The 57,671-nt window shown below is 49.0% G+C and carries 52 protein-coding genes, 1 pseudogene and 1 riboswitch (1 of these 54 cut by a window edge); of the genes and pseudogenes, 27 read left to right on the forward strand and 26 right to left on the reverse strand.

Annotated elements, in window-relative coordinates; translation table 11 throughout:
- Nucleotides 1-47: 47 nt before the first annotated feature.
- The 8 genes from ACKFKF_RS00915 to psaK all read right to left on the reverse strand — a co-directional run bounded on the left by ACKFKF_RS00915 (nt 48) and on the right by psaK (nt 13,818).
- The gene (locus ACKFKF_RS00915; RefSeq protein ID WP_446857331.1) at nt 48-302 is read right to left on the reverse strand and encodes a hypothetical protein; all 255 of its coding nucleotides are present in this window, start codon (nt 300-302) and stop codon (nt 48-50) included.
- Between the two features lie 465 nt (nt 303-767).
- Complete coding sequence (locus ACKFKF_RS00920; RefSeq protein ID WP_446865957.1) at nt 768-3,608, reverse strand: methyl-accepting chemotaxis protein; 2,841 nt, start codon at nt 3,606-3,608, stop codon at nt 768-770.
- 231 nt (nt 3,609-3,839) lie between these two features.
- On the reverse strand, nt 3,840-6,887 hold the full coding sequence (locus ACKFKF_RS00925; RefSeq protein WP_446865958.1) for a hybrid sensor histidine kinase/response regulator: 3,048 nt from the start codon (nt 6,885-6,887) through the stop codon (nt 3,840-3,842).
- 160 nt (nt 6,888-7,047) lie between these two features.
- Nucleotides 7,048-9,849: a methyl-accepting chemotaxis protein gene (locus tag ACKFKF_RS00930; RefSeq protein ID WP_446865959.1), complete on the reverse strand. Its 2,802-nt coding sequence runs from the start codon at nt 9,847-9,849 to the stop codon at nt 7,048-7,050.
- 155 nt (nt 9,850-10,004) lie between these two features.
- Nucleotides 10,005-10,502: a chemotaxis protein CheW gene (locus ACKFKF_RS00935; protein WP_446865960.1), complete on the reverse strand. Its 498-nt coding sequence runs from the start codon at nt 10,500-10,502 to the stop codon at nt 10,005-10,007.
- Between the two features lie 4 nt (nt 10,503-10,506).
- A complete protein-coding gene (locus ACKFKF_RS00940; protein ID WP_446865961.1) occupies nt 10,507-10,869 on the reverse strand; it encodes a response regulator transcription factor in 363 nt (120 codons plus the stop codon).
- A 116-nt stretch (nt 10,870-10,985) separates the two neighbouring features.
- Nucleotides 10,986-12,005: a response regulator gene (locus ACKFKF_RS00945; protein ID WP_446865962.1), complete on the reverse strand. Its 1,020-nt coding sequence runs from the start codon at nt 12,003-12,005 to the stop codon at nt 10,986-10,988.
- A 1,552-nt stretch (nt 12,006-13,557) separates the two neighbouring features.
- Nucleotides 13,558-13,818 (reverse strand): photosystem I reaction center subunit PsaK, encoded by a 261-nt coding sequence (gene psaK, locus ACKFKF_RS00950; protein WP_446865963.1) that lies wholly within the window; start codon nt 13,816-13,818, stop codon nt 13,558-13,560.
- Between the two features lie 150 nt (nt 13,819-13,968).
- On the opposite strand from psaK, the gene ACKFKF_RS00955 reads away from it, so the two are divergent.
- Nucleotides 13,969-14,259 (forward strand): DUF4365 domain-containing protein, encoded by a 291-nt coding sequence (locus ACKFKF_RS00955; RefSeq protein WP_446865964.1) that lies wholly within the window; start codon nt 13,969-13,971, stop codon nt 14,257-14,259.
- A 47-nt stretch (nt 14,260-14,306) separates the two neighbouring features.
- Here the strand turns inward: ACKFKF_RS00955 and ACKFKF_RS00960 are convergent, their stop codons facing one another.
- The 4 genes from ACKFKF_RS00960 to ACKFKF_RS00975 all read right to left on the reverse strand — a co-directional run bounded on the left by ACKFKF_RS00960 (nt 14,307) and on the right by ACKFKF_RS00975 (nt 16,772).
- A complete protein-coding gene (locus ACKFKF_RS00960) occupies nt 14,307-14,462 on the reverse strand; it encodes a hypothetical protein (protein ID WP_446857342.1) in 156 nt (51 codons plus the stop codon).
- A 62-nt stretch (nt 14,463-14,524) separates the two neighbouring features.
- A complete protein-coding gene (gene coaBC, locus ACKFKF_RS00965) occupies nt 14,525-15,739 on the reverse strand; it encodes a bifunctional phosphopantothenoylcysteine decarboxylase/phosphopantothenate--cysteine ligase CoaBC (protein ID WP_446857343.1) in 1,215 nt (404 codons plus the stop codon).
- A 53-nt stretch (nt 15,740-15,792) separates the two neighbouring features.
- Nucleotides 15,793-16,005 carry a protein IsiD gene (isiD, locus tag ACKFKF_RS00970; protein ID WP_446857344.1) on the reverse strand — a complete coding sequence of 71 codons (213 nt, stop codon included), beginning with the start codon at nt 16,003-16,005 and terminating at the stop codon, nt 15,793-15,795.
- Nucleotides 16,006-16,139: 134 nt separating this feature from the next.
- Nucleotides 16,140-16,772 (reverse strand): alpha/beta hydrolase, encoded by a 633-nt coding sequence (locus ACKFKF_RS00975; protein WP_446865965.1) that lies wholly within the window; start codon nt 16,770-16,772, stop codon nt 16,140-16,142.
- Between the two features lie 275 nt (nt 16,773-17,047).
- Here ACKFKF_RS00975 and purH point away from each other — a divergent pair, with 275 nt between their 5' ends.
- Together purH and ACKFKF_RS00985 are read left to right on the forward strand one after the other, a co-directional pair.
- The gene (gene purH, locus ACKFKF_RS00980; RefSeq protein ID WP_446865966.1) at nt 17,048-18,622 is read left to right on the forward strand and encodes a bifunctional phosphoribosylaminoimidazolecarboxamide formyltransferase/IMP cyclohydrolase; all 1,575 of its coding nucleotides are present in this window, start codon (nt 17,048-17,050) and stop codon (nt 18,620-18,622) included.
- 51 nt (nt 18,623-18,673) lie between these two features.
- Nucleotides 18,674-19,144 carry a DUF4079 domain-containing protein gene (locus ACKFKF_RS00985; protein ID WP_446865967.1) on the forward strand — a complete coding sequence of 157 codons (471 nt, stop codon included), beginning with the start codon at nt 18,674-18,676 and terminating at the stop codon, nt 19,142-19,144.
- Nucleotides 19,145-19,418: 274 nt separating this feature from the next.
- Here the strand turns inward: ACKFKF_RS00985 and ACKFKF_RS00990 are convergent, their stop codons facing one another.
- Nucleotides 19,419-20,351: a manganese catalase family protein gene (locus ACKFKF_RS00990; RefSeq protein ID WP_446865968.1), complete on the reverse strand. Its 933-nt coding sequence runs from the start codon at nt 20,349-20,351 to the stop codon at nt 19,419-19,421.
- A gap of 772 nt (nt 20,352-21,123) precedes the next feature.
- On the opposite strand from ACKFKF_RS00990, the gene glcD reads away from it, so the two are divergent.
- A complete protein-coding gene (gene glcD / locus ACKFKF_RS00995; RefSeq protein ID WP_446865969.1) occupies nt 21,124-22,587 on the forward strand; it encodes a glycolate oxidase subunit GlcD in 1,464 nt (487 codons plus the stop codon).
- A 29-nt stretch (nt 22,588-22,616) separates the two neighbouring features.
- On the opposite strand, the gene ACKFKF_RS01000 is transcribed toward glcD, so the two are convergent.
- Nucleotides 22,617-23,048: a hypothetical protein gene (locus tag ACKFKF_RS01000; protein ID WP_446865970.1), complete on the reverse strand. Its 432-nt coding sequence runs from the start codon at nt 23,046-23,048 to the stop codon at nt 22,617-22,619.
- 95 nt (nt 23,049-23,143) lie between these two features.
- On the opposite strand from ACKFKF_RS01000, the gene ACKFKF_RS01005 reads away from it, so the two are divergent.
- Nucleotides 23,144-26,803: a tetratricopeptide repeat protein gene (locus tag ACKFKF_RS01005; protein WP_446865971.1), complete on the forward strand. Its 3,660-nt coding sequence runs from the start codon at nt 23,144-23,146 to the stop codon at nt 26,801-26,803.
- 75 nt (nt 26,804-26,878) lie between these two features.
- Here the strand turns inward: ACKFKF_RS01005 and ACKFKF_RS01010 are convergent, their stop codons facing one another.
- Complete coding sequence (locus ACKFKF_RS01010) at nt 26,879-27,265, reverse strand: element excision factor XisI family protein (RefSeq protein WP_446865972.1); 387 nt, start codon at nt 27,263-27,265, stop codon at nt 26,879-26,881.
- On the reverse strand, nt 27,244-27,666 hold the full coding sequence (locus ACKFKF_RS01015) for an element excision factor XisH family protein (protein WP_446865973.1): 423 nt from the start codon (nt 27,664-27,666) through the stop codon (nt 27,244-27,246). The genes ACKFKF_RS01010 and ACKFKF_RS01015 overlap by 22 nt, the downstream gene beginning before the upstream one ends.
- Nucleotides 27,667-27,702: 36 nt before the next feature.
- Here ACKFKF_RS01015 and ACKFKF_RS01020 point away from each other — a divergent pair, with 36 nt between their 5' ends.
- The 6 genes and pseudogenes from ACKFKF_RS01020 to ACKFKF_RS01045 all read left to right on the forward strand — a co-directional run.
- Complete coding sequence (locus ACKFKF_RS01020; RefSeq protein ID WP_446865974.1) at nt 27,703-27,969, forward strand: hypothetical protein; 267 nt, start codon at nt 27,703-27,705, stop codon at nt 27,967-27,969.
- Nucleotides 27,917-28,321 carry a hypothetical protein gene (locus ACKFKF_RS01025; RefSeq protein ID WP_446865975.1) on the forward strand — a complete coding sequence of 135 codons (405 nt, stop codon included), beginning with the start codon at nt 27,917-27,919 and terminating at the stop codon, nt 28,319-28,321. Before ACKFKF_RS01020 ends, ACKFKF_RS01025 begins: the two co-directional genes overlap by 53 nt.
- On the forward strand, nt 28,311-28,646 hold the full coding sequence (locus tag ACKFKF_RS01030; protein ID WP_446865976.1) for a type II toxin-antitoxin system PemK/MazF family toxin: 336 nt from the start codon (nt 28,311-28,313) through the stop codon (nt 28,644-28,646). Before ACKFKF_RS01025 ends, ACKFKF_RS01030 begins: the two co-directional genes overlap by 11 nt.
- A gap of 151 nt (nt 28,647-28,797) precedes the next feature.
- Nucleotides 28,798-29,130 (forward strand): hypothetical protein, encoded by a 333-nt coding sequence (locus ACKFKF_RS01035; protein WP_446865977.1) that lies wholly within the window; start codon nt 28,798-28,800, stop codon nt 29,128-29,130.
- Between the two features lie 9 nt (nt 29,131-29,139).
- Complete coding sequence (locus tag ACKFKF_RS01040; RefSeq protein WP_446865978.1) at nt 29,140-29,526, forward strand: hypothetical protein; 387 nt, start codon at nt 29,140-29,142, stop codon at nt 29,524-29,526.
- Between the two features lie 223 nt (nt 29,527-29,749).
- Nucleotides 29,750-29,899: pseudogene (locus tag ACKFKF_RS01045) on the forward strand (hypothetical protein); the annotation flags it as partial.
- A gap of 125 nt (nt 29,900-30,024) precedes the next feature.
- On the opposite strand, the gene ACKFKF_RS01050 reads toward ACKFKF_RS01045, so the two are convergent.
- Nucleotides 30,025-30,405, reverse strand: a complete 381-nt coding sequence (locus ACKFKF_RS01050) for a nuclear transport factor 2 family protein (protein WP_446865979.1) — start codon at nt 30,403-30,405, stop codon at nt 30,025-30,027.
- Between the two features lie 120 nt (nt 30,406-30,525).
- Nucleotides 30,526-30,719, forward strand: a riboswitch (cyclic di-AMP (ydaO/yuaA leader).
- Nucleotides 30,720-30,808: 89 nt separating this feature from the next.
- On the opposite strand from ACKFKF_RS01050, the gene ntrB reads away from it, so the two are divergent.
- The 5 genes from ntrB (at nt 30,809) to ACKFKF_RS01075 (ending at nt 34,965) form a co-directional block, all read left to right on the forward strand.
- Nucleotides 30,809-31,657, forward strand: a complete 849-nt coding sequence (ntrB, locus tag ACKFKF_RS01055; RefSeq protein ID WP_446857365.1) for a nitrate ABC transporter permease — start codon at nt 30,809-30,811, stop codon at nt 31,655-31,657.
- Nucleotides 31,658-31,916: 259 nt separating this feature from the next.
- The gene (locus tag ACKFKF_RS01060) at nt 31,917-33,320 is read left to right on the forward strand and encodes an ABC transporter substrate-binding protein (protein WP_446865980.1); all 1,404 of its coding nucleotides are present in this window, start codon (nt 31,917-31,919) and stop codon (nt 33,318-33,320) included.
- A 244-nt stretch (nt 33,321-33,564) separates the two neighbouring features.
- Nucleotides 33,565-34,401, forward strand: a complete 837-nt coding sequence (locus ACKFKF_RS01065; RefSeq protein WP_446865981.1) for an ABC transporter ATP-binding protein — start codon at nt 33,565-33,567, stop codon at nt 34,399-34,401.
- Nucleotides 34,402-34,443: 42 nt separating this feature from the next.
- On the forward strand, nt 34,444-34,719 hold the full coding sequence (locus ACKFKF_RS01070; protein ID WP_446857368.1) for a hypothetical protein: 276 nt from the start codon (nt 34,444-34,446) through the stop codon (nt 34,717-34,719).
- Between the two features lie 15 nt (nt 34,720-34,734).
- A complete protein-coding gene (locus ACKFKF_RS01075; RefSeq protein ID WP_446865982.1) occupies nt 34,735-34,965 on the forward strand; it encodes a hypothetical protein in 231 nt (76 codons plus the stop codon).
- A 99-nt stretch (nt 34,966-35,064) separates the two neighbouring features.
- Here ACKFKF_RS01075 and ACKFKF_RS01080 read toward each other — a convergent pair whose 3' ends face one another.
- Complete coding sequence (locus tag ACKFKF_RS01080) at nt 35,065-37,797, reverse strand: DNA methyltransferase (RefSeq protein WP_446865983.1); 2,733 nt, start codon at nt 37,795-37,797, stop codon at nt 35,065-35,067.
- A 362-nt stretch (nt 37,798-38,159) separates the two neighbouring features.
- Here ACKFKF_RS01080 and ACKFKF_RS01085 point away from each other — a divergent pair, with 362 nt between their 5' ends.
- Nucleotides 38,160-38,309 carry a hypothetical protein gene (locus tag ACKFKF_RS01085; RefSeq protein WP_446865984.1) on the forward strand — a complete coding sequence of 50 codons (150 nt, stop codon included), beginning with the start codon at nt 38,160-38,162 and terminating at the stop codon, nt 38,307-38,309.
- Here the strand turns inward: ACKFKF_RS01085 and ACKFKF_RS01090 are convergent.
- The 4 genes from ACKFKF_RS01090 to ACKFKF_RS01105 all read right to left on the reverse strand — a co-directional run bounded on the left by ACKFKF_RS01090 (nt 38,306) and on the right by ACKFKF_RS01105 (nt 43,232).
- The gene (locus ACKFKF_RS01090) at nt 38,306-38,542 is read right to left on the reverse strand and encodes a hypothetical protein (RefSeq protein WP_446865985.1); all 237 of its coding nucleotides are present in this window, start codon (nt 38,540-38,542) and stop codon (nt 38,306-38,308) included. The genes ACKFKF_RS01085 and ACKFKF_RS01090 overlap by 4 nt on opposite strands.
- 300 nt (nt 38,543-38,842) lie before the next feature.
- Nucleotides 38,843-41,071: an alkaline phosphatase family protein gene (locus ACKFKF_RS01095; protein ID WP_446865986.1), complete on the reverse strand. Its 2,229-nt coding sequence runs from the start codon at nt 41,069-41,071 to the stop codon at nt 38,843-38,845.
- 293 nt (nt 41,072-41,364) lie between these two features.
- Complete coding sequence (locus tag ACKFKF_RS01100) at nt 41,365-42,882, reverse strand: UDP-N-acetylmuramoyl-L-alanyl-D-glutamate--2,6-diaminopimelate ligase (protein ID WP_446865987.1); 1,518 nt, start codon at nt 42,880-42,882, stop codon at nt 41,365-41,367.
- A gap of 35 nt (nt 42,883-42,917) precedes the next feature.
- The gene (locus tag ACKFKF_RS01105; RefSeq protein ID WP_446857377.1) at nt 42,918-43,232 is read right to left on the reverse strand and encodes a glutaredoxin family protein; all 315 of its coding nucleotides are present in this window, start codon (nt 43,230-43,232) and stop codon (nt 42,918-42,920) included.
- A 106-nt stretch (nt 43,233-43,338) separates the two neighbouring features.
- Here ACKFKF_RS01105 and ACKFKF_RS01110 point away from each other — a divergent pair, with 106 nt between their 5' ends.
- Both ACKFKF_RS01110 and sbcD read left to right on the forward strand, forming a co-directional pair.
- Nucleotides 43,339-43,671: a hypothetical protein gene (locus ACKFKF_RS01110; protein ID WP_446865988.1), complete on the forward strand. Its 333-nt coding sequence runs from the start codon at nt 43,339-43,341 to the stop codon at nt 43,669-43,671.
- Between the two features lie 165 nt (nt 43,672-43,836).
- A complete protein-coding gene (sbcD, locus tag ACKFKF_RS01115) occupies nt 43,837-45,135 on the forward strand; it encodes an exonuclease subunit SbcD (protein ID WP_446865989.1) in 1,299 nt (432 codons plus the stop codon).
- 130 nt (nt 45,136-45,265) lie between these two features.
- Here the strand turns inward: sbcD and ACKFKF_RS01120 are convergent, their stop codons facing one another.
- A complete protein-coding gene (locus ACKFKF_RS01120) occupies nt 45,266-45,751 on the reverse strand; it encodes a DUF4168 domain-containing protein (protein ID WP_446857383.1) in 486 nt (161 codons plus the stop codon).
- 362 nt (nt 45,752-46,113) lie between these two features.
- Between ACKFKF_RS01120 and ACKFKF_RS01125 the strand changes: the two genes are divergently transcribed.
- Complete coding sequence (locus tag ACKFKF_RS01125; protein ID WP_446865990.1) at nt 46,114-46,491, forward strand: hypothetical protein; 378 nt, start codon at nt 46,114-46,116, stop codon at nt 46,489-46,491.
- A 467-nt stretch (nt 46,492-46,958) separates the two neighbouring features.
- Entirely contained in the window at nt 46,959-49,712 is a 2,754-nt protein-coding gene (locus ACKFKF_RS01130) for a GAF domain-containing protein (protein ID WP_446865991.1), read from the forward strand.
- A 173-nt stretch (nt 49,713-49,885) separates the two neighbouring features.
- Here ACKFKF_RS01130 and ACKFKF_RS01135 read toward each other — a convergent pair whose 3' ends face one another.
- Nucleotides 49,886-50,911 (reverse strand): class I SAM-dependent methyltransferase, encoded by a 1,026-nt coding sequence (locus tag ACKFKF_RS01135; protein ID WP_446865992.1) that lies wholly within the window; start codon nt 50,909-50,911, stop codon nt 49,886-49,888.
- 326 nt (nt 50,912-51,237) lie between these two features.
- On the opposite strand from ACKFKF_RS01135, the gene mutL reads away from it, so the two are divergent.
- The 4 genes from mutL (at nt 51,238) to ACKFKF_RS01155 (ending at nt 54,624) form a co-directional block, all read left to right on the forward strand.
- Entirely contained in the window at nt 51,238-52,917 is a 1,680-nt protein-coding gene (gene mutL, locus ACKFKF_RS01140) for a DNA mismatch repair endonuclease MutL (RefSeq protein WP_446865993.1), read from the forward strand.
- A 146-nt stretch (nt 52,918-53,063) separates the two neighbouring features.
- Complete coding sequence (locus ACKFKF_RS01145; RefSeq protein WP_446865994.1) at nt 53,064-53,633, forward strand: SH3 domain-containing protein; 570 nt, start codon at nt 53,064-53,066, stop codon at nt 53,631-53,633.
- A gap of 326 nt (nt 53,634-53,959) precedes the next feature.
- The gene (gene clpS / locus ACKFKF_RS01150; protein WP_446857389.1) at nt 53,960-54,298 is read left to right on the forward strand and encodes an ATP-dependent Clp protease adapter ClpS; all 339 of its coding nucleotides are present in this window, start codon (nt 53,960-53,962) and stop codon (nt 54,296-54,298) included.
- A gap of 35 nt (nt 54,299-54,333) precedes the next feature.
- Complete coding sequence (locus ACKFKF_RS01155) at nt 54,334-54,624, forward strand: DUF2103 domain-containing protein (RefSeq protein ID WP_446857390.1); 291 nt, start codon at nt 54,334-54,336, stop codon at nt 54,622-54,624.
- A gap of 243 nt (nt 54,625-54,867) precedes the next feature.
- Here ACKFKF_RS01155 and ACKFKF_RS01160 read toward each other — a convergent pair whose 3' ends face one another.
- Complete coding sequence (locus tag ACKFKF_RS01160; protein ID WP_446857391.1) at nt 54,868-55,191, reverse strand: hypothetical protein; 324 nt, start codon at nt 55,189-55,191, stop codon at nt 54,868-54,870.
- 84 nt (nt 55,192-55,275) lie between these two features.
- On the opposite strand from ACKFKF_RS01160, the gene ACKFKF_RS01165 reads away from it, so the two are divergent.
- Nucleotides 55,276-56,244 (forward strand): histone deacetylase family protein, encoded by a 969-nt coding sequence (locus ACKFKF_RS01165; RefSeq protein ID WP_446865995.1) that lies wholly within the window; start codon nt 55,276-55,278, stop codon nt 56,242-56,244.
- 170 nt (nt 56,245-56,414) lie between these two features.
- Here ACKFKF_RS01165 and ACKFKF_RS01170 read toward each other — a convergent pair whose 3' ends face one another.
- Entirely contained in the window at nt 56,415-57,125 is a 711-nt protein-coding gene (locus ACKFKF_RS01170) for a response regulator transcription factor (protein ID WP_446857393.1), read from the reverse strand.
- 340 nt (nt 57,126-57,465) lie between these two features.
- Here ACKFKF_RS01170 and ACKFKF_RS01175 point away from each other — a divergent pair, with 340 nt between their 5' ends.
- Nucleotides 57,466-57,671, forward strand: the beginning of a protein-coding gene (locus tag ACKFKF_RS01175; RefSeq protein ID WP_446865996.1) for a CPP1-like family protein. Its footprint extends 439 nt past the window's final position; the window shows 206 of its 645 coding nt (coding positions 1-206); the start codon lies at nt 57,466-57,468; the stop codon falls past the right edge of the window.

Genomic DNA, 57,671 nt, shown 5'->3' on the forward strand with positions numbered 1-57,671 from the left:
GCTATCTGCTTCAGCTTCTGCCAAGCTAGAAATCTCAATGCGATACTTCATAGATCAGATGACAGACCATACTTGCGGTGTTGATCTTCTGCAAACTCCCGAAACGATCGCGATCGACCCGCCTCAAAATCATCTAGGCCCTGCTGAATTCCAGTCTTCGCTTCTTCCAGGTCTTGCGCTTCCCATTCCAAAACGCTTGCCAATAGCTCAGATGCAACAAGATTGACATTTTGACCTTGCCGAGCAGCCCGCTCACGCAGCAATGCTTCTAAATCTGGACTCAGGGTGACAACAATCGCCATAGTCTGCCTCGTTATCCTGTAACGTCGCTCATCTAGTCTAATCGATCGCCCGACCTCAAAGAACCCCGCGCTGCGCGATCGGGCATCTCTGAAGCGTTAGACTAATGGCTTGCCCTCCTTGGGTCTGTAACTTGAGACAACCGCAGAAACGCGCTATCTGCTTCAGCTTCTGCCAAGCTAGAAATCTCAATGCGATACTTCATAGATTCAGATGACAGACCATACTTGCGGTGTTGATCTTCTGCAAACTCCTGAAACGATCGTGCCCTTTCAGATTTCGATCGCACGATCAAACTTGGCTACAAAGAAGATTGGGTGATGAAGTTACGAGAGCAGGTGAGAAAAGAGATGAAATGAGGAAGAGCGATCGCTTGCAGCAACTCTAAATGGGGAGCGATCGCCACAACGCAACTCAATTCATTAGCGTCACATCAGCCACATACTTCTCGACGATGCTTAATTCGATTAAATTAATCTCTCATCCCTCCCGCTCCCCACCTCAAACATCCCCACCGAAGACTGCAACTCCTGAGCCACCTGCACCGTTTCCCGCAGCACGCCAGAGACGCGGCGCGACGAATCAGAAGTTTTGGCAGAAGTTTGGGCGACCTCTTGAATCAAACTCGTCACCGATCGCGAAGTCTCCACTTGAGAAACCGTTGCCTCTGAAATTGACTGTACCAGTTCATCAATCTGGCGTGACACATGCACAATGTGAATCAAACTTTGCTTGGCATTTTTGACCGAATGGGCACCCTTGACGACCTGAGCCGTCCCTTGCCCCATGACTTCGACCACCGATCGCGTCTCCAATTGGATCGCCTCCACAATCTGCCCAATTTCTCGTGTGGCCGCCGCCGATCGCGCCGCGAGTTCTCCCACTTCTGAAGCCACGACCGCAAAGCCCCGCCCATGCTCTCCGGCACGAGACGCTTCGAGACTGGCGTTGATGGCGAGTAGGTCAGTTTGGACAGCAATCTCATTGATCAGCGACACAATTCTAGAAATCTGCTGAGACGCTTCGCCCAATTGTTTGACTTTTTTGGCAGCTTCTTCGATCGTTTCTCGCAGCTTGAGAATATTTTTCACCGTTAAATCCATTTCAGACTCACCCAGTTCTGCGACATTGGAGGCTTTGCGGGCGACTGTAGCGGCCTGAGTAGCGCGTTCGGCGACCGTTTGAATCGATCGCGTCATCTGCTCTACTGAGTTGAGAATGCGAGTCGTTTCCTCTGTTTGCTGAAGGGCGTTTTCGGCTAGTTGTTTCATTTCGCCTTCATTTTCGCCCAAAAGACGACTGACCTGAGTAGCAGACTGCTTGACTTGAAGAACGATTTGGCGCAGATTTTCGACGATCGCATTAAAGAAATCGGCCACCGTGCCAATGTCACCGGATGTCACTTCGGCGCGCACCGTCAAATCGCCCCGTGATGCCCCTTCTACCTCTTCAAGGAGCGCGACAATTTGAAGCTGAAGCGACTCTTTGAGCGTTTCGGAGGCGTGCAGCGCAGCTTGCTTTTCTTGCAAAAGTTGAGCTTGATCCAGCGTGTACCCAATTTGCGGCGCAAGCTGTATCAAAAAGTCAGTTTCAAAGCGTTGCCATTGGCGAGGTTGAGAACATTGGTGAACACAGAGTAAGCCCATCGCCCGCCCGCCCTGCCAAATCGGAACCGCCATCTCTGCCTTGACTTCAAACCGTCGCAGATAATCTCGACGACGTGGCCGAATATCTTCTCGATCGGTGTCGTTGACAATCCAGTTAGATTGCGTCATGTATTGCTCAAAGTGATCAAGATCCAGTGGATTATCGACCACACTTGTAATAATCTTTGCGTACTCAGATACGACTGATTCAGCAATCACACTCGCATTTAATAAGTAATCTTCAAACCGATAAATAACGACGCGATCGGCTTTGAGAAAATCACGCGCCTCTTCAACCGAGGTTTGTAAAATCTGATCAGCATTCAGCGATCGCCGCATTCGTTCGGTAATGTTACTCAGCGCTTTCGCTTCTTTGGCTTGCTGCTCTTGACGAGAGGCTTCACCCGACAGCGCAATTTCTGAAGCCGAGAGATTGTCTGCCATCTGGTTAAACGCGATCGCCAGTTGCCCCACTTCATCTTGAGAAAAAACCTCAGCCCGCGCCGACCGATCGCCCTGAGCAAACTCCTGAGTTGTCTGCTCTAAGTGTTGAATCGGTTTGAGAACCGTCCGCCGAAACAGCAGGCTCCAGCCGACAATCAGCAATAGAGAAATCGCCAGCACGATCGCTTCTTGCAGCAAACTTTTAGAAATCAACTGATTCAGGGTCTCTTCGGGCGTGCCCCGCACCAGAATGGCGATCGACTCATCGTTATAAACAGGAGACGGCCCCTCCGGAGTTTCGACGATCCGATTGGGGACGGCTTTTGCAGCAACGGTATAAGTTTGTCCGCCCACCTCCAATCGCCGAGTGACAGCTTGCCCTTTGGCGCGGACTGCATCCGTCAACACCGATGTATCTGTAAGGGACACAGGTTGAGAACTGTTCTGGTCGAGGGCGGTTGCCAAAGAAAAGTCTCCCGTCGATCGCCGCAGATAAACCGCACTGTAGCCACCGTCAAATGCCTTAAGCGTACTTTCTACGATCGGCAATTTGCCATTGACCACATCTCCAAAAATCAGCGCACCAATCACTTCTTGATTCTCAGGATTTCTCACCGGAGTCACCACATAGCGAATCAGCCCATCGTCTTTAATTTCCTGCGGGAGGGGAGGGGCTTCTCGGCTCAGTTCGTCTTTAGAAATCGTCTCGCTGGCTTTGATTTGTTGTCCGCTGGCGATCGACTGTTTGACTAGATCGGCTAAGTTGGGAGCGGTAATTTTTTCATTAGAACGATTTTTATTAGCATTAATTACAATTCGCAGATCCTTACTGACCAGCGTTGCATATTCTATTTTTCTCGCCTTGACTTCGTTTTGCAGAATTTGTTTAACTTGATTCCGCAGATCTTCAGGAATGGGTTGTCCTTGCTGTTGATTTTTTGCTGCGTTGAAGATCGCAGGGTTATCAGATTGACCGCGTGAGCCAAATCCCATTTGATTCACTTTGATGTTGTAGCTTGTCTCCGTCACAGCGACTTCTGACTTGGCTTGAGCCTGTATCTGCGTGCGTAAACTACTGGTGATCACTATCGTTGAGCCGACCCCCAACGCCAAAATCGGAACCAATTCGCAGACAATCAGCGCGATCGCTTGTTTGCGTCCGATCGACAAATCACTAAACCACTTCAACCCAGAGGAACGATCGCCTCGAATTTCCACACCCACACTCCTTATTGTTGATAAAATTACTAGTGAATCATAAGTTGGACGCTGGAATCTAGACGTTGGACTTTGGACGCTCGACAGCGCAAGCGTTTGGTGTAATGTGAGTCTGAGTAGGCTCTTTCGCTTCGTTGTTTGAATCTTCTGCCCCCCAACTCCCCAATTCTGGAGATGAGAACGTCTTTCATCAAATTCACACCCATTCGTCTAAGGTCTAAAGTCTCCCCGCTAATTTAGAGCACTACTTTCAATCAGTTGCGCCAATGTTCGTAAAAGCACCTGCTCGTTATATGGTTTTGAAAAATAAGCGTTTGCACCCAAATTTGTAGCGATCTGACGGTGTTTGTCACTGCTGCGTGAGGTGAGCATGGCGATCGGCACCCGTTCTAACGTCGGATTCGCCTTCATTTTGGCCAGCAGTCCGTATCCATCTAATCGAGGCATCTCAATGTCGCAGATCACAGCTTGAATCAGCGTCCCCGTTTCCAATCGCTCCAGCGCGTCGAGTCCATCTTTGGCTTGCTCAACTCGATAGCCTGCTCGCTCTAGCGTCAGAGCCAAAAAGCGCCGCACATTAATCGAGTCATCGACCACCAAAATCGTTTGATGATCAGCACTCAGGCGAGGAGTCGGCGGCAGAGGCGGCAATTCGGGAGGGGTACTCCGTTCGTAGCTCGTCAGCCAGCGCAGCATCTCCGAAACGTTCACCAGCGGCACCACGCGACCATTTCCCATAATCGTGCAGTTGCTAAAGCCCGCCGGAAGTGGCAGATTGCCCTCGACTCGGCGAATCGTCGCTTCTTGCTCACCCCAGCAGCGATCGATTTGCAGCCCAAACTTCTGAGTTCCCTGATTGACAATCACTACGGCAGGGGCAGCGATCGTCGGAACGGCTTCAAAACTGTAGCGCGATCGAGCGCAGTTAAAATTGAGCCAGCGCTGAAGACGAATTAGCTCAACGGGTTGATTTTGCCAGTTCAACACTTCGCTGCCTGCGGTTTGAATAATCTGCTCTGGTTTGAGCAAAAACATCTCTTCGATAATGTCGGTCGGAAAGGCCAGCAGCATTTTGTGACTTTCGACCAGCAGCACGCGCACCGTAGACAGCGTAAACGGAATCGACAGCGTAAAGGTGGTGCCCTGTCCAGCCTGCGTGTTGACCTTGATTTCGCCTCTGATTTGTTTGAGATTACTCCGCACGACATCCATACCAACGCCTCGCCCCGATAGCGTGGTTACCTGGTCGCGAGTGCTAAATCCCGGTTCAAAAATCAGTGACAGCAGTTCTTCATCGCTGGCCGCTGCTAAGAGAGTCGCATCTAAGCCCATCTGCTCGGCTCTGGTACGAATCTTATCGATCGCGATCCCTTCTCCATCATCTCGCACTGTGATCACCGTTCGGTTGCCCTGATGAAAGGCGCGAATCTCGATCACTCCCTCGGCTGGCTTGCCTTTGAGAACACGGGTTTCAGGCGTTTCGATCCCATGATCAAAAGCGTTGCGAAGTAGATGCATTAAGGGATCGTTTAGCGTTTCCAAAAGGTTGCGATCGACGAGTGTATTTCCCCCTACCACCTTGAGATCAATCTGTTTACCATACTGAAGTGACAACTCTCTCAAAGCACGAGGAAAGCGATCGAGAATATCCGACAAAGGACGCATTCTCAGTTGAGTCAATCCTGATTGCAGTTGTTTCGCTGTTTTGTTGAGATTGCGATTTACCTGCTCGGTATCATCCAGACTCAAATCGATATCTTCACTGACTTCTTGAATTTGTACCAGCGTTTCCATCACTTGTTGTGAAAGCAGATGAAGATCGCTATATCGATCCAGTTCTAAAGCATCAAAATCTGAAGTTTGAGATTTAAATTTTGTGCTTTGGGAATTGAGCGTCAGGGTGTTAGCGTTACCATTCTCAGAAGTGTCATCAGAACCTGCACTCAGAAGTTTTACACCGCGATTAAGAATCGGAGAGCCAAAGTTAGAAACGGTGACTTTATCGTAAGCATTTCGCATTTCAGAATTGACGTGATCCAGCGTTTGGAGGCGATCGTGCAGCGTTTGAGCCAGACTGCGAAGCCGCTTGAGATAGAGGTCTAAACCATTGCGGTCGATCGTTAATTCGCCAAACAAGTCATTGAGTTGATTTAACTGCTTAACCGGAACGCGCACCGTGGAATCTCGATCGCTTTCAGGCAGCATTTCTGGCTCTGTCTGCGTCTCCAATACTTTAAAGTCAGACACCTTAAAATCAGCCTGGGCCGCTTGCGTCTGGGACTCTTTTGCAGGCTGCAATTCCGTAAAGCCCTCGTCATCTACAGCCACCGAATCTGACGACAAAGCCTCCAGATACCACGCAGGCTCCTCTTCTAAAAGCGACTCCGCCGCATCTTGAGGATCACTTGCCGCAACCGCCTCCCAATCCAGCAAGGACTCCGAAGCCTCCAATCCATCGTCAGATAACAGGTCATTCAATCCCATATTGTCTGACTCTTTGAGGCCCGGCTGCGTCATCAGCGGAATCATCCCCGGAATTTCGGCATACTGTCCCACGATCGCCAGGGCCTGCGCCCGTCGCCAAGTTTGCAACGCAGAACGAGCGATCGCAGCCACCTCGTGATCCCCCACTTCCAAACAGTAGGTCACCGACTCACACAAGCTGCTAAACGCCGGGAGTTGCAGCATTTCGCCCAACCCGCCTAGCTCCTGCGCCAAAATCGACAGTTCTTCTTGCAAACAGGGCTGATCTGGCGTTTCTAAGACGCTTTCTAACCGCTGCAAGCAGCCCTCCACCTCCGTCTCAAACAACATCGGAACGATATCCTGTCCTTCGTCAGACGACAGCAGCGAAGCAGCACTCTCATCTTGAGGATCGCCTAACTGCTGGTGGAGTTGCGTAAAAATCGGTTCGACTTCTGCCTCGATCCAATTAGAGTCAAGGGTTACACTCTGGCGATCGCACTCGATCACCTGCCGCAGACAATGCACGGCTCTCAGCAACAAATTTTCGAGCGCAGCACTAATGACGATCGTCTTATCAACCTTCAGCACCTTGAGCGAATCTTCGAGCCGATGAGCCAGATCACTGAGCATTTGAAAGCCCATCATGCCCGCTCCACCTTTAATCGAGTGAGCCGATCGCAGTGCCGCGTTAATTTTTTGAGCATCCACTCGATGGTCTGCCAACCCAATGAGCGCCGCATCCAGCGTGTCCAGATATTCCTGCGCCTCATCGAGGAACTGGCGGCGAATTTCGAGTTCCTTATCGTGTGACATAGTTTTTTAAGAAGGGAGGAGGGATGAAAGGGGGAGGAGGGAGAAGTGAGAAGACGGAAGACGGAAGACGGAAGACAAGAGACAGAACGGGAGACAGGAGACGGGAGACAGAACTAGACTTTTGTCCCTTCTTCATCCTTCATCCCTCATCCCTCATCCCTCATCCCTCAACTTTGAAGGCTCCGACCGACGCTTGCAGGTCTCTGGCGACTTCTACGGTTTGGCGGAGAGACTGGGAGACTTGGAGAGACGAATCAGAGGTGCGACCTGCCACTTGTACAATGTCTTGCATCAAATTGGTGACAGCTTGTGAGGTTTCGACTTGAGACACGGTGGCATCTGAAATCGATCGCACAATCTGATCAATCTGGCGTGAAACCGTGAGAATCTGCTCTAGACTTTGTTTGGCGTTTTCGACGAGGCGCGTTCCTTTGACGACCTGGGTGGTGCCTTCTTCCATCGCATCGACCACCTCGCTGGTTTCGCGCTGAATGGTGGCGACGATTTGTTCGATTTCTCGTGTAGCGGCCGCCGATCGAGCCGCCAGTTCCCCCACTTCTTCGGCAACGACCGCAAATCCTTGACTTTCTTCTCCTGCGCGGGCTGCCTCGATCCCGGCATTGATAGCGAGGAGATTGGTTTGCAGGGCGATTTGATTGATCAGCGAGACGACCTTAGAAATCTGCTGAGATGACTCTCCCAGACGTTTGACTTTTTTGGCGGTTTCTCCGATCGTTTCTCGCAAACCCAGAATGTTCTGCACCGTCAGATCCATTGCTGTGCCGCCTTCTTCGGCTGTTTGGGACGCAGTGCGCGTGACCTCGGCCGCTTGACGGGCGCTATCAGAAACTGACTGAATCGATCGCATCATTTCCTCCATTGAGGCCAACGTGCGAGTGGTTTCTTCGGCTTGTTGAAGCGCTTCTACCGCCAGATTGCGAACCGACTGTTCGTCACTGCCCAGCGACGTGTTGACCTGAATGGCCGCCTGTTTGACCTGGGTGACGATTTGCCGCAGACTCTCAACGATCGAGTTAAAGAAGTCGGCTACCGTTCCAATGTCGCCCGCCGTCACATCTGCCCGCACGGTGAGATCGCCCATCACAGCACCTTCCACATCACCCAACAGATTCAACAACTGGAGTTGCAGGTCTTCTTTTTGCTGTCGTCGCTCTTCTGAAAGCGCTTCGGCTTCGTGGCGAGCTTGCTGGGCTTGTTCTAATAAATAAGCTTGATCTAGTGCAAATCCGATTTGTGTGCTCAGTTGTGCAAAAAAGTCGATTTCTTCCGGTTCCCATTTCCGAGTACCAGAGCATTGATGAGCGCAGATTAATGCAATCAGAGATCCATTTCGCAAGATGGGGCCGACCATGTTGGCTTTGACTTCTAGACGGTCTAAGATCTCACAGTGACAGCGTGTTAGATCTCCATTGTGGACGTTTTCGGTAAACCAAATTCTGCCGCTGCGATAGCGATCGATATCCCCTGGTTTCAGCGGATCTTCGATCGTCTTGCCCATCGCCCGAATCCAGCCCGACCCAACCGACTCGGCGGTAATGGTGCCACTGAGCCAGTCTTCATTAAATCGATAAATCACGACGCGATCGACCTTGAGAAAACTGCGAATTTCATCGACTCCGGTTTGCAGAATGTCATCAAAGTTGAGAGATTTACGAATATTCACCACCATCTCACTGAGAATCTGCGATCGCTGGGCGCTCAGAGTCTGACGATAGAGCAGGTCTTGTAGCTGATCCGCCATCTGGTTGATATTGGTACTCAACCCCGCTAATTCGTCTTCTCCCTGCACTTCGACCCGCGTATTGAGTGCGCCCTGTCCCAATTGTTCGACGGCTTGCGTCGCTTCCAAAATCGGACGGGTGACTCTACGTGCGATCGCCGCCGCCAAGATGCCGACCCACAGCGCTGTGATAAATGTCCCGATCGCCAGCGTCGTCAACAGTCCTCTTTGAGCCGCAAACGCCACATCGGTATCCGCCGCCAACATCACTTCCCAGCCAAGAGCGGGCAAGCCTTGTAGCGTAGTTCCCGGTGTGTAGCTGACGAGTTGTTGAGTGCGATCGAGTTGATTGGTCGAGACAAAGGTGCCTGCTTTCTTGTCGGCTTGCAGTTTGTCTAACCCCGGAAAATCTTGCTTTGCGTCTCGTCCGACTCCCTCCTTTTGGGACGCGATAAAAAACTTACCTGTCGAGTCGAGCAAAAAGTAGTCTCTCGCCGAAACCTGATAGTCGCGGATTACATCCTCAATCTTTTGCAGTGTGACCACCGTACGAACAATGGCGATCGTTTTTCCGCTCACGCTATCCCGCACTGGAGCCGCAAAATAAAGGGCAGAATCGTTGGCAGTCGAGGAAGAGACCACCCGTTCTACATAAGGATTATTGCTCCGCAATACCGATTGAAAATAATCCTGATCTTTCTGATTAGATAGCTTTGATCCGCGAGATTGCAACTGCACATTGCCGTCGAGATCCAACACTGCAATATTCTGGTAGCTGCCATAAACCTCTACAAACTGGTCAAGAACCGCTTGCTTTTCATCATTTGAGGTGTTTTCTTTGATTTTAGAGTTGCTCAAAATGGGCAGCCGCGACAACACTTGAATATCTCCATACCGCTCCAGCATAAAGCGATTGAGCTTGTCAGAAAGTCCCGCTGCCGCTGCTTGTTGAGTGGTAATAATTTCTTTTTTAACCGCCTGATCCGCAATGTAGTAAGCGATCGCGCCGATCCCCAATACCGGAAGCGTGCCAATGGCCAGCGCGATCGCCGTTGCTTTGGTTTTCAGGCTCATCCGCCGCAGTTGGCCTCTCAGAGTTTGAGCTTTTGAGACTTCTGGCACAGGAGAAAAGTGGGTCTCGATCGCCATCCTATCCGTCGGACTCAACGGCAAACGAGGCGAGGAATTGGAATCTTTGGTTGCATTAATTTGATCGACCATAAGACATTCTCAAGCAAGTAAGGGGGTGAACACGGCATGATGCACGCCTTCCTGAGTGTGAGGTGTGAGCGATAAACCAAAGGGTTCAGTTCTGTCTCTTGTCTCTTGTCTTTTATCTCTTGTCTTTTGTCTCTTGTCTTCCGGCTCTTATCGCCTCACTGCCCCTGAAAAATAGCGGACTGCAAGATCGACTCTGCGTCTAATACCAGCAGGAGTTCTTGACCCTGTAAGACACAGCCGCGCAGGAAAGGAATTAGGCTGACTGCAATGTGTTCTGGAGGCGGCTGCACCGATTCGGGATTGACCCAAAGCAGACCATTGACTTGCTTAACCGCAACCGCGATCGACCCGGCACTCGACTTCAAAATCACCAGATCATACTGTTGAGGACTGCTATCTAGTGCGCCAACCTCTAGCAGATTTGCCAGGTCAGCCACCCACAGCACACGACTGCGACGATTGGTGAGACCAAGAATACAAGCAGGCATATTAGGCATCGGAGTCAATCGCTGCGGCGATAATACCAACACTTCCTGAACTTGCTTCATGCCAAACATGACCGGAATTCCCTGGCCAATTTCAAACTTGAGGTAGGCCTCTCCGATCGCTTTTTGAGGTCGATCTTGAAGTAGCGTCAACGCAGACGTTTGCATGGGGTTAGCCTCCAACCGATCGCACAGCACGAATCAATTCTTCTCGCGTAAAGGGCTTGGTGATGTAGACATCGGCTCCCTGTCGCATTCCCCAGAGTTTGTCGATTTCTTGACCTTTGGAGGTGCAAATAATAATCGGTACTTTCTCAGTTTCAGGATTTTTTCTGAGGCTTCGACATAGCTCATAGCCACTCATTCCGGGCATTACAACGTCGGTAACGATCACATCAGGCTTGAGCGCGATCGCTTTATCAAGGGCATCTTTCGCGGTTACGGCACCAATCACTGCATAGCCACTTTCTCGTAGATAGTGACTGAGCAATTCCATTTCCGAAGGGGTATCTTCTACGACAAGAATTGTCCGCATTAGTGTTAAGCTCATGTTTCTCTTTGCGCTTTTAGTCGCTAATCGATCGGGTTGTAGCTAGTATTCGTCGGTTGATCCGCTGTCTGGATCAGTTTACGTTTGTCTTGCTGACGCTGTTACGTCAAAAACTTAAACATCATCTTGAGCAATTCTGATTGGGTAAATGGTTTTGTGAGATAGCCCGAAGCCCCGACCAGTTTGGCTCTGGCGCGATCGATAAAGCCTGTATGTCCAGTTACCATGATGATCGGCGTGTTTTTAAAGCTGGGATGGCGACGCAGCAAAGAACATAGCTCGTATCCATCCAGGTTGGGCATTCCCACGTCAAGCAAAATCACATCTGGTTTATTGCGAACGACCTGCATCAGCGCTTTAACCGGATCATTGATCATCAGCACCGAGAAGTTCGCATCATCTAAAAAGGTGCTAATCGCCTGCAAAATGGTAGGACTGTCATCAATACAAGCCACCGTATAGCACGTTTTAGCCACAGGCCCAGCCGCAGGAGTAGCCTTCATCCCATTCGTTACGGCATGGCTCAATTCGGCGACCCGTTGAGACCCTTGATAAGTCGATGCTTCGCGGGGCACTGAAGGAACGGTAGCGGGGCTGGTTTGCCGTTGGCGATGACACTGCTCGACGAGCGGACGCAAATCAAGCTGGCAAATCTGGGGATAGTGGATAAAACTTTGCTTGTCGATCACTTCATACATTCCCTCAGTGATGCCGAGAAAGGGCGTAATCACGTCTTGAGCGATCGCCGCAATCAAGGTAGCAGCTTGAGTTGTATTGAGAAAGCGTTGCTCAACAAGCCAACAAATTGCTTGATAATCAGCGCTGGTAGACGGGTAGTTTCCTTCTGCATTTTCGTACAGCAGGCGAACTTGGCTCCGCACTGTGCCGATCGCCGGAATGGAAGCACTGAGTTGATGCAGGTGTCGATCGAGCCGCTCAAAAGGAGCCTGAGAACTGGTTGCAAAGGTCAACCTTCCTTGATCGAGATAGATCAACCAGGATGAAGACCCACTGACAACCTGTAAGCAACCATTTGCCTGGCGGTTGATTAATTGGGCTAACAAACTCAGGGGATGCAGACGTTGAAAGGGTTTGTGGCTAACCATAGAAATGGTGTTCATTGAGGAATCGTCTCTATTTAGTGTGGGTGATGACAAAAAGAATCAACTTTGGGCAGCAGCGCACACACCGGGTTGATGCACAACTGAACGTCAACGGAGCATCCGTAGAAACACTAGCTTTTTAGTAGCCTAACAGCAAGTAAAAAATAGAAAGCGTCTTGACAAAAACTTGATAGACACTTAACAAACTTATGAACAAGTCTTGTATTACTCAGAGGTTAATCAACTGACCACACAAGTTTATTCAGTCTTAAAAGAATTTAAGGATCAGCGTGAAACAAATTAGTGATATCTATTGATACAAGACTCAGGCGTTAGATCAGCACTTTTAGCAATACTGGTGTGAATGACAAAAGCAATGGGTTCGCACATTTGCGATCGCAGATTTTTTTGCAGCATAAGCGGAGGGTTATTGTCATCAAATGACCACGTTTTATTTGTTTAAATAATTTTGGCCAACCTCCCTAGATGAATGATTTGGGTTACGATCGACCCGGTTTTTTGTAGTTGACGCGGTTAGGTTAAAGATGTGCCAGCACCCCAATTAATCAAACTAAAGTCTTTACTCTCTAATCCTGACACTCTGGCTTTGTTCAACTCAGCAGTCAATAAAAGGCTGCAAAGTTAGTGACCAATTACTCAACTTTGAGCGTACGAGATGTCAGTAGAGCAGTTGATCAATAGAGTACTCGCTACACTCATAAATAACAAGCTCTCGAAAAAATAATAGCCAACTAAATGTGCTTTGGTATACCAAGCTTGAAGCAGTTATTAATAACTTTGTTCGCGAAGAATTGCTGTCTACTGCTCCAGATGTCGCTCTGTAGTTGATATCCAGCAGCCTTGTAATATCAAATGATGGTTAATGAGACTCCTAAAGCTGCTCGATCGAGAAAGCTAATTTTCAAACTGAATGTATTAGTTAAGACATCAATTTCTGAATTTTACACGTAATTTACACAAGGCATAATGCAGCACAGCGGCTCATAGATATGGACTGTACTCCTCTAGAATATGGATGATGACTAGTGATAAACTATACTTGATTTGAAAGAAAGCGGCGATCGTTATTTTCTCTCACAATCACGCCTAACAAATTCAATTCATCCCGCTTCAAAGCCCCAATCAACCTGTCAGCAAATTGGCTGAAAAAATTCATTCAAATGACTTATGAAGTTTGCCCAGAAAAGTAGCGTTGGTCAAGCATATTTTCATAAAATCATGACAGCTTTGTTGGAGACCTGCTCAAAGACTTTGAACCTGTTTTAACGTGAATTCGATGAAATCCTTTGCTGTGGTGATCGCGCCAGGCAGCCCCCTAAATCCCCCAAGTTTGGGGGACTTTGAGCAAAAATCCCATCCGGAAGTCCCCCAGATTGGGGGGTTGGGGGGCGAAAGTGCTGAATCAAGAAGCGAAAAAACTCTGTCGAATTCACGTTGTTTTACGTCTCGCATCTTTCGTCTTCCGTCTTCCGTCTCCAATGTTCAAAAAAAAGCCAGAGATCAAAATCCCTGACTCAAGTAAATCGATCAAACGGTGGGTTAAGTCGCTCTACAACACGCCCATGTTAGACAATCCCAAAATCACGCCTGCGCCCAACACATGACCAAAGCTGGTAGCTCCCAAGACCGCAGGCAACCCAAACCCACCAAACAGATTAGAGGAAGGCATGGCAGGCGGCGCACTGGGGTTCTTCATCGTGTATTTAGCAAAGGCGATCGCCAGAATATTACAGGCAATCATGACCAAAGCTACGTTAGGGTTCCATTCGAGCGTTCTGGGAGCGACGGTTAATAATAGTGAGGTCAACATTTAATTTCTCCTTACAGGTTTTTATCGCTTGTCTTCAGGTCAATGAATTTCTACCAAAAAACTGTAACCTACTGGGTCAAATTGCATTAATCATTCACTTTTCTACAATTTTCGACATAAAGACCGCGATCGTCCCGTCTGCCTGCCCCCTTGCGGATCACTCCTCACCCTGAGGAATCTAGAGGCAACCCGGATTTGCAAGAAGGTGTAATGCCCTGGATTTTGATTGTGTATGACGCTCAAACAGACGTAGCCTACTGGCTGTACGTGCAAGCCTATTTTGAGCAGCTAACCATTTCTGATCTTCCTCAAACAGGGGAAACGGTCACTGTGTATTTGAGCAAACAGAATATATTAGATCAAGAAGCCATCAGGACGTTTGCTCGGTACAGAGACATCGTTCTACAACAGCTACAGGGAGTAATACACCACGATGTCTGAGGATGTAACTTTCGCAGATTTAGAAAAACTTCTGTTAAGACTGGGTTTTATTTGCCGTCAAGCGGTTGGAACTCACCAGGTTTTTCAACACGCCGCATCAAGTACTCTGATCGTCCTCCCTGGATACAAACCGCAGGAACTTCTTCGACCTGTTCATCTGGTTTCCGTTCGGAAAATCCTCGCAGAGAACGGTCTGATGACATCGGCAGCGTTTGATGGATTTTTGGAAAAAGTCAATCAGTAAAAGCGGCTTCTAACGCACTTCTCAGGGCATCTCACCTACAAAATCTAGTAGCTGGTGCGCCATTTGCAGTTTGCTGCTGAGTGGAATTTTGACCAAACGACCAAAGCGATCGATTAACACTGCCTGATTTGTCTCGCTACCAAAACCGCTCTTGGGCTGATCAATCGGATTGGCGGCGATCGCATCCAACTTTTTACGCTGCATTTTCTCTAGGGCGGGTTTGATGATGTCTCCCGTCTGAGCAGCAAATCCGATTAGTTTTTGGTGAGGCTGCTTGAGCTTAGACAAATCCGCCACAATGTCAGGCACATTCGCCAAAGGCAACTGATCGGGCAACTTGCGCTTGGGCAACTTTTCGGCACTAAATGTCGCAGGCTTGACATCCGCAACTGCCGCCGCCATGATCACCCAATCCGCATCGCTGACGCATTCCCCCATCGCTTGGTGCATCTCAGCCGCATTGATTACAGAGATTTTGCGGACATTTTGTAAATGAGCCAACAGAGGACGATCGATTAGCCCATGTACCAACGTCACGATCGCTCCCCGATGCACCGCCGCCTGCGCCAGGGCTACTCCCATTTTCCCGGTCGAAGGGTTGCCAATAAAGCGGACGGGATCAAGATATTCTCGTGTGCCTCCAGCGCTGATCAAAATCCGTTTGCCCGTTAGATCGCGCTTGCCGTGGGTGTAGAGTAGCGATCGAATCTGAGGTAACAATTCTTCAGGCTCGGCCATTCGTCCCGCTCCGACGCGATCGCAGGCCAGCATTCCCTCTCCCGGATTGGCCGCATGGTAGCGAGAATCAGACTGGAGCGATCGCCAATTGTGCTGTACAGACTGCTGTTGCCACATGTCTGTATTCATCGCTGGAGCCAACAAGACGGGACAAGTCGAAGCCAACACCGTATTGGTCAGCAAATTATCCGCCAGTCCGTAAGCGAGTTTGCCTAGAGTGTTCGCGGTGAGTGGCGCAATCACAAAAACTTCTGCCCATTCACCTAACTCAATGTGTAGCGGACGAGGGTGAATCGGTTGCCAAAAAACACTGTCCGTATAGGCTGGATGACGACTAAGCGTTGATAACGTCAGAGGTGTAATGAACTGTTGAGCAGAATTCGTCAAAATGACTCGAACACTTGCCCCAGATTTTGCTAACGCCGAAACCACTGCACAGACTTTGTAAGCAGCAATGCCACCGCCAACCCCTACTAAAACTCGTCTGCCTTCAAGCATAAATAGTTAGCGAACAGGGAAAATCGAATCGTAAACTTTCCCTGGTTCCTAAATCAAGCTTCGTCAAAGGATTCTAGATCCAGCAGATGGAGATAAGGTTCGACGAGTTCGGGGCGCTGAAAGGCGATCGCTCTCAAGTAATGCCAATCTTTTAGCCCATCAAACACGTTTGCGTAATTGTCTTGTTCTAGCCGGGAAGCCAGATCCGCTACTTCTGCTTCGGTCAGCTTCGAGATATTCAGCTTCTCAAGATCTACAGTCGTCATGGCTTGCACCTCCATTAAATTTCTACCGCACGTTAACTGACTTTAACGCCGCAAGTAGAAGACCCCTGTCGAAAGTTTACTCCAGCTTGCGCGGCTCCTGCCAATCGTAAAGCTTTAATTAACGTGAAGTCGGACTAGTTCAACGTTTTCCGAATGAATTGCTGCATTTCGTTAAGGACTTGAGGAGAGATTTCGTGTCCCATATCAAACTCTTGATACTGAAGGGGTGCGCCCAAAGCGGTGAGACGATCGCGGGCAATCTGAGCGGCCTTAAGCGGAACGATTTCATCTTGTCGCCCATGCACGATCAATAGGGGAGGAATGGCCGTGTCTAACGGAGGAATCGCCCCATGCAGATAGCCACTCAGTACCATCAATCCCGCTAGTGGCAGCGACAGTCCGACATCCAACGTCATTGCGCCGCCTTGAGAAAATCCGCCCAAAATCGTCCGATTTAACGGAATGCCCGTCTCGGATTCTAATGATTTGAGCCAATCGGTGAGCAGTTGGCGACTGGTGAGTAAGTCTTGCTGCGTTGCAATGTCGGCTCGAAAGTTCAAATTGTCGGATAAGTCGTACCACATTTTTCCACCAATGCCATAGGGGTGAGGAAAGGGCGCATCCGGCACTCTAAACTCGCATTTGGGCAATTCTAGCAACGAGCAAAGATAGGCGACATCTTGAGCATTTGCGCCCCAGCCGTGCAGAATGACAATCAATCCTTGAGATGCTGATTTAGAGGGGATGGCGATCGCGCTAAGAGACATGGCCTGACCTAAAATTCGTCGCTCTTATCATACGTGAGGCGTGAGGCGTGAGAGGTGAGGCGTGAGGCGTAAATTCAAAGTTCTCTTCCAGTTATCATTTCTCAAGTTCCTCTATCCTAAATACAGCTATCTTATTTGAGTTGTGAGAATTCGCTGGTCAGTTATTAGTGGTGAGTTAGTGGCTAAGAACAAATCACTAAGAACCCGCTATTTCAAGATTGTCACAACTGATTTAAGACTGCTAGAGATGCGAATATGACTGGGGATTTTGACTCATGGCACGTCTGGCGCTACTTAGTGTATCGGATAAAACAGGACTGATTGATCTGGCTCGTAACCTGATTGAGGAATTGGGCTTTGATGTGATCAGTAGTGGGGGCACCGCCAAAGCGCTCAAAGACGCAGGGTTGCCTGTGACCAAGGTTTCTGACTACACCGGATCGCCAGAAATTTTGGGGGGACGAGTCAAAACCCTGCATCCTCGCATTCATGGCGGCATTCTGGCTCGGCGAAATCTGTCTGAAGATGTGGCTGACTTGGAGGCGCAAAACATCCGCCCGATCGACCTGGTGGTGGTCAATCTCTACCCGTTTGAGCAAACGATCGCGAATCCAGATGTCAGCTTGGTGGAGGCGATCGAGCAGATCGATATTGGCGGGCCGGCGATGTTGAGGGCGGCGGCTAAAAATTTCGCGCATCTGACGGTGCTCTGCAATCCTGCTCAGTATGAATCGTATGTTCAAGAACTGCGCCAAAGTGAAGAAGCGTCTTCTGCCTTTCGACAAGCCTGTGCGCTGAGAGCCTTTCAACATACGGCAGCGTACGATCGCGCCATCGCCAACTATCTCGAACTGCGCGCATCAGAACGAGACCAGCTTCCTAATTCCTGGACGCTCACGGGACAGAAACGACAAGAACTGCGCTACGGCGAAAATCCTCATCAGCCCGCCGCCTGGTATCAGACTGGAGACAGCGCGATCTCTTCGAGTTACCCGCAAGGGGTCGGATGGGCTGCCGCCACCAAGCTTCAGGGCAAAGAACTCAGCTACAACAACCTGGTTGACCTCGAAGCTGCCCGCCGAATCATTGCCGAATTTGCTCATCCTGAGAATGATCCGGCCGCTGCAATTCTTAAACATACTAATCCGTGTGGATCAGCGATGGGATCATCTTTGTTGGAAGCTTACGAAAAAGCCTTTAACGCGGATTCGATCTCAGCATTTGGGGGAATTGTCGCCTTGAATCGATCGATTGATGCCCCCACGGCCACTGCTCTCACCAAAACCTTTTTGGAATGCGTGGTGGCTCCGGGTTGTGATCTTGAAGCCCAAGCAATCTTGCAGGCAAAATCAAAGGTTCGGGTGCTGATCCTGCCCGATCTGTTGACTGGCCCCAAGCAGACTGTCAAAGCGATCGCCGGGGGATTTTTAGTTCAGTCGGCAGATGATGTGATTGCTGACCCTGACCAGTGGCAAGTCGTCACCCAAAAGCAGCCCACGCCCGCCCAACTCGCCGAACTGCTGTTTGCCTGGAGAATTTGTAAACATGTCAAATCTAACGCGATCGTCGTCACTCAAAATCGCACCACGATCGGAGTCGGAGCCGGACAAATGAATCGAGTCGGATCGGCTCAAATTGCCTTAGAGCAAGCCGGAGAAAACGCAAAAGGGGCTGTTCTGGCCAGTGATGGATTTTTCCCGTTTGATGATTCTGTTAAGACGGCGGCGGCTGCCGGAATTGGAGCGATCGTGCAGCCAGGAGGCAGTCTCCGAGATCAAGAATCCATCATCGCTGCTGACGAACTTGGATTGGTCATGGTGTTTACCGGGATACGACATTTTTTGCACTAGAAAGCTATGCTAAGTTTTATGACAATCCTCGCTCATGTAACAGAGAACACTATGTCGATCGAGATCCCGGAGTCCGTTAAGGTTTACAGCCAGTTTTTTCACCCCGCCTTGATGTGGGGATTGCTGGCGCTGTCAATTTATGCCCTTTATTTAGGCGTTCAGATTCGTCGCACCCGTGCCGCAGAAGGCGATGCCAAAAAAGAATTGATCAGAGGTAAGTTCAATATCAAACATTACCAAATGGGGTCAATTTTATTGGCGCTGATGGTGGTGGGGTCGATCGGCGGTATGGTTGTCACTTATATCAACAACGGCAAGCTGTTTGTCGGCTCTCATTTGCTGGCTGGACTGGGAATGACGGGCATCATTGCGGTGTCTGCTTCCCTATCGCCGTTTATGCAAAAAGGACAAGACTGGGCACGATATACCCACATTGCGCTAAACGTTGGAATGTTGGGACTGTTTGGTTGGCAAGCGGTCACGGGTGTACAGATTGTGCAGCGTATCATCAGCAAAATGTAAGCCGATATGCGACTCGTCTAAGTCTTTTCTTAAGGGAGTTGGGGAGATCTTTCCGATAGGCAAACCTCACAGTAAGATCCCCGTAGCTCCCTTAAAAACCTGACTCAAAAATCTGAATTCGATGGAAGTTTTTGGCTTCGTTGCTTAAGTCCGCTGCTCTCCAATTCTAAGGAACTTTAAGATAAGTCTTGCCTGCTCAAAGTCTCTTACTGTGGGAGATTTGGGGGCATTCTTGAATCTGTAACCAGGGCAAATAGACTTGCCGAACCTTTAGTTAGAGTGGCTTTTGGTTAGAGAGAGAAGCTTGGGGTGAGGGAGTCTTGTAAGCCGTACGATCGCTTCTCGATTGACCGTTTCCGTTTGTCCCGTGTAGACGGGGGTCGGGTTGCGGCAGGTGTGGCGCGTCGCCCAACGGTTGAGGATCTTCGAGATATTTGAATTCTCCTTTGCCGTCCATTGAGGGCCCTTTAGCCCAACGACCTTCTGCACTCTCGGTGCCTTCTGATTGGTTCCAAAATTCGTAGGCGTGTTTTGACTTCTCCAAATCTTGGGGGAAAGAACTGGGCACGGGTGTATCATCCAATCCGTCTGAAATGATTTCTTCGATCGCAGCTAACCATTGATTTTGGTGCATCGTGTCACGGGCAATCATAAAGCTGAGAGTGTCGCGCACACCTGCATCAGAAGTCATTTCATACATGCGAATGGCCTGCAAACGGCCTTGAGATTCTGCATGAAGATTAGAACGAAAGTCAGCCAACAAATTACCACTTGCGATAATAAATCGACCATTCCAGGGATACCCAACACTATCACTTGGGGTTGCACCCAGACCAGATACGATCGCGTGTTGCGGATTCATGCTGGCCATGATGGTATCACGAGGGTTGGTTCCTCCCATCACAGAGGCGATGATCGGATCGTTGTTAACAGCATCTTCTTGAGCCTTGAGGGGGGCTTTGTCGAGCAGATGTGCAATCATTGCTGCCAGCATTTCGATGTGACCGATTTCTTCGGTGCCAATGTCTAGCAACATATCACGGTATTTTGCAGGGCCTCGGCAGTTCCAGCCTTGAAACAGATACTGCATCATCACCGTCATTTCACCAAACGGGCCACCGATTAGCTCCTGAATTTTTTTGGCATAGACTGCATCAGGCTGATCCGGAGGCGTGAAATACTGCATTTGCTTTTTGTGAAAAAACATTCTGACTCTCCTGGTATTTTTGAGGATGGTTGAGGTTTGGAATTAACGAAGACTTTGCGATCGCTGGTTAGCTAATTGAATTGGATTTAGCTTTAATGCAGCACAGATGCTTCTGTTGTAACGTGGGAGAAATTGTGCATACTCCACCAAGGGGAGGAAGCTGAAATCCTCATATTTAGGGAGCGATCGTCTTCTCTGGGGGTAAGTTTTTTTAATTAGAATTCGCTAATAAATCACACACAATTTTTTGTGAATGATCAAATTGATCCAGAGCATTGATCTAAGAACGGGATGAACAACTTTGCTGTAATTACAAACTTCAGAAGCCTCTTATTTCTTCTGGAGCGAATATGAATTCAATAAAGGTTTTTACTTCGTTGCTTAAATTCACGTCAGTTCGATGAACGCTTCGCTTTGCTTTTGATCCAGGAACGCCCCCTAGATCCCCCACGAGTGAGGGACTTTGAACCAGAATTCCTCTCTTAAAGTCGCCCAAAATTGGGGGGTTGGGGGGCAGAAGCTGTGAACAACGAAGCGAAAAAATTCTCATCGAATTCACGTTAAATTCAGACTGATATTAGTGAACTGGGTTAATGAACTGGGTTAATGATCTGGAGAGATTAGCTTTAAGGCTATTTCTACGAAGGAAATGATCAAACGTAGGGTGGCAGTGGTGAAATCAATTGAGCGATCGTGTTTCAGGTGAGCAGAGCGATCGTTCTAACTTCTCGGAATGCGGGATAATACAAACAGAACCCGACGCTGAAACACCATGATTGCTCAAGACATTCGAGACTGGCAACGAGTCGCTAAAGCCTTTGAAGGCGTGTTGGGCAAAGGTGGCGTAGTACGTAAAAAAGAAGAACTGCTGGTCTATGAATGTGACGGGCTGACTAGCTACCGCCAACGTCCCGAAATTGTTGTCTTTCCGCGCACCACTGAGGAAGTTTCTGAAGTTGTCAAGATTTGCGATCGCTTCCAGATTCCCTTTGTCGCTAGAGGTTCGGGGACGGGACTATCGGGGGGGGCGCTGCCGATCGAGGACTGCGTGTTGATCGTCACCGCTCGAATGAATCGCATTCTCAACGTCGATCTCGAAAATCAGCGCGTCGTCGTTCAGCCAGGCGTGATCAACAATTGGGTGACACAAGCCGTGAGCGGGGCGGGGTTTTATTATGCGCCTGATCCATCGAGTCAGATTATTTGCTCGGTGGGCGGCAATGTGGCAGAAAATTCGGGCGGGGTACATTGTCTCAAGTATGGCGTGACGACCAATCACGTTTTGGGGTTGAAGCTGGTCTTACCGGATGGGGCGATCGTCGATGTCGGCGGTGAGCTTCCTGAAATGCCGGGATATGATCTGACGGGTGTGTTTGTCGGCTCAGAAGGCACCTTGGGCATCGCCACCGAAATCACGCTCAAAATCCTCAAAACTCCCGAATCGATTCGCGTTTTGTTAGCCGACTTTACCAGTGTCGAAGCGGCTGGGGCTGCTGTTTCTGACATTATTAGCTCAGGGATCATTCCGGGTGGGATGGAGATGATGGACAACTTGAGCATCAATGCGGTCGAAGATGTGGTGGCGACGGGCTGCTATCCGCGAGATGCTGAGGCGATTTTGTTGGTCGAGGTGGATGGGCTAGAGGTCGAAGCCGAAACCTACAGTCAGCGGGTTGCTGAAATTTGTACCAAAAATGGGGCGCGAAACGTCACAGTTGCCACCGATGCCGACCAGCGCTTGAAACTTTGGAAGGGACGCAAGGCCGCATTTGCGGCGATGGGTAAGCTCAGTCCTGATTACTACGTGCAAGATGGCGTGATTCCGCGCACCAAGCTGGAGTACGTTTTGCGGGAAATTGCGTCGCTGGGTGAGCAGTACGGCTACTTTGTCGCCAATGTGTTTCATGCGGGCGATGGCAATCTGCATCCGTTGATTTTGTACGATAATGCCGTTCCGGGGGCGCTGGAGCAGGTGGAAGAACTGGGCGGGGCGATTCTCAAGCTCTGTGTGCAGGTGGGCGGCAGCATTTCTGGTGAACATGGCATCGGGGCGGACAAGCGCTGCTATATGCCCGAAATGTTTACCCAAGCTGATTTAGAAACGATGCAGTATGTTCGGCAAGCATTCAATCCCAAAGGGTTGGCTAATCCAGGGAAGATCTTTCCCACGCCTCGCACCTGTGGAGAAGCGGCGAAATCAATGCCAGCGGAGTTTGGGAACGTCGATCGCTTTTAGAGATCAGGGATGAAGTGAATTCGGGTAATTCATGAGTCGGCTTTGGAGGGAGGGGAAGACCATTCGCAAAAAACATCAATGCCGATGTGGAGGATGTAGAGCGCAACGGCGGTGGCGATCGCAGAGTCGATCGGCAGCGGAACCCCAGAGAGATTGACCAGGGCAGTGATCATTCCGGTGACTAGAGTTGCGTTGGCGGGATTCTTTTTGGCCCCCTGGATTAAGCTGCGGAGGCTGTCATTTTCGCCGCAAACTTCTTGCTGGACTCGCTTGAGAAGCAGTTGCCAGAGCGATCGCGTTTCGTCACCAAATGTTCGGGGTTCGCCGTAGCGATCGACATAGAGTTGGGCGAAGGTGGCTTCAAAGTCCTGGGTTTGTTCTAGAAGGTGCAGGGCTTGTGGGTCGGCGGCGGGAGATTGACGGAACTGGTTGATTTCTTCGAGGGTGGGAAAAACGTTCATGATCTTTTAAAGGATTTTCTACCGTCGCAGACTGGTTTCCGGAGATTTTAGGAGACGAGTGTAGTTTGTCACAAGCCTTCTACTGATTTTGTATTATGCCGACGATCGAGATTCGACAAACAAGTGGATTTGAGGCGGTCGTGGCGATCGCGGGATCAGAGTTTGAGATTGCGGTGAGCGATCCGTTTGCCGAACAAGATGAGAAGCAGTTGGAATGGTACTTTGAGGAGTGGATCAAGTTTCCATTTTCGGATGAGACGATCGCGCAACAAGTGGCGGAAAGTGTGCGATCGTATGGCGAAAATTTGTTTCAGCAGGTGTTTGGCGATCCAGAGGCTTATGCGGCTTATAAAAGTTTAAAGGTCAGTGAGTTAGAAATTTTGATCAAGGGATCGCCAGAGTTTCAAGGGTTGCACTGGGAAGCGATGCGAGATCCGAAGGCGGCGCATCCTTTGGCGATCAATGGTGTGATGGTGCGCCAGAAACGGGTGCAGGGCAAGGCGATTACGAGAGCGATCGAGCCTTCGACGGTGCTAAATTTGCTGATCGTCACAGCGCGACCCAATGAGGAGAAAGATGTCGGGTATCGAACGATTTCGCGCCCGATGGTGGAGGCGATTCGAGATGGGCAGTTGCCTGTGAATGTGGAGATTGTCCGACCGGGGACGTATAAGGCGTTTTTGGATCATTTGGAGGCGAAACCGGAAGGGTTTTATCATGTCGTGCATTTTGATTTGCATGGCGGATTGATGGCGTATGAGCAGTTTCAGAAGTATGAGCCGACGGGGGAGAAGTATCGGTTTCAGCGGGGGGCGCGGCTGGAAAATCTGACTAAATACGCTGGAGTCAATGCCTTTCTGTTTTTTGAAGGGGATGAGTCGGGGCAGGCGGTTGCGGTGACGGCAGACGAGATTGTAGGAGAATTGCAGGATCGAGGGATTCCGGTTTGTATTTTGAATGCTTGTCAGTCTGGGAAACAAGTTAGAGCGAATGGGGATGCCGATCGTATTGATGAACGTGAAACTAGTTTGGGCGCTCGGTTGATGGATGCCGGGATGCAAATGGTGGTGGCGATGGCCTATAGCGCCACGGTGGATGCGGCCAAGGTGTTGATGCAGCGAGTGTATGGGGAGTTGTTTGCAGGGGAAGCGCTGTCTAAAGCGGTGAGAGCGGGGCGACGGGAGTTGTTCGATCGCAAAAGCCGATCGGTGTATTTCAATCAGCAGGTGGATCTCGAAGATTGGTTGTTGCCTGTGGTGTATGGCAATCAGCCTGTAAATTTTGGGCTGCGGGAGATGACGTTTGCGGAGTCGGATGCGTATTTTGCGCGACAGGGGACGGAGTATCGGTTTGCGGGGGCGACGTATGGGTTTGTGGGGCGGGATTTAGATATTTTGAAGCTGGAGAAGGGGCTGCTGCGACATGGCGTAATGCTGTTGCAGGGGATGGGCGGCACTGGGAAGACGACGCTGCTGCGCTATTTGCAGGACTGGTGGGTGCAGACGGGGTTTGTGGAGCGGGTGTTTTATTTTGGCTATGACGTGAGAGCCTGGACGCTGGAACAGATGATGTTTGAGATCGCGTCTGTCATTTTCTCGGATGTGGAGATGCGGCAGTTTCAGGCGATGCGGCTAGAGGCGCGGGTGGGGCGACTGGTGCAGACGATGCGGAGTCGTCGCTATGGGTTGATGCTGGATAATTTGGAGTCGGTGACGGGACAGGCATTGGCGATTCAGAATACGTTGCCTGGGGAGGAGCAAGAGCGAATTCGGGAGTTTCTCGATCGCATTGCAGGCGGAAAGTCGATCGTGCTTTTGGGGTCGCGGAGTCGGGAAGAGTGGCTAAAGTCGGCGTATCGAGACAATCGCTATGAGTTGCGCGGGTTGGATCAGGAGGCGCGATCGCAGTTGGCCAAAAAGGTTTTGGAGCGGCACGTTTTGGATGGGGCAAGGCGGAAGGCGATTTTGGCGGATCGGGAGTTTGAGCGGCTGATGCGGCTGTTGGCGGGGTATCCGTTGGCGATCGAGGTGGTGTTGGCAAATTTGGCGCGGCAGAGTGTGGCGCAGGTGTTGGCGGGGTTGGATGCGGCGGATGTGGGGTTGGATCGGCCGGGTGAGAAGACGGAGAGTATTTTGAAGTGTGTGGAGTATTCGCACAGCAATTTGTCGGCCGAGGCGCAAAAGTTGCTGCTGTGTTTGGCTCCGTTTAGTGGGTTTGTGCATCGAGAAGGGTTGAAGGATTATGCTCAACAGTTACTAGAACTTAAGCCTTTTCAAGATTATCCTTTTGAGCAGATTGATGAAGCAATACAGGAAGCAATTAACTGGGGATTATTATCACCAATTGATAATAGAAATCTACAATTACTTAACATTCAACCTGTATTTCCTTACTTCCTGGGAACAAAACTGTGTCAATCAGATGATGTAATTCGTGAAGCATTAAACGAGGGATATAAGAATCACTATTGTAATCTAGCAAGCAACTATTACCAATTAATGCGCTCAAGAGATTCATTAGAGCAACAGGTAGGAAAATATTTCTGTGAGCAAGAGTATGAGAATTTGTGCAAGGCTTTGGGAATTGCTTTAGAGAAAAAGAGAGGCATTAATATTTACTCGTGTATAGACTATTACCTAGCGCTTATTGGCAATATTCACACCCGTACTGAACTAGCAGACTTCACCTTCAAGATCCTAGAATCTTATCCAACTGAGTTTGTTACTGAAGAAGTTGAATTTGTAATGGTGCAAGCTTGCTTATCACTTGGTAATTGCTACCTCAAAGTGGGGAATTACCAAGCTGCACAGAGTGCATACTCTAAAAGACTGGAGCTATTAAGAAATCTGGGTAATTTACATGACCAGCAATCAGAAATAGCCGTATCGTATGTCAATCTAGGTATGATTGCACACAAGCTTCTTGAGTATGAAGAGGCAAAGCGCCTCTATAATCTCGCTCTGCAAATCTTTAGTGATTTTAATAGATATGAGCAAGCCGACGTTTACCACAATCTAGGTAGATTGGCACAGGACAACTATGAGTACAGAGAGGCAGTCCATTATTATTATCAAGCACTTCAAATCAAAACTGAGTTCAATGATCGTCGGTCACAAGCCGTAACATATCAACAGCTAGGTAGGGTAGCACACAAGCTTGGTGCATATGATGTAGCAAAATCCAACTACGAGAAAGCTCAACAGCTTTCTGCTGAGTTTGATGATCAAACCGAACAAGCAAATACATTTCACTATTTAGGTATGTTGGAGGAGGATTTTCACAGATATCAGGAGGCAAGACGTTACTATCAACAGTCTCTAAGGATCAACATTGAATCCAACTACCGCTATAACCAAGCCAGCACCTATCACCAATTAGGCATCCTTGCCCAAGAACTGCGCGAGTATGAACAAGCCCGCTCCGACTATCAACAAGCCCTCCAAATCAAAGTCGAATACAACGATCGCTATTCGCAAGCCAGCACCTATCACCAATTAGGCAGAGTTGCCCAAGCGTTGCGCGAGTATGAACAAGCCCGCTCCGACTATCAACAAGCCCTCCAAATCAAAGTCGAATACAACGATCGCTATTCGCAAGCCCGTACCTACGGTCAACTAGGACTGTTAGCAGAGGCGGAGGGAAATGCTGCGGAGGCTAGAGCTTGTTTGCAAACCGCAATGGAGATCTTTATGGAGTTTGGCGATGAGTATCATATGGCGATCGCTCAACGGAACCTCGATCGATTGTCGGATTGAAGTGCGATCGGTTTGATTTAGAAGTGCGATCGAATTGAGTTGTACGATCAATCGTTTGCAGAAGTGCGATCGCAACTATTCGATCGCGTATTCACTAAAACGCCGCAAACTTGGAGAATGCAAACCTAGTACAATGTCTGATGCCTTTACACCCCATTCCAGCAGAGCTTTCGCCAAATCAATATCGGTGACATTTTCTTGAATCCAAATCTTGCCATCCAATAGCTCTAAATGAATCACAGGCTGAAAGATGCGATGACCCGCTTCATCCCAACCGATATCTAGAATCTGATACTGATGATGTGTCTCATCAAAAACTGGGACGGTTCGCACTGACCCCGATACTTGAGATCGCTCAACAATCTCCTGCAACACATCCAAAATAATATTGCGATAACGTCGATCGCTCATCCATTGGTCAAGCGTCTCATCTGTGCCATTTATAGAGGTTTGGGTATCCATTGTTTTACCTCTTCGAGATCTGGATCGACTAACAGTAACCGGACTTGATTCTCCTCTAGGCTATCGTGAAAAAACGGAGTCAGGAAAAAACGGTGATGAATTTCATCAGGTAAAGCCAGATAAGGGATACGATTGGGCTGAGTTTGTCTTAAAACCATTCGATAGTGGATGTACTGCCCAATTGCTTGATGAAACTCATACACAACACTCGCTGCCGAAAAACTTTTTACCTCAATTGCAATTTGAACGCTGTCCTTCTGTGCGCCTAGGACTTGTTCCGCTCCTAAGTCAACTTCTAATTTTGTTGCGCCATATCTCAAGGTGAGCGGAGCAACATTCACCCAACTATCCTTTACCAAGGCTTGCTTAACTGTTTCATGAAAGGAATCTCTTGCTGACATTAAAATTTACACCTGCAAAACTGTCCCAGACGAAGAATGACTTACATTCACAGCGATCGTATCAAGTTTGAGCGCGATAGTCATTCAGTAGCGGTAATCGTAGGATTTAATCAGCAGTCTACAAAGTGCGATCGCTATGAGCAAGCAGGTACCTATGGTCAATTAGGACTGTTAGCAGAGGCAGAGGGAAATGCTTTGGAGGCTAGAGCTTGTTTGCAAACCGCAATGGAGATCTTTATGGAGTTTGGCGATGAGTATTCTATGGCGATCGCCCAACAGATCCTCGATCGATTGTCGGATTGAATGCGATCTGTTTAACTTGGCAGTGCGATCGCCTGTTGTTAGAGCGATTTCACTTGAATCACGTAAAATGGGGGAAAGCGTTATCTTCGGGACAGCCAATCTGCCTGTTTATCGTCTTATGTTAGAAGCAACTCAAATTCAGCAAGCTGTTCTCGACAAACTTCGCCAGCTTCCTCTGGAAAAACAGCAGGTCGTTCTTACCTTTGTCGATTCTCTAGACACTTCAGATCCCTCTTCAGAGCAAGAATGGTCACTGTCCGCGATCGCTGCTTCTGTCCACGACTTACTGAACGATCCTGAAGAAGATATTTACACCTTAGAAGATGGTGAACCGATCGCAGATGAAGCGTAAGATTGTCTTGATCGAGTTTCCCTTCGACGATCTATCAAATAGCAAAATTCGCCCCGCGTATTGTCTAACAAGCTCAGTTGGAGAAAATCGTCATATCATCTTCGCGCTCATTACAAGTCGAATCCCAACCCAACTCCTTTCAACCGATCTAGTCCTAGATCCTACCAACCCAGACTTCGCAACAAGTGGACTCAGAAAACCTTCCACACTCAGACTCAATCATCTGATCACATTACGAAGATCGATGATTCAGAGACAACTTGGAAAACTGTCCCCAAAAACTCATGAGCAACTGCTCGAAAAACTTTGTGAACTAATTGAGTAGCGCGATCGTTCAACAGCACCTTGATCGCTTATCGGCTTGAATGCGATCGCTCTATTTGAGAGGCACGATCTCTTCGAGTTACCCGCAAGGGGTCGCGCTTCATTTTTTGCGACCTGCTAAAATCTGGAACACTGACTACGACTGAAACAACATGAGCGATCGCTCTAGCTCAGAATATCCAGAACTTCCGAACCAATGGCAAGTGATCGAGGTGAATAAAATTTATTGCTTCAACAACGATCAACAAGTTTCATTCAGTCAATCTCAGATCGAACTCGGTACTTTGTATGATGGATTAGGCAAGCATCTTAAAGCGATCAAGAAAGGTGTCGTTCCGCCCAAAGGAAATACTGGGCTGGTTCCCTCAGAGGAACTCGATTATGATTTCAAATCTAAAATTTTGGGAAAAGGTGGCAACCGTCGATTTCACGCCAAAATAATAGAAGAAGTCCTCCATTTCCCAGGCAAAATGACCACTCATTGAATAAGCTCTGTGAATACAACACTCAAAACTCATCCAGTTTGGCAAAACTTCACTCAAGCTCTAGCACAAATCGATCCAAATCAAATCGCACACCAACATCTACAAGATTGCCAAGCTGAAATTCACGGCTATTGGGACGAAAACGATCGACCTTACGAAACGATTCGATTTAAACAACTGCCTACTCCTCAACTGATTAGCAGTTCTCTAGGCGTAACTCCAAATCAAACAGAAACCGCGCATTGGCTTCAACTTAGATATTTACTCCTCGTTCCTACAGGCTTACCTGTGGGCGAGTTACTTCTAGTTCTAGACGACAGCCTAGAAGTAATCGATGAGAACTGGGTGATCGATGTTCACTCGCCTCATGTTGTTGCGATCGCTGATCCAAATTGATGCCAGCGCTCAACCATTTCCAGATAGCGAGATCGTAGCCGTTTCTAGCACGTTGAAATTAGACCATTATTGTGAGAGCGGTGTTATGAACCTTCAGGTTGTCTCTCAATCCTCACCCGATTTCACCTTACACATTTTGCTAAAGCAGCAAGTCATATCTGGGCAAACGTTCTAGCTCAACCAAACTGTACAGTCGAGCGATCGCTATTCGCAAGCCCGCACCTATCACCAATTAGGACTGTTAGCAGAAGCGGAGGGAAATGCTGCGGAGGCGAGAGCTTGTTTGCAAACCGCAATGGAAATCTTTACGGAGTTTGGCGATGAGTATTCTATGGCGATCACCCAACGGAACCTTGATCGATTGTCGGAGTGAATGCGATCTGCCTAATTTGGAAGTGCGATCGTTCTTCCTTTCCTGCCCGCAAGCCTCCTCACAGTGACCACAATTCTTGAAAATCACGATCAAATCGAGTTTGCAGCCGATCGCCGTGAAGTACTTTATTGGGCAACCATTCCAATGTGAGCGGCGACGATTTGCCAGGTTCCGTTAGAAGAGACGGCCCAGACGCGGGTAAAACGAAAGTCACCGTTTGCGGGATTGCTATTGTAGGTGCCAACTATTTGCATTCTGACGAAGACGATCGCCACTTCTCCATACAGTCGAATCTGCCGTTCGGAAGGGGTTAGCTCGTAGATCTTAATCAAGCCAGATTTGTGTGCAGCGAGATCGTCTTGTTTGCTAATGATTTCTCCGAGATGACTGGTGGCGACGAGTTCAGGGGCGAGTAGTTCATCCAAGACGCTGACATCAGAAGCCAACATTGCCAGTCTAAGCCGTTCTTCGGCCTCAATAACTTGAGTTTCAACTGTTTTATTCATCGTGTCACCCTGATAAACCAAAGTACTTCTGATATTCACTATCCTCCAGCTTTGTCCATGCACCCTACGACAAAAGATGGATTGATACATTTGGCGGAGAATGGTAGAGTCTTTAAAAGTCAAATCGGTCAGCTTAATCTGGTGAGTTTCTAGCAAGTAACTTACTGGAGCGGAGGAACCAAAACATCGGGGCTTATCTTCTGTGAAAGGTCGATCGCAAACGATTCAAACTTGAGTCGGCGACCAATACCAGAGAAGGGCATCTCTCAGCCCTCGCCCGTCAGCTAACTCCGTCGGCATTTGAGAGAGGACTGTAGAGTTTCAGCATTTTGCTTTAGGCTCATCAGTGTCTCTAATTTAGGTCGAACATTTAGTTTGAGTCTTTGAGCTTGAGGTGTTGACGATGATCCTTCAGCTAAACTTGGCTGCGATCGTGGCCGTTGCGAGTCAGACTACTTGGCGAAAAGTGCGTCCCGCGATCGCTCAAGAAGCGGTGTGGTTGCCTGCGATCGGGTTTTTGGGTGTGATTGTGCTGTGGTGGGCGATCGCGCTGTTCAAACACGACGTGATGCCGACTCCGCCAGAAGCGTTAATGGCAAACTTAGATTTCATTTTGCATCCCTTTTATCGGCGTGGGCCGGGGGACTTGGGAATTGGCTGGCTCCTGTTGGCGAGTTTGCGGCGGGTGTTGATTGGCTTTGGTTTGGGGGCGTTCGTCGCGATTCCGATCGGCTTTCTGATTGGTATGTCTAGACGAGCGATGTTGGCGTTGAATCCAGTGATTCAGATCTTTAAACCAGTGTCTCCATTGGCGTGGCTCCCGATCGCGTTAGCAATTTTCAATTTGGCTGATCCCTCTGCAATTTTTGTAATCTTTATCACGTCACTTTGGGCAACGATTATCAATACCGCGCTTGGTGTTTCTAGCGTTCCACAAGATTATTTAGACGTAGCGAAAGTGTTAGAAATGCCGCGTTGGAGACGAATCACCAGGATTATTTTGCCTGCTGCGTTGCCATACATTTTTAGTGGTTTACGAATTAGTTTGGGTGTGGCGTGGCTGGTCATTGTAGCAGTCGAGATGTTGACAGGTGGCATAGGAATTGGCTTTTTTGTCTGGGATGAATGGAGCCGCCTCAACTTAAGTTCAGTGTTTTTAGCCGTTCTAGTGATTGGTCTAACAGGATTGCTCCTAGACTTTGCCATCACCCAACTCGAAGCGTTTGTCACTCGTCAGCGGCGATCGACCTGAAAAAGCTTTAAGTTCTCCGCCAAACCCAGGTGAATTCAATCTTTTCACTAATTCAATCTCTTCACTGCGGTTATGAGAGAAGCCCCCAAATCCTCCACCCGTCAGGGACTTTGAACTAGAACCCTTATCTGAAAGTCCCCCAAAATGGGAAGTTGGGGGGCAGAAGCGCTGAACACCGAAGCGAAAAAACTTAATCGAAATCCCGTTAAACCAAACATCCCTCACCCCTCATCCCTCATCCCTCCTTTCCTTCCCCGCTATGACTCAAGATTTTTGGACGCGACGGAAGTTTATACAACAAATGGGCGGAACGGCCACCGGACTCGCATTATCCTCTTGTGCGATCGATGCCAATCGTGCCCCTCAGTCTCTTTCTCAAGCGGCTTTAGCGATTGACCAGATCATCAAGCCCGAAAGTTTGGAGAAGCCAAATCTAACGATCGGATACGTTCCCGTCAATGACTGTGCGCCGTTTGCGATCGCCTGGGAGAAAGGCTTTTTTCATAAGTACGGTCTTAACGTCAAACTCAGTCGAGAAGCCAGTTGGGCCACTTCTCGCGACGGCATTATCTTTGGACGATTGGATGCATCGCCTGTGGTGTCTGGTGCCGTAGTCAATGCTCGAATGGGAGCAGAAGGGGCCCGACATGCCCCACTTTGTGCCGCAATGACGATTCATCGACACGGCAACGCAATGACCATGAATCGAGCGATGTGGGAGTCTGGCCTGCGTCCCTGGTTTGAATACAATGGCGACTTGGAGGCCTTTGGACGAGATTTTCGGCGCTATTTTGACAACTTGCCGTCTGAAAAACGAGTCTGGGCGGTGGTTCTCAGTTCTGCAATTTATGAATACTTTGTGCGCTATTTGTCGGCGGCGGCGGGAGTCAATCCGATTCAGGAGTTTCGCGTCATGATTGTGCCTCCGCCTCAGATGGTGGTGAATGTTCGCATCGGGGCAATGCAGGCTTATATGGTGGCCGAACCCTGGAACACACGCGCCATTTCAGGCAATGAAGGAATCGGCTTCACGTTTGCTCAGGGTAAAGAAATCTGGCACGGACACCCCGATCGCCTTCTCTGTGTCACGCAGTCTTTTATTGATGAGAATCCCAAAACCTATCGATCGCTGCTCAAAGCCATGATCGAAGCCTGTCGCTACTGTGGCGATCCCAACAATCGAGAAGAGGTCGCCAAAATCATTTCTGCGCGATCGTTCACCGGGGCAAAACTCAACCTGACTCGACCTGCGATCGTCGGTGACTATAACTACGGCGGATTCGATGGCAAAGATCGCACCGTGAAGGCAGACGACACGACTGTTTTCTTCGACCTTCCCTCAAATGTGCCGCAAGTGCCGAATGCTCACTCGACGTTTATATGGCGATCGCACAGCATTTGGCTAATGACGCAAGCTGCCCGCTGGGGACAAATTAAGGAAATTCCTGCCAATGCTCACGAAGTCGCTGAGAAGTCCTGGAAGACTGAAATCTATCGAGAAGTCGCGGCTGACCTGGGAATTGCTTGTCCCACTGATGATTACAAGATCGAGCCTGCGGAAGTTTTTATCGACCAGAAAGCGTTTGATCCCAGTGATCCGGTTCGCTATTTGGAGAGTTTTGAGATTCGAGCCAATGCTCCTACCAAGATTTATCTAGCGTGAATTGGATGGAATTTTTCGCTTTGTTCTTCAGCGTCTCTGTCCCCCAACCCCCCATTCTGGGGACTTAAAGACAAGAGTTCTAATTCAAAGTCCCTCACTCGTGGGGGATTTAGGGGGCAGAAACCTCAAACAACGAAGCGCAAGAATTCTATAGAACTGACCCATAGAACTGACCTTTGAACTGACATCCATTGAGCCGGGAACCGATTCGCTAATTACAAAGTTCTCACCCAGGAGATTTATCATGAGTCAATCGATACCGACGATCGACATGCCTGACACCAACGCTCATCCAACCGGATTTTTAGAAATCGAGAACCTGCACAAGTCTTATAAGGCTCCCAATGGGGGCGAGTCGGTTGTGCTGAAGGGGATTAATCTGACGATCGGGCAGGATGAATATATTTCGATTATTGGTCACTCTGGCTGTGGTAAATCGACGCTGCTCAAGATTGTGGCGGGGCTGGAGAAATCGACTTCTGGATCGGTGAAACTCGACGGACGAGAGATTCGCAAGCCGGGAGCCGAGCGGATGATGGTGTTTCAAAACTATTCGCTGTTACCGTGGTTGACCGTTCGAGAAAACATTCGGTTAGCAGTCGATGAAGTGTTGAAGGATCTGTCTGCGGGTGACAAAAAGCAGATTGTGAATGAACACTTGGTGATGGTGAATCTGACGGCGGCGGCGGACAAATACCCGGATCAGATTTCGGGCGGGATGAAGCAGCGAGTGGGGATTGCGCGGGCGTTGGCGATTCGTCCCAAGATGTTGCTGATGGATGAGCCGTTTGGGGCGTTGGATGCGTTGACTCGCGGCAAACTTCAGCGTCAGGTTCTCGAAATCTGGGAGAGCCACCGTCAGGCGGTGATGATGATTACTCACGATGTCGATGAGGCGATTTATATGTCCGATCGCATCGTTCTCATGACCAACGGGCCAGCGGCGACGATCGGTGAAATTCTAGAGGTGCCATTTAAGCATCCCCGCGATCGCCAGCAGCTTCGAGAGTCGCCTGAATACTATGACCTTCGCAATCATGCGCTCAATTTTCTCGATCGACACTTTGGCAGCGATGAATGAGCCTCTGATACAATTCATTCACGTTCAAGATGATGAGGAGCTATGACGCAACCGGATTTTACGATCGGCATTCAGTATGAACTCAGACAGTTGGCAACGGCCACAACAGAGCTTGCTGAAAAGATTGATCACCTGACGGGTCGAATGGACGAACGGCTAGATCGTCTGACTGAGGTGGTGACAACTGGCTTTGAAGAACTCAAGCAAATCACTCAACAGCAGGCTGATACGGCTCGAATGCAGATGGAAAATTCACGAATGCAAGCTGAGAGTATCAATCGTCTGATCGCACTGCTAGAGCGCAAAGAGGGAAATTAAAAGAAATAACGTGTTATGGGTATTCAATATGAACTCAGACAGTTAGCAACGGCCACAACAGAGCTTGGTGAAAAGATTGATCACCTGATGGATCGAATGGATAAACGGCTCGATCGTCTGACTGAATTGGTAACAACTGGCTTCACCGAACTCAAGAAAATCACTCAACAGCAAGCTGACACGGCTCGAATGCAGGCTGAAAGTGTCGATCGATTGGTTGCTCTACTAGAGCGCAGAGATACGTAAGTTTTAAGTTTGAGATCTCTAGTTCAAAGTCCCCCAATTTTGGGGGATTTAGGGGGCTGCCCAGATCTGTAGCCACAGCAAAATTTTGTCGAATTCACATTAAGGCTGGCTGTCGGTGGGTGCCCACGGGCCGATGATGGGTTCGCCCTGGGTTTCTTTGTGGGCGAGTTGTTGGTTGAGGTCGAGAAGTTTGGTCAAAATGTCGTCGGTTTTGCTGAAGCCGTATGCTTTGAGAACGAGAGCGTCAAGTTGGGTGTGATGTTTGGCGAGTTGGCTGCTGGGTTCGTGAAACCATTGGTTATATAGCTGAGTGATGCCCCATTGTTTTTTCTCCATCTGTTGGATGCGGTATTCATGAAGAGTGAGCGCTGCATTGCGAATTTGCTCAATTAGCTTTGCGCTGGGCGATTGCGGAAATGGAAACGTTTCAAAGCAAGTTGTTGGAGTGTATGCAATGTCAGCTTTGAGGGTTGATTTTTGTGTATCCATCCAAGTGCGATGAACATTAGAAGTTAGAATACCAAGAACATAGAAGTCATTAGATGTGAAAACAACTGATTTTTCACCAGGCAGCCAAGTACTGGGAACGGATATAAAAACAGCCCATTTGGAAACTCGTGGAACTGCAAAATAATGCGACAGCCCAGCAATAGCGTTTCTTAGCGGTTTGTTATTTCGTCGATACTGCCACCAGCGCTCTTTCAAAAAGGCTTCCCGGCTCTTAGCGCGCTCTGGCTTGACGTAGTTTCTTATATATTCAAACGGAAGTTTATAGCTGCTTGCATCTTCAATAGACATATCATCAAAATCAATAATCCAGCGATCGGGCTTTCCTTGTGGTTCCTGCGCCAGATTCGCGCCCATTGAGAACCTTTTTAGCACTACCTGATTACTCGGCTCCTTATCAAGCCATACTTTAGCAGTATTTTCATCAATAAAGAAACCTTTACCATTTGGTTCTACACCTCTAAAAAGTTGATTGAGATTAACTGATAGCTGTATAGCTCTTGAAACATCAACTCCTGATTTAAGGCTAGAGCTAATAACTTTAACCACTTGATTATCTAAATGTAGAACATGAGGTTTTTGCTTCATCCAGTTCACCAAACTGACATGAACTTTTGCTTCTCCTGACCAAGGCTGGCTAGAAATTGCATCGTGAATGTATCCTCCATTTTGAACAATGTAATCAAGCGAAGCATTTCGACTTTTTCCTTGACTGATTGAGTTAGTTCCAACTAATCCTGCTCTACCATCTTCTTTCAAATGCTCGTGAGCTAGGCGAAACCAATATGTTGCGAAATCAACTTGCTGGTTTTTCAATATAGAGAACTTTTTGAACATACGATCTACATAGTCATCGCCTAAATTCTGTCTCATTCGTGCCCCACCCAAAAACGGCGGATTTCCGATGATCGCATCTGCTTTTTCCCACTCGCTAAATAGGGCATCTTTGCAGACAATATTTTGATCCAACGTATCCAACGGTAAAGCAGGCTCAAACAAACCCAATTTATCAATGGCAATCTTCCGCCCGATCATCATCGTCACCCGCGCCAACTGCACCGCAAACGAGTTAGTATCCATCCCAAAAAACTGATTAGGAGTCACATAGCCGATCGCCATTTGCCCCGTATCCGATCGCTTCCGTTCTGCAATCTTGTCAATCAACAGCTTCTCCATCCGCTTCAATTCCTGATACGCTACATACAAAAAATTGCCCGATCCACACGCCGGATCAAGCACCCGATAAGCCTGCAACTCAAGCTGAAGCGCATTCAACTCAGCAATAGACCCCGCCCCATTAATCCGCTCTTCCCAAAAATCACTAATTGTCGGCCTGACAATCTGCCGAATATCGACCTCACTCGTAAAGTGAATCCCATGTGCATGACGCTTTGACTGATCGATCGCCCCCTCAAAAATGTTGCCAAAAATCGACGGACGTACATAAGTCCAGTTGTCTCGCGCACAGACATCCAAAAACTTCAACTCCTCATGCGTTAGCTCGATCGGGTCAACGATCGCAAACAATCCACCATTAAAATAATCGACCCCTTGATAGCGTCCCGCAGGCGTTTTGCCCCGCCGATTCATCTCACTAAACAGCCCCCCAATCAAGTCATACGTGCTGCCCCCCGTCATACAGTCTTGAATCAGCGACACAAAAATATCACGCGGCAACAGCCCCCGATCTTCTGCAAACATCGCCAACACACACTGCAAAACAAATCGCTGTAGCTGCTCCTCACTAAAGCTGTCAAACCCATTGTGCTTACCCCGCTCATACAGCAATTGATAAAGCTCTCCTAGCCGTCGCGCCGATCGATCCGTCACCTCCACCTGATTGTTTTGAAACACCGGACGCATCCCGCCGATCTCCATAAAGGTCAACGCGCTCGATCGCTCCGGCAATTGTGCTAGAGAAATCTTGTCTACAGGCTCATCGACCTGATTTTCAAAGTCAAAAATCCAAAACTCATCAAAATTGCACAACATCGCATACCGAGGCCGATTGGGCGTAATCCGCATCCAATACCGCTCAACCTGGGCATAATGCTTGCTCAGATCTTCCCCCCGCTTCTTCATCTCAATGAGAACGCCCGGAACGCCCTGCCGCGATCGCCACACCAGATCCGCAAATCCCGTCTTTCCTTTAGCACTGGACTTCTTGAGCCGATCCTCAAACTCCGCGCCTGCCTCGATCGCCCCCTCATGCCCAAACGCCCTAAAAAAACGATCCAAAAACGTCTGAGACTCGCCTTTCTCATCCCCCTTCAAACCCTGGCAAAAACTAACAAACGCTTGAAGGCTGGCAGGAGTCGCTGACATATCAAATCTTCTCGTAGGGGGCTTTTCTTCAGTATTCACACAGAGTCGTCAAAATCACGATCGTTGTTTGCTTAATCACAACTGTCGCCCAATTAACGTGAATTCAACGAAAAATTTCGCTGCGGTTACAAATCCGGGCAGCCCCCTAAATCCCCCACCAGTGAGGGACTTTGAACGAGAAAGCCCATCCGGAAGTCCCCCAGATTGGGGGGTTGGGGGGCAGAAGCGCTCACTACCGAAGCGGAAAATTCTATCGAACCTACGTTCAATTAACCGCCAAACTCAAATTTCGCTCAAAGGCTTGCTCACAGAAAACGAATCCGCTATGCTAGTGGCAGACTTTAGCCACCCTATAGCCACCCATGAAACCCAAAATCATCATCGACTTATCGATCGTCGTTGAAACCGTCGTTCGCCTCGACCCAGAGAAGCCAGACGAAATCGATGAACAAGTCCGAATGTTAGTAGACCTGCTAACTGACCTAAAATCGCTCATCGAAGGCAGAACCTAACCGCGTGACTCGATCGCTGCCACCCGCGCCTCCAAAGCGGCAACTCGTGCCTCAAGGCTATTTTCATCAGTCAAATACTCGCGCAGGGCATCATTGACGATCGTGTTGACGGGTCTGCCTGTTGCCTTTGCGTGACTTTCTAGTAGCACCCACACATCATCGTCATATCGAATCGTTCGCTTCTCTCTAGCCATGCCGTCTCTACGATCGTGAAGTGGGTTCGATCGTACCATCGGTCAGCCGCCAAACAAGATTCTCAGCACTAATCTAACCTGAGTTCGGGATAAGCTGAAACCCTCATTCTGTCATTGCCTGTTCTGGCACTCCGGCAATGTATTTGGGATGTTTCAGCCATTCTGGAATGCTCTAGTGGCCTTAACCCGAACTGACGTTAACCAAGTCAAATTGACGCTAAAAAATAGGCTGTAGTGGAAATCCGCAAAACTCGATCTTCAAGAGTTAAGTGGAGTGTCTCAACCACAGCCTTTGATAAGCAGAAATCAGTATTCAGAAATCTCCAAAATTCAGAGAACTCAGGATTTAAGCTTCAAAGCTTGTCCCTGAACAGTGGGTGCTGATTCGATTCCGAGCAGACGATCGATCGTCGGCACTACGTCAATATTGCGAACTTGCTTCAGACTGCCCTGATCGATATCTGGCCCCGCCGCAAAAAACACCGCACTCATGTTGAGCTTCTCTGGATTGTAGCCATGTGCGCCATAAAAGCTGGGCACCGAAAGGAAGCCAGTCACCGAGGAATTATCCCCCAATCGTGGAATCGAAGGGGTTTGTGTTCCGTCAAAGTTGTAGCCTTCAGCCATTGTCGCAAACACATCGCCGCTGTCTTGAGCAATGAATTCGTTGGTGCCCAGACCAAAGGGGCGATCGCTCCCATCTTGAGGCAACGGACGTGGGTAAATCTTGTCAAAAATGGGTTGGTTTTTGGCGTAGTTGGGATTCGTGTCTACCAATTCTTGAAGCGCTTGCACAATCTGCTGTTGGAGGGTGACATATTCTTCACGGCTGACGGTGCCATCGGGTTCGCGTCCCTGTAGATTGATGTAAATGTTGGTGGCTGGGCCCGACGTGATTGCCCGCACTTTAGTCGGATCAAATCCTTTACTTGTCAGGTAAGGCGTGAGATTGACCGAGGTATGAAAGGGCGAAAACCCGTGATCCGACACGACAATGATGTTACGGCGCGGAATGCCCCCACGAGTCCCGACGGCTCGAATCACTTGCTGAAGCGCTCGATCGGCGACTCGATAAGCCCTCTGAACATAGGTCGCATAGCGGGCAACCTTGGCAGCATCTTGTCCCCCGTTGATCGAGTTGGGATCAGTGGGATCGGTTGCCTGTCGCGGGTCGATCGTCAAAAATTGGTGTTCTGAGCCGTCGGGTTGTTCAAAATACAGCAGCACCAGATCGGCATCAGGATTTTTGGCGATCGCTCTCAGGGCCACACGGGTTTGATAGTCGGTAAAGGTTTGAACCAGGTCTTCGTAAATGTCTTCAAGTTCTCTATCAGGAAAGGCATTTAGACCGACTGCCGATCGCTGAGGAATCCGAAAATCAGGTTGCGGTGCCCAAAATCCGACATTGTTGTTGATATCGTCTACATCCGCCAAGACAGCGGCGTTGCGAGGAATGGCGTTAGCCGAATAGCGAACTAAACGCACCGTAGACAAATCAGGCGTAAGTCTGCTGACATAAAAAGCGGTTCCAGCCTTGTTAGAACTGCCTTCAAAGTAAAACGGACTCGATTTTTTGAGTTTTGCCTGCACAAATGCCGACCCTGTAGAGGGCAAGCTGCCACCCACTTGAATCCCCACTTTTGCATCAAAGAATACGATCGTGTCGTAGTTAGTCTGGCGATCGTTGCTGGTGTCAAGTGCCGCCGCTTGCAGATCAAAACTGGCTCCTCCGACGGTGACCTGCTCTAGCGAAGTTTGCAAAACGGGACTGTAGGAGACTTTGTTGACGGCGGTGAGTTGAGCAATCGTCGGCTCTGAGGCAGGCTGAAAGTCAGAACGAGTCAGGCTAAACCCTCTCGCCGACAGTCCCGCAAAGGCTCCAAATGGCACGGTGTAATCGACGGTGCGTTCTTTAGCAGATTGCAGTAGCGGACTGGTCGGCGCAGTGGTCAAACGAATATCAGCACCATCGGCACCCGGAAAGGTGGCAGCGACGACTTTTTTACCGTTTTGTCGCAGTCTGATCCAGATGGGTTCTGCGGTGGGTGTGGCGCTTTGACTCACGCCGTTAGCGTCGATCGAGTAGCCGCCGATCGGGGCTGCAAACCCGCTAATATTTTGCCGAAACGGACTGGCAACCAGGTGAAAACTGTTAGCGACTACATTGGTTTTGGCCGTCGTGGCCCCGGCTCCGATCGAGACGTGACAAGCCGCCGTCAGTGAGGGATTACAGGTGATGTTACGCTCGGCAACGACTCCCCGACTTTTTAATAATCCCAGGCCCTGGTTCGGTTTGAGAATGCCTTTTTGCAGATAGTCTTCAACAAATCTAGGCGTTGCGCCATCTAGAGAAATCAACACAACGGGCGCTCGTCTAGTAGCACTTTGAGCAACCGTTGTATGAATACCAATTGCAATCAGAAAGGTGACGATCGCAAATGCCAAAAGTCGTCTAAATAAGCGAAAATTTGAAGGTCGAACAATGCTAGATAGAATCACCCTGATATACCGAGAGATTCTCTGAATGATTGAGGAAGGATTCAGATTTTCCCAAAAATGGTTATTCATCAACGTGCCTGGATTGGATTAACTGAATTGCTGTGTAGTCTACTACCAGGATGTTAAGCCCAGACTATGTTTGGATTAACGCGATCGACAAATTATCCATCTCAAACTAGCAATCATCTTAAGCGGTACTCTAACCCACACCTTTAGACTGCTGAATCCCTTATATCAAATTGATCTTTGAGTGCTACAGATCTTGGAAGCTTCTACAACACTAAATTGAATGAAGGTTACATAGATTGATGAATCTTAGATAAACAATTCTGTCGTATCTGCTTACCACGAATAATGCACCGTTAGGATTGTTTGCCTCGTTCGATTAGGGCTGCTCTTGCTTGTTCACGATCGTCAAAGTGAATTTTCTCCGTTCCCAAAATCTGATAATCTTCGTGGCCTTTGCCTGCAATCAACACGCCGTCTCCTGGTTTGGCTTGCAGAATAGTGGTGCGGATTGCGGTCGCTCGATCGCTCACCACCAGAGCCTTGACAGATTCAGGAATGCCCGCCACAACATCTTGAAGAATGCGATCGGGATCTTCAGTCCGAGGATTGTCAGAAGTCACGATCGCCTGATCCGCCAGTGTTGCAGCAATATTGCCCATTTTGGGACGCTTGGTACGATCGCGATCGCCGCCACAGCCAAACACACAAATCATCTGACCCGGAATAAACGGCCGCGCCGCTTTCAGCATGTTTTCTAAGCTGTCAGGCGTGTGAGCATAATCGACAATCACGCTGATGTCCTGATCAGGTTTCACCTGCACTTGCTCCATGCGCCCCGGTACACCTGTAAAGCTGGGCAGCGTGTGAGCCATTTGTTGTAAATCGAGTCCGAGATGCAGACCTGCGCCGATCGCCGCCAACAAATTCGCCAAATTGAACTGACCCACGAGAGGCGATCGAAATTCAATGTCACCTTTGGGCGTATGGAGAAGTCCGCTCACATTGTCTGAACCGTAAACTAAATCGCTCGTCCACAAATCGGCTTTTTGCTGTGTGCTGTAGCTCCAGACGGCTGTAGCGTTTTCTTTTAGCTGCTCGATCAGGCGTTGTCCATAAGTGTCATCCAAATTAACGATCGCCCGACTGTTGAGATAAGACTGGCTAAACAAGAGCGCCTTTGCCGAAAAATAATCCTCCATGTCTTTGTGATAATCGAGGTGATCCTGCGTCAAATTGGTAAACACCGCCACCTCAAACGGACAGCCCAACACGCGACCCTGAGCCAGCGCATGAGAACTCACCTCCATCACGCCCACCTGACAGCCTGCGGCGATCGCGTCTGCAAACTGACGCTGTAAATCGACAGGAAACGGAGTGGTATGAGCCGCCGTCTGCTGAAAGCCTTTCCAGCGGGTGTAGAGTGTGCCAAACAGAGCGGTCGGTTTTTGCGCCTCGGTTAAAAGAAATTCGATCAAATGGGTGGTCGTGGTTTTGCCATTTGTCCCGGTCACGCCGACCAACTTGAGCTTTTGGGCTGGGAATTCGTAAAAAGCGGCCGCGAGTTGAGCGCACACCTGCATCATGTCGATCGCCGGAATCACCAAAGGCGGCCGTTCAGTCAAAAACACCGGATCGCCCATTGCCTTACTCGCCGCTTGAGAAGAGACGATCGCTGCCACCGCGCCGGATGCGATCGCACTTTGCCAAAAATCGCCACCATCGACTCGCGTTCCGGGCATCCCAATAAACAGATCGCCTGCCTGACATGCGAGAGAATTGGTCGTCAAGCCTTTTACATCCGCGTCTAGTGCCGGGTGGTCGGGCAATTCCCCTAATCCAGGCAGTTTCGCCAATAATTCTCTAAGCTGCATCGTTCACTCCTTTGCCAAAACGCTTGCGCCTATTATTAGCGATCGAGGCCCCCATATTTCTGTAGCATCTGTTCTAATTGGTGAACGGTAGCGCGAGGAGAAAGGCGGGGAAGCAGGGAGGAGGGAGGAGGGATAAGGGAGGAGGGATGAGGGATGAGGGATGAAGGATTTGCTCGATCGTCCACCAAAAAGAGAACGGGAATTTCGTACTGGTAAGCTTGAAACCAGTCGTCGCGGGTGGTGATGTCGCGGATTTCCAGGTCGATTTCCAGGGTTTGAATCTGCTCTAACTTCTCCTGCAACCCTTCACACAAATGACACCCCGGCTTGCTGTAAAGAATTAACTTCATCCCTCATCCCTCATCCTTCATCCCTCAATTTACAACGCCATGACAAAGACTGTCACCGGAGCTTCTTCCGGAAATCGAAGGCTTTTCTGACTCGCTGCAATATGAATTGGAACCCTTTAATATTCGAGTCAAACTGATTGAGCCAGGGCCAATTAAAACTGATTTTTATGGGCGATCGCTCGACCTTGCCCAAAAGCCAGGACTGACCGCCTACGATGCTTTCGCCGCCAAAGTAATTCCCAGTCTCAAAAAAGCGGGAGAAACCGGATCGCCACCCCAAAAAGTTGCCGAAATCATCTATCAAGCTGCAACTGACAATTCTAAAAAACTTCGCTATCCCGCAGGCGGCAACGCTGGAATATTGCTTTTACTGCGAAAGTTTTTACCCGACCGCCTGTTTAGTACAATAGTTCGTAGTAGCGTGATTCGCAAATCCTAAACTATCAGCATTCGATGAAGGACTTTGCCCATCAAGGGAGAATTTTGCACTGAAATTCTTATCTTAGAGTCCCTTAGAATTGGGGGTTGGGAGGCAAAAGCGCCAAATAACGAAGCGAAGAAACTTCAGCAAACTAGCCTTAAACTGCACGAGCATTCTAACCGCATGATCAAAGTTCTTCACCTTTCTGATATCCACCTAGGTAGCGGGTTTTCGCATGGAAAAATCAATCCAGAAACGGGGCTGAATACGCGATTAGAAGATTTTGTTGCCACATTGGGACGGTGTATCGATCGCGCCCTCTCAGAACCCGTCGATCTCGTGCTGTTTGGCGGAGATGCCTTTCCTGATGCCACGCCTCCGCCCTATATTCAGCAAGCGTTTGCTCGTCAGTTTCATCGCCTGGTCGAGGCTCAAATTCCTACCGTTTTGCTTGTCGGCAATCACGATCAGCATTCTCAAGGGGCAGGCGGCGCAAGTTTGTGCATTTACAGAACGTTAGGCGTTCCCAATATCGTGGTAGGCGATCGCCTCGAAACGCACTGCATTCAAACTCAAAACGGACTGGTTCAAGTGATCACATTGCCGTGGCTCAATCGGTCTACTTTACTAACGCGACCAGAGACCGAAGGATTGTCAATGTCAGAAGTGGGACATTTGCTGCTCGATCGCCTCCGCGTTGCCCTAGAAGGTGAAATTCGCAAACTCGATCCTACCGTTCCCACCGTTCTCTTAGCTCACCTAATGGCAGATGCCGCAAACTACGGCGCAGAGCGGTTTTTGGCAGTCGGAAAAGGATTCACGATTCCATTGTCGTTTTTGACACGCGACTGTTTCGACTATGTGGCGTTGGGTCATGTTCATCGGCATCAAATTCTGTGTCAAGATCCACCGATCGTTTATCCCGGCAGCATTGAACGAGTTGATTTTAGTGAAGAAAAAGAAGACAAAGGCTATGTGTTAATTAACCTGCAAAAAGGAAATGCGGCGATCGAGTTCTGCCCCCTGCCCGTTCGCAAATTTTGCACCATTCAGCTTGATTTGTCCGAAGAAGACGATCCGCAATCCGCCCTACTCGAAGCCATTGAGTCAGAATCCGTCCAAGATGCCGTCGTGCGTGTGATTTACCAGCTTCGTCCCGAACAGAGCGATCGCATGGACGACACCGAACTTCATCAAACCCTCAGCATCGCTCACAGCTACACCCTTCAGCCCGAATTAGTCAGCCAACTGTCGCGATCGCGCCTCCCCGAATTGGGCATTGGGACGACGATCGATCCCTTGAACGCCCTGCGCGCCTACCTAGACAACCGAGAAGATCTGCGCGACCTGCAAGAACCCATTCTCACGGCCGCCCAAAACCTTCTCGATCAAACTGATTGGTTAGGAGATAGCGATCTGGCGATCGATCTCGAAGATCCCGCCCCGACCCAACTCACTCAAACTCAGCTACGCCTGCTCTAACCTCTTAAAATCTCCCAATGGCAGCTTGGGGGGCAAAAGCTCCACGCAACGAGGCAAAAGAACGCCATCAAATTCACCACTTAATTAACTTCTAGCGATCGACCTCTTGCCAACCGCTAAAAGCAAACTTCTACTTGCGAATCAACTGCTGAACTTCTTGCTTTAGCTGAGGATTCTTTTGAATCGCCTCAAAGATCTGGTTAAAGCGCTGCACATTCAAACCCTGATCCTGTACCGCTTTTTCCATCTTAGATTGACTATCTTTTTGAATCGTCACTAACTTAGCAACTGCGCGATCGTAACTTTGCCGCTCCTTCGGCTGAATTTGGCTGGCGGGAGTTGCTTTAGGATTTGCCTGCGTTTTGTAAATTTCGTCAAACCGTTGCGGTGTCAAGCCTTCCCCCTGAATCGCTTGCACAGCCTGCTGCTCAGAAGTTTTGTTGATCACCAAAATCTGTTTGATGGCTCCCGCAAACTTCTGCACTTCGTCTTTACTCGGTTGAGGAGACGCAGCAGGGGCAGCTTGCGGAGCAGGAGCAGGATTTTGTGCTTGAGCAGGCTGAACGGCAAATAACAGAGCAACCGTGCAGAAAGCTGCTAGAGCGTTCTTGATCATCTTGAATTCTCCATGACGACTATAGTGAACCGATCGACAACCAAGCCTTCAACATTACCATTCAGCAATTGCTCTGAAGTTTGTTGTGATTTGCTCTGCACTATCCTATCGGGAATCAATCAATTTAACATCCGATTCTCAAAGCCATTCGCTCGTAACCAATTCACCCAAATTATCTCCATTGGCATACGTGAACTTACCAAATCCAAAACCGTTGACAGAGATAAGCGGGTTCAAGCATCGCTACAACTTAAGTTAAATGAATTAATCTGCATCTAATCGCCAGCGCAGCCATCGAGGGGCATCACTTCCTTCAGATGAATTCTGACTGGGTTGATCGTATCAAGTGAGAAAAAACTGTTATGCCGCCCTCTGAGTCGATTTATTTACCTGTTCTAAAACAAAATATTGCTGATCGATCGACCCTGACTCAAGCCCAAACTTCTCCGCCTCCAGAAGTTTCGTCATCGGTTGCTAATCAAGATGCGGCGATGGTGATGATTCCTATTTGCTTTGTGGCAGTCTGGGCGGCCGTGGTCTGTGTGATTTCCAATACCTGGAAGGTCAATCGCAAAGACGTTGAGACCAGCAAATTGACGGCGCAATCCCCCTGCAAAAAGTGTCGCTTTTTTAATAGCAATCCCTACGTCAAGTGTGCGGTCAATCCATCTCTAGCGATGACAACGGCTGCGAAAGACTGCACAGACTATCAGCCCAAAGAGCGCAAGCTGATACGATAGGAGACTTCTGTCGCTAAGTGACACTATTTTGTGAAACACTCCATCTCAATGTCTCGAATTAATGTCTTCCAACTGACCAGGGTGAGCTTTGCCTCTGGTTTTTGGCCGTTTTAAGGAAAGTCTGATGGCTAGTAACTCATCAAAAATCTTGATTTGTGAGGGATTGAGTGGGCGAAGGCAGACTTTGCTCTTAGCGACACGGTTTGAACTGCCAGCCAAAAAGTTACAGGTCATTAACTTCTCAACCCTGAGAGAAATTTGCAGGCTTAAAGTCTCTCAAAGTCTGTAACGCCGAGAAGATCACGGTTCAATTGTTCCATTAGATCACACAGTCAGTCTCTTTCAAATTTTTACTCACGTGCTCCGCAATTTTGTCGATCGGTTTGCCCATACTTTCTGGTAGAAACAGAAGGAATTCTGTCTTTCTATCTCTGTGCTGACCAATCCTAATAGATGAAATATAAGCGATGAGCCTTGAGCCGACCAATCACAAATCCGCTAACCTTGATCAAGAAAAATTATTACATCGCATCATTGATCGCATTCGACGATCGCTAGAGCTAAAAGATATTTTGCAAGCAACGGCGGTAGAAGTCGGTGAGTTTTTGGGCACTGATCGCATCAAAATTTATCAGTTTCAACCCGATGGAAGTGGTCAAGTCGTCGCTGAGTCGATTCACAACGATCGCTTGCCGTCGCTGCTGGGGTTAACCTTTCCGGCTGATGACATTCCTCTCTACGCACGAGAATTGTTTGCCAAAACGCGGACGCGATCGATCGTCAACGTAGACACTCAGGAGATTGGTCAAAGTGCTCTCGAAGACGTAGACACCAGTATTGCGTTTGCAGACCTGGAATATCGAGCGGTCGATCCTTGTCATGTTGAGTATTTGATGGCGATGGGAGTCACGTCTTCTCTAGTCATGCCGCTGTTGGTGCACGATCAACTTTGGGGGCTGTTTGTCTCTCACCATTCTGAGCCACGAGAAATTCCAGAAATTGAGGTGCGGGCCGTTCAATTGGTGGTCGATCAACTGTCGGTGGCGATCGCTCAATCCACCCTCACCAGCCAAGCTCGCGCCAAAGCCACCCAAGAAGCGGCAATCAATCGTATTACCTGCCTGCTGCATTCGCTCTCGACGATCGAGCTACAGGCTGCCCTTGATGAAACGGTGACAGCCCTACACGGATCGGGCGGTCGGCTGTGGATTCGTCCTGAAGCGTTGGAGCTTTGTGCTGCGGGTTCTTCTGATTCGAGAGTGCCGAGTTGCTCGGTTCGGCTTTATACCAACGGAGTCCAGCCCCAGATCCCGGCTGAGGCTCGTTACCCGCTCATGGAGCAATACAGCGTCTGGAAGGAATTTTTTAAGTCGGATGAGCAGTCCGTTTGGGAGATTCAAAATCTCTACAAAGAGCCAGGTTTACGCAATTTGCAGTTTGCCTTTCGTCCTACTCCAATTCGGGGCATTTTGATTGTTCCACTCTGGCATCGCCATCTACTGTTGGGCTATCTGACGGTGTTTCGCGATGAAATTGAGACTGAGATTCTCTGGGCTGGGCAGGTTGACCCCGATCGTCGTCAGCGTCCCGCTCAACTCTCGTTTGAAGTCTGGAAAGAATCGAAAAAGGGTCAAGCCCAACCCTGGACAACGGACGAGATTGAAATGCTCCAAACCCTGGGTAAGCAGTTTGCGACCGCCATTCAGCAATACGAAATGCACCAGCATCTGCAAACCCTCAATGCTCGTCTAGAAGTCCAGGTCGAAGAGCGCACCGCCCAACTCAGACAGGCCACCGAGCAGCAGCAAATTCTCTTTGAAGTCGTGACCAAAATGCGCCAGTCGCTGGATCTCGACACTATCTTTAAAACGCTGACTCAAGAACTGCGGCGATCGCTGTCTGCCGATCGAGTGGGCGTTTACCGCTTTGACCCTGATTCCCAATTTAACGAGGGTGAATTCATCGCAGAAGATGTATTGCCCGACTTTCCTTCTGCACTAGCCACTAAAGTGCAGGATCACTGCTTTGGCGAAAGTTATGCGACGCTGTATCGCAACGGACGAGTTCAAGCGTTGGATGATATTCAAGCCGCAGGTCATAAAGCGTGTTTTGGTGGCATTCTCGATCAGTTTCAGGTTAAGGCGCTGCTCACGACACCGCTGCTGAGAGGGGATCAACTTTGGGGGCTGTTGTGCATTCATCAGTGCGATCGACCGCGAGTGTGGAAGCCGATCGAGATTCAGTTTGCGACTCAGGTTGCGGCCCAGTTGGGAGTCGCGTTAGAGCAGTCGGACTTGTTGGCTCAGACCCAAAATCAAACTGAGCAACTCAAGCAAACGCTGCACGACTTGAGAAAGACGCAAAACCAACTAGTGCAGACCGAGAAAATGTCTAGTCTGGGGCAACTGGTTGCAGGAGTCGCCCACGAAATTAACAATCCAGTGAATTTTATCTATGGCAATCTCAATCACGTCAACGACTACGCCCACGATTTGTTAAAACTGATCGAAACCTATCAGGCGCAGTGTTCCCACCCTTCTGTAGAAGTGTCTGAGCAATTGGAGGCGATCGACCTCGATTTTCTATCCAAAGATTTGCCCAAAACGCTGTCTTCGATGAAGGTAGGAGCCGAACGCATTCGCCAAATTGTGCTGTCTTTACGAAATTTTTCTCGACTCGACCAGGCCGAAATGAAGCCCGTTGATATTCATGAAGGACTGGAAAGCACCTTGCTCATTTTGCAGCATCGCCTCAAAGCTAAAGCAGACACATCGGGGATTGAGTTAATTCGCGAGTATGGCGATTTGCCTCTAGTTGAGTGCTATGCCGGACAGCTAAATCAAGTATTTATGAACGTCTTGAGCAATGCGATCGATGCCTTAGAGGAAGCAGACAGTCAAAAGAGCAAAGCCGGGATCAGGTCAAGCGACCCGCCGATTATTCGCATCCGGACTGAGCGATTGGGAAGCGACCCCTTGCGGGTTACTCAAAGAGATCGCATTTTGATTCGTATTGGTGACAATGGGTTGGGCATTCCTGAAAGTCTCAAACTACAGGTGTTTGATCCGTTTTTCACCACCAAACCGATCGGCAAAGGCACCGGAATGGGACTCTCCATCAGCTATGAAATCGTCGTCGAGAAGCACGGTGGAGTCTTTAAGTGCAGTTCTCAACCTGGTCAAGGAACTGAGTTTTGGATCGAAATCCCGATTCGACCCTGAGTTGTCAATTCGATGAGAGTTTTTTGCTACGGTGTTTACGGCGTTTGCCCTCCAAAGTGCCAATTGGGGGAAACTTTCAGACAAGACTTTTGGTTCAAAGTCCCTCACTCGTGGGGGATTTAGCTTGCTCTCCTGAATTAACAACCGCAGCGAAGGATTTTATAGAATTCACTTTAACCCAAAACCCCTGCGCTGTAAGCGTTGTAGCTGTAGGCTAACGTTCCTTTGAGTGCATGAGAAGGCTTGAGGCTGCGGTTGATTGAATGGGCAAATGGCACCGAAAATCGACCCAACTCTTCGGGCAATAGAGCATAGTGGGTGTTGGGTTCGACGATGAATCCTGGGCATTTCGATCGCACATTTACACTGTGCAGCAGCCTTTCAATTTCGGTAGCAGAATGCTGATTTAAGTAGATAGAATTTGCGCCAAAAGGCACGATTGTTCTGGATAAGTTTCTGAGCCAGTGAGCCGGACAGTTTTGATTGTGAAACGAATTATTCAAAATAAAAGCGCCGCCTGGTTTGAGAACGCGAGTCACTTCTAACATCAGCTTTTTGACCTTCTCTTTTTCAATATGCATCAACACAGCATTTGAGAGAATCAAGTCCACAGAATTGTCTTCAAGAGGCAAAGTTTCGGCTGAGTCGCAAATAATATTAAACTCGGCTGACGGATAGAAATCATAGACTTCCTTAAAGCGCAACAAGCGTCTCAGCAAGGATTCAGAAATGTCAATGCCGTAGTAGCGATCGCAGGTCAAATTCTTTTCTTTAGAAAGATTGATCGAGGCTCTCCCATAGCCACAACCAATCTCAAGAATAGTTTCAAAGTGTTGATTGTTAGCAAATCGATTCCAAAGACCGCCAATCTTTCCAGTGATTTCTTGATAGTGACTTGCCTTGAGAATATCTTCATTTGCATCCTCAATTTTCTGAGAACCGTAATAAGTTTTTCCAACTTTATCCCACAGTTGCTTTTGGGAAGTTGCTTTTAGTTGTTGATAGTTTTTAGGGAAAAAGATTCCGTTTTGCAACTGAAACTGTTCGAGTAGACGGGGGTTGGTTGAGACGGTCATGTTAGCTCCAAGATTTGACAAATTGACGGTGGGTAGAATGACCTGACAATCTTGAAAGGCACTCAGTAGCCTAAAAATTCTGGCGTTGCTGATTGGAGGGATGAATCCGCGGGAAGTGCCCATCTTTTCGCCTCCTAAATCCCCCAAAATTGAGGTTGAACCTTGGGTTTCCTTCCGCTTTGGGACAATTCATCCCCTGATTCAGCAACGCCAAAATTCTGAGTCACATCGCAAATTCACTGAATTACAAGTGAGTGTGTTAGCACTATCTAAACGCTATTACTCGTAATAATACTGACTGATTCTTCTCCGTCAGGATTATTTAGCGAACTCCACATTATTTATGTCAAACAACTTGCGTTTGAGAGGTTGCCCACCGATCTAGCCCTACGCAGCGTGATTTTGCAGCCCGATCGTCGCCTCCTGCAATCACCCGATAAACTAGAAGTATGGGGTCTTGTATTCAACCATTACCAACCGAAGTCATTCATCTCATTGCGGCTGGCGAAGTCATTGATTCTCTGGCGGCCGTAGTGCGAGAACTGGTAGAGAACGCGATCGATGCCGCTGCCACTCGCATTACCATTTCAGTTTGGGGCGATCAGGGGCGCATTCAGGTCGCAGACAACGGCGCAGGCATGGACTTGCCAGAATTACAGCAGGCCGCCTTGCCCCATACGACTAGCAAGATTCACGATCGCCACGACCTCTGGAAGATTCGCAGTTTAGGCTTTCGGGGTGAGGCGCTTCACAGTTTGGCGCAGCTTTCAGACTTAGAAATTCTCAGCCGTCCCATCCACTCAACTCAGGGTTGGAAAATTCTCTACAACACTCAGGGAGAAGTCGCCCAGGTCGAAACTGCCGCGATCGCGCCCGGTACAATCGTCACCGTCAACAATTTGTTTGGCAACTGGCCCGCCCGCCGCGAAGGATTGCCTCCGATCGCTCAACAACTCCGCGCCATCCAGTCCATCATTCAGCAAATCGCCTTGAGCCATCCCCAGGTCACCTGGCAGGTTCAGCAAAACGATCGAGAATGGTTCAATCTCTGGTCAGGTAAAACTGCTCGGCAAATTCTTCCTCAAATTTTGCGAAGCGTTCAGAATACTGATTTGCGAGAAATCAACCTCCAAGTTCCTCCGGAAGGAGTCAGCCAAGAAAGCTCAAACCTGCAAATCCTCCTCGGACTGCCCGATCGCTGTCATCGTCATCGTCCAGATTGGGTCAGAGTGGCGATCAATGGGCGATCGATTCAGATGCCTGACTTAGAGCAGACTATTTTCAACGCATTTCGACGCACCTTGCCCCGCGATCGTCACCCCGTTTGTCTGCTGCATTTACAAGTGCCCCCCGAACAAATTGACTGGAATCGTCACCCCGCCAAAGCCGAAATCTATTTGCATCATTTGGAATTTTGGCAGACAAAAGTTAGTGAAGCGATCGATCAAGCTCTCCGGCTCAATCCCGAATCCGTTGGCGAAGCGCTCTACAGCGATCGCGTCGGCAAACTGCTCAAAACCGCCGAATCTGGAGGCGGCTACACCGTTGATCGAGAAATCCAGCCTGACTCCTCACCCCTCACCCCTCACTCCTCACTGACCGCGATCGCTCAGGTTCACAATCGCTATATTCTCGCCGAACACCCCGCTGGCCTGTGGCTCGTCGAACAACACATTGCCCATGAGCGCGTTTTGTACGAACAGGTCTGCGATCGCTGGCAGCTAGTCCCTTTAGAACCCGCCATTATTCTCCATCACCTGTCTACTCATCAGTTAGAACAGTTCGATCGTCTAAACCTCACCGTCGAACCGTTTGGCGACCAGCTTTGGGCGATTCGTACCGCACCCGCACTTTTGGCGCAGCGAGAAGATTGCCCAGCAGCCCTGCTAGAACTGAGCTTGGGCGGAGATCTGCAAACGGCACAAGTCGCCACCGCCTGTCGCAGCGCAATTCGCAATGGCACCCCACTGACGCTGACCGAGATGCAAACCCTACTCGACCAGTGGCAACAAACCCGCAACCCTCGAACCTGTCCCCACGGCCGTCCCATCTTCTTGTCTTTAGAAGAAACGGCCCTTGCTCGATTCTTTCGTCGGCATTGGGTGATCGGCAAGAGTCATGGGATCTGAAATGACCCCAGCCAGTACATTACAGAAAATTTTCAGTTGCTTAATTTTGGTAATGTGTGTAGAACTTGCATGTCATAATTCCATGCAGGAACAAGTGCAGAAATTTGCGTCTTGTGCGAGTTTTACTCAGTGAGGAGTGTAATTAAATGATCAACCTTCAGAACAATCGTTGGAATCAAGCGATCGTAAGTGTAACCATTATGGCGATCGCCACCAGCAGCCTGCCTGCCGCCGCTCAAACTCCTGCCTCCCTGGTCGGACAGTGCCGTGCAGCCAAACAATCTACCGCAATTTTTAGTCAGCGATCGTCCACCAGCGCCGTAGTCACCGCATTACCCGCCGAGCAGCGCGTTACCCTTTCTGAGAACGGTGGAACCGATGGATTTATTGGCGTAAGTGCCCCCAGCAAAGGATTTGTGCAGACGGTTAACCTAAAACTCTGTGCCAACAATCCCGCGCCTACGCCTCCTGCTAAAGGGCTGTGCCGTCGGGTCACTCAAACCCAAGGCCTCGTCGTTCGTCAAGGGCCGAATACGACTTCTAGTGTTGTCGGGGGTGTTGATTTTAATAGTCAAGTTTTCTTGACCACCACGCCTGCAACCTCTAAGGTTTCTCCCGATGGTCGGATCTGGGTGCAAATTGCCAAACCTCTGAGTGGATGGGTCTCCAACGGCTTCCAAAATACACCCGGAACCAATCTGGTATTTTGCCAATAACGATCGTGTTCAACAGTCATCTAAGGCTTGTGAATTTAATAAAACCGAATATTACGTAGATAACGATTTTATTGAATTCACGACCCTTGGTGGAGCGCAAACTGATGTAATTGCGGCGATCGCCCACGCTTAATCTCCCCAGTGGATTAGGAAAGATCGACTCGTGAGTGTTCTCCTAAAAATGTTGGGTTGCGATCGACGGCATCTCGAAAAGCCCAGGTCGTCGGATCTGGGTTTAATTCTGGGATGAATTGTCACACTTCCGTTCTTTGGCGGTAGTCTAGAATTTATGACAGAAATTCTCTAAAGTTTTGGGTAATTGCCTTATGACTAAGACTCTTTTGAAAGCTTCTAAGGCTGTAATCTTTCAGGGAATCATCGCTGCGGTGGCTGCCCCCGAAAAGACGAGCCAAACAGTTCGCAAAACGAGTCCCAACTATAAGGTGATTGTTTTGAACGATGACTTTAATACATTTGAGCATGTGTCTCAGTGCTTACTCAAATATATTCCGGGGATGACGGGCGATCGAGCCTGGAACCTCACCAATCAAATTCATTTCGATGGGCAAGCCATTGTTTGGACGGGGCCGCTAGAGCAGGCAGAGCTTTATCACATGCAGCTAGGCATGGAAGGGCTGACAATGGCGCCCCTAGAAGCGGCATAGGTGATTAATAAACTGATAGGAGTCAACCGTTTGATATGAAAAACTCTGGTGGACGGTTGGTTCTAAATCACTCCACACATGTTCCTGGGTTGATTGCTCTGCTCGAAAAGCTGACTCACTATCCTGGCATTCAGACCATTACGCCCGGCGTGATTGCGTCTGTGCGATCGCATTCTCCACACTTTAAACTCAAAATATCGGTGCCGATTCGCGGCGGTTACAAAGCGATCGCTCGTCACGGAAAAACTGCACAAGAAGTGTTTGTGTTGACGACTTTAGAACAGGCAGATTTAGAAGCCGCGATCGCTCAAATCATGTCAAAGTAGCAACCAGACGGAGCGACAAAGCTGGTTGACTGACAAAACTCCTGAAACCCTCGATTTTTCGTAGGTTGGTGTTAAGCAACGCGAAACCCAACAGCAGCCTTTCTATCGTTGCTAACGTTGGGTTTCACCAGGTTCAGCTCAACCTACCTGAAAAGATTTGTCAGTCAATCAGGCGACAAAGAGTGAATGAGAGAAGATCACGGGGGCAAGCTTGCTGTCGCGATCTTCTGCTCTCCGTAAAAATTAAGGCTCTGTCTGCTTCTGTCTAATTGACATCCGATGCAGAGGCAGACTCAACGCGCTGGAGAATGTTAGTAGATAAGAAAAGACAGCGGTAAACTTTAGGCTTAAGGCGGCAATCTCCCAGTCAGGTGACACCATTCTTTGGGCCCCGACTGCCATGCAATGCACCACCCAATAGCCAAAACTCAACGCAAACAGCGTATGGTCAGCAGCGTCCAGCTCCTCACCTGGCTTGGAGTTAACGTGATGTAAAACGTAAAGACCAATAACTGCTGCAAAAAAAGAAATCAGACTTAAATATGTTTGCCAAACCGAATGCGCCATGACCGTTACATCAAGAATTTACATTGGAGATCAGTCTAAAGGATTAGAGATCGGCAACCTAGAAATTCTTACAAACAGCAATACTTGACCAGAGTAATTTACAAAACTCAAAACGCCTTTCAGACAAATGCTTCAATGGATTTGCCAATAATCTACCATCCGCAATACGTTGCGCCGTTACCGCCGGATCATCGCTTTCCCATGATGAAGTTTAAGAAACTTTACGAGATGCTGCTGTTGGAGAGCGTAGCGATCGCGCCTCAATTCCATTTTCCCCAGCGGTCTCCTCAAGCGTCGATTGAGTTTGTCCATGACTCCGATTATGTTAATGCCTACTGCAACGGCACCCTTGATCCCAAGGCCCAGCGCCGCATCGGGTTGCCGTGGAGTCCTGAATTAGTGAATCGAACTTGTGTCGCGATCGGGGGCACGATTCTCACCGCGCAACTGGCGCTCAAACAAGGATTAGCCTGTAATACGGCTGGCGGAACGCACCACGCCTTTCCTGCGTATGGCTCAGGGTTTTGCATCTTTAACGATCTGGCGATCGCCGCTCGCTATGTCCAAAAACACAAGCTGGCTCAAAAGATTCTCATCGTCGATTTAGATGTTCATCAGGGCGACGGGACGGCGTTTATCTTCCAAAACGATCCCAGTGTGTTCACGTTTTCGATGCACTGCGGCGTTAACTTTCCGGGCACCAAACAGCAGAGTGACCTGGATGTTCCACTCCCAGAAGGCATGGAAGACGACGACTATTTACAAACCCTGTCAAATTATTTGCCAGACCTATTATCAGAAGTGAAACCCGATCTGGTGCTGTATGATGCTGGCGTTGATCCACACTTGGGCGATCGTCTGGGCAAACTCTCGCTCACCGATACCGGACTCTTTCGCCGCGAAATGCAAGTTTTGATCACCTGCGTCTCATTGGGCGTTCCGATCGCTTGTGTGATTGGCGGCGGTTATGCAGAGGATCTGGACGCTCTGGTGTATCGGCACTCTCTATTGCATAGGGCCGCCAGCGACGTTTATCGGCAATATCGGTTGTAGCAATACGTAAATTCGATGAAATTCCTCGCTTCGCGCTATCAGTCTTGTTTGAAAGTCTCCCAGAATTGGGGAGCAGAAGCGCTGAACAACAAAGCGAACGAACTTGATGGATTCAGCTAAATGGATTCAGCTAAAAAAAAGCGGAGCAACCTTCATCACTCCGCGATCGCTTATCGTTTTTCTTCGGTTGCGGGAGGCGACTCAAACTTGTAGCCAACGCCACGTACCGTTTGAATCAAAGCTGGCTGGCTCGTATCGATTTCGATCTTTTTGCGGATCTGACCAATATGGACATCTACCACCCGCTGATCGCCCACATACTCATAATCCCAAACTTCTTGAATCAACTCTGCCCGTCGCCACACCCGACCCGGATGGCTGGCTAGAAAGTGCAGCAGATCAAACTCTAGCGCCGTCAAAGGCACCATATCTTCGTTAAGCTTGACCTCTCGCCGGACGGGATCAATCACCAACTTGTCAAAACTCAGGCATTGCTGCTCGGCGGTTGTCACGACTCGCTGACGTTTTAAGATCGCCCCAACTCGAACGCCCAACTCTCCTAAGCTAAAAGGCTTTGTGATGTAATCATCCGCACCCTGGCTAAATCCGCGAATTCTATCTGCCTCATCTGTCCGACTGGTGAGCATTAATACAAACACTCCGGTACGGCTCTGCATTTCTTGACAGAGATTGTAGCCATTGGCATCTGGCAAATTCACATCCAAAATTACTAAATCAGGATTGAACTGTTCAAACGTTGTCATAGCCGTTTTACCGTCTTCGGCAGACTCCATCTGGTAGTTTTGCTTCGTGAGAAAACGATGGATCAAATTCCGGATTGCCGAGTCATCATCTACTACGAGAATCTTGGCTGGAGCCATGACCATAACCTTGCGTTGAAAGTGTAGGGGTGGAAACTAGGTGTGATGTGCAGAGCTAGTTGAGAAGCTGTCTATTTCTGTAATACACAGGATATATTTGCCATCAGCATTAGTATGCCTCAGCTTTTGTCTAGAATATCCTCAGATACCGTGGTTTCCGCAAAAAAGCTTGTGGGAGAGGCGGACGATAGACGGTAGACTGGAGACGAGCAGGGAATTCGTTTTTAGCCGAGCAGCCCGAAATGATCGAGGTCTGACGTTCTTAGTCTAAAGTCCAAAGTCTAGTTGTGAACCTGTGTTGAGCTAAGTTACCCTGAATGAGAAGGTGGAGTAACGGCTGATGAGCGATCGAAATCCCTACGAAAAACTCGGTGTCCAAGAAGGTGCGACCTTTGAGGAGATTCAGAGTGCCAAAAAGCGTCTGTTGACAGAGTTTGCTGACGATCAAAAAAAACTAACCGAGATCGAAACGGCCTATGATGCTGTCCTGATGGAGCGCCTCAAAATGCGCCAGGAAGGGAAAATTCCGGTGCCTGATCGCATTCG

Source organism: Phormidesmis sp. 146-12 (genome assembly GCF_052939495.1).

Excerpts from the sequence above, each read along its gene's own strand:
- ACKFKF_RS00915 (WP_446857331.1), bottom strand. The coding sequence starts at position 302 with ATGGCGATTGTTGTCACCCTGAGTCCAGATTTAGAAGCATTGCTGCGT.
- ACKFKF_RS00925 (WP_446865958.1), bottom strand. The coding sequence starts at position 6,887 with ATGTCACACGATAAGGAACTCGAAATTCGCCGCCAGTTCCTCGATGAG.
- ACKFKF_RS00930 (WP_446865959.1), bottom strand. The coding sequence starts at position 9,849 with ATGGTCGATCAAATTAATGCAACCAAAGATTCCAATTCCTCGCCTCGT.
- ACKFKF_RS00935 (WP_446865960.1), bottom strand. The coding sequence starts at position 10,502 with ATGCAAACGTCTGCGTTGACGCTACTTCAAGATCGACCTCAAAAAGCG.
- ACKFKF_RS00940 (WP_446865961.1), bottom strand. The coding sequence starts at position 10,869 with ATGCGGACAATTCTTGTCGTAGAAGATACCCCTTCGGAAATGGAATTG.
- ACKFKF_RS00945 (WP_446865962.1), bottom strand. The coding sequence starts at position 12,005 with ATGAACACCATTTCTATGGTTAGCCACAAACCCTTTCAACGTCTGCAT.
- psaK (WP_446865963.1), bottom strand. The coding sequence starts at position 13,818 with ATGTTGACCTCACTATTATTAACCGTCGCTCCCAGAACGCTCGAATGG.
- ACKFKF_RS00960 (WP_446857342.1), bottom strand. The coding sequence starts at position 14,462 with ATGTCATCAGACCGTTCTCTGCGAGGATTTTCCGAACGGAAACCAGAT.
- coaBC (WP_446857343.1), bottom strand. The coding sequence starts at position 15,739 with ATGCTTGAAGGCAGACGAGTTTTAGTAGGGGTTGGCGGTGGCATTGCT.
- isiD (WP_446857344.1), bottom strand. The coding sequence starts at position 16,005 with ATGACGACTGTAGATCTTGAGAAGCTGAATATCTCGAAGCTGACCGAA.
- ACKFKF_RS00975 (WP_446865965.1), bottom strand. The coding sequence starts at position 16,772 with ATGTCTCTTAGCGCGATCGCCATCCCCTCTAAATCAGCATCTCAAGGA.
- purH (WP_446865966.1), top strand. The coding sequence starts at position 17,048 with ATGGCACGTCTGGCGCTACTTAGTGTATCGGATAAAACAGGACTGATT.
- ACKFKF_RS00985 (WP_446865967.1), top strand. The coding sequence starts at position 18,674 with ATGTCGATCGAGATCCCGGAGTCCGTTAAGGTTTACAGCCAGTTTTTT.
- ACKFKF_RS00990 (WP_446865968.1), bottom strand. The coding sequence starts at position 20,351 with ATGTTTTTTCACAAAAAGCAAATGCAGTATTTCACGCCTCCGGATCAG.
- glcD (WP_446865969.1), top strand. The coding sequence starts at position 21,124 with ATGATTGCTCAAGACATTCGAGACTGGCAACGAGTCGCTAAAGCCTTT.
- ACKFKF_RS01000 (WP_446865970.1), bottom strand. The coding sequence starts at position 23,048 with ATGAACGTTTTTCCCACCCTCGAAGAAATCAACCAGTTCCGTCAATCT.
- ACKFKF_RS01005 (WP_446865971.1), top strand. The coding sequence starts at position 23,144 with ATGCCGACGATCGAGATTCGACAAACAAGTGGATTTGAGGCGGTCGTG.
- ACKFKF_RS01010 (WP_446865972.1), bottom strand. The coding sequence starts at position 27,265 with ATGGATACCCAAACCTCTATAAATGGCACAGATGAGACGCTTGACCAA.
- ACKFKF_RS01015 (WP_446865973.1), bottom strand. The coding sequence starts at position 27,666 with ATGTCAGCAAGAGATTCCTTTCATGAAACAGTTAAGCAAGCCTTGGTA.
- ACKFKF_RS01020 (WP_446865974.1), top strand. The coding sequence starts at position 27,703 with ATGACTTACATTCACAGCGATCGTATCAAGTTTGAGCGCGATAGTCAT.
- ACKFKF_RS01025 (WP_446865975.1), top strand. The coding sequence starts at position 27,917 with ATGAGTATTCTATGGCGATCGCCCAACAGATCCTCGATCGATTGTCGG.
- ACKFKF_RS01030 (WP_446865976.1), top strand. The coding sequence starts at position 28,311 with ATGAAGCGTAAGATTGTCTTGATCGAGTTTCCCTTCGACGATCTATCA.
- ACKFKF_RS01035 (WP_446865977.1), top strand. The coding sequence starts at position 28,798 with ATGAGCGATCGCTCTAGCTCAGAATATCCAGAACTTCCGAACCAATGG.
- ACKFKF_RS01050 (WP_446865979.1), bottom strand. The coding sequence starts at position 30,405 with ATGAATAAAACAGTTGAAACTCAAGTTATTGAGGCCGAAGAACGGCTT.
- ntrB (WP_446857365.1), top strand. The coding sequence starts at position 30,809 with ATGATCCTTCAGCTAAACTTGGCTGCGATCGTGGCCGTTGCGAGTCAG.
- ACKFKF_RS01060 (WP_446865980.1), top strand. The coding sequence starts at position 31,917 with ATGACTCAAGATTTTTGGACGCGACGGAAGTTTATACAACAAATGGGC.
- ACKFKF_RS01065 (WP_446865981.1), top strand. The coding sequence starts at position 33,565 with ATGAGTCAATCGATACCGACGATCGACATGCCTGACACCAACGCTCAT.
- ACKFKF_RS01070 (WP_446857368.1), top strand. The coding sequence starts at position 34,444 with ATGACGCAACCGGATTTTACGATCGGCATTCAGTATGAACTCAGACAG.
- ACKFKF_RS01075 (WP_446865982.1), top strand. The coding sequence starts at position 34,735 with ATGGGTATTCAATATGAACTCAGACAGTTAGCAACGGCCACAACAGAG.
- ACKFKF_RS01080 (WP_446865983.1), bottom strand. The coding sequence starts at position 37,797 with ATGTCAGCGACTCCTGCCAGCCTTCAAGCGTTTGTTAGTTTTTGCCAG.
- ACKFKF_RS01085 (WP_446865984.1), top strand. The coding sequence starts at position 38,160 with ATGAAACCCAAAATCATCATCGACTTATCGATCGTCGTTGAAACCGTC.
- ACKFKF_RS01090 (WP_446865985.1), bottom strand. The coding sequence starts at position 38,542 with ATGGTACGATCGAACCCACTTCACGATCGTAGAGACGGCATGGCTAGA.
- ACKFKF_RS01095 (WP_446865986.1), bottom strand. The coding sequence starts at position 41,071 with ATGAATAACCATTTTTGGGAAAATCTGAATCCTTCCTCAATCATTCAG.
- ACKFKF_RS01100 (WP_446865987.1), bottom strand. The coding sequence starts at position 42,882 with ATGCAGCTTAGAGAATTATTGGCGAAACTGCCTGGATTAGGGGAATTG.
- ACKFKF_RS01105 (WP_446857377.1), bottom strand. The coding sequence starts at position 43,232 with ATGAAGTTAATTCTTTACAGCAAGCCGGGGTGTCATTTGTGTGAAGGG.
- sbcD (WP_446865989.1), top strand. The coding sequence starts at position 43,837 with ATGATCAAAGTTCTTCACCTTTCTGATATCCACCTAGGTAGCGGGTTT.
- ACKFKF_RS01120 (WP_446857383.1), bottom strand. The coding sequence starts at position 45,751 with ATGATCAAGAACGCTCTAGCAGCTTTCTGCACGGTTGCTCTGTTATTT.
- ACKFKF_RS01125 (WP_446865990.1), top strand. The coding sequence starts at position 46,114 with ATGCCGCCCTCTGAGTCGATTTATTTACCTGTTCTAAAACAAAATATT.
- ACKFKF_RS01130 (WP_446865991.1), top strand. The coding sequence starts at position 46,959 with ATGAGCCTTGAGCCGACCAATCACAAATCCGCTAACCTTGATCAAGAA.
- ACKFKF_RS01135 (WP_446865992.1), bottom strand. The coding sequence starts at position 50,911 with ATGGGCACTTCCCGCGGATTCATCCCTCCAATCAGCAACGCCAGAATT.
- mutL (WP_446865993.1), top strand. The coding sequence starts at position 51,238 with ATGGGGTCTTGTATTCAACCATTACCAACCGAAGTCATTCATCTCATT.
- ACKFKF_RS01145 (WP_446865994.1), top strand. The coding sequence starts at position 53,064 with ATGATCAACCTTCAGAACAATCGTTGGAATCAAGCGATCGTAAGTGTA.
- clpS (WP_446857389.1), top strand. The coding sequence starts at position 53,960 with ATGACTAAGACTCTTTTGAAAGCTTCTAAGGCTGTAATCTTTCAGGGA.
- ACKFKF_RS01155 (WP_446857390.1), top strand. The coding sequence starts at position 54,334 with ATGAAAAACTCTGGTGGACGGTTGGTTCTAAATCACTCCACACATGTT.
- ACKFKF_RS01160 (WP_446857391.1), bottom strand. The coding sequence starts at position 55,191 with ATGGCGCATTCGGTTTGGCAAACATATTTAAGTCTGATTTCTTTTTTT.
- ACKFKF_RS01170 (WP_446857393.1), bottom strand. The coding sequence starts at position 57,125 with ATGGCTCCAGCCAAGATTCTCGTAGTAGATGATGACTCGGCAATCCGG.